Annotated in this window: 56 protein-coding genes (2 of these 56 only partly in view); 19 read left to right on the top strand and 37 right to left on the bottom strand. The window is 70.4% G+C overall.

Annotated features, from left to right (window positions below; all coding sequences use genetic code 11):
* Positions 1 to 430: the end of a S9 family peptidase gene (locus tag BM339_RS12580; RefSeq protein ID WP_024934117.1), read on the top strand. Its footprint begins 1661 nt before the window's first position; only the last 430 of its 2091 coding nucleotides appear in the window; the start codon falls outside the window, past its left edge; it ends in the stop codon at positions 428 to 430.
* On the opposite strand, the gene BM339_RS12575 is transcribed toward BM339_RS12580, so the two are convergent.
* Together BM339_RS12575 and BM339_RS12570 are read right to left on the bottom strand one after the other, a co-directional pair.
* Complete coding sequence (locus tag BM339_RS12575) at positions 423 to 2180, bottom strand: ABC transporter ATP-binding protein (protein WP_021594272.1); 1758 nt, start codon at positions 2178 to 2180, stop codon at positions 423 to 425. The genes BM339_RS12580 and BM339_RS12575 overlap by 8 nt on opposite strands.
* Positions 2177 to 3892 carry an ABC transporter transmembrane domain-containing protein gene (locus tag BM339_RS12570; RefSeq protein ID WP_075020908.1) on the bottom strand — a complete coding sequence of 572 codons (1716 nt, stop codon included), beginning with the start codon at positions 3890 to 3892 and terminating at the stop codon, positions 2177 to 2179. The genes BM339_RS12575 and BM339_RS12570 overlap by 4 nt, the downstream gene beginning before the upstream one ends.
* Positions 3893 to 4197: 305 nt before the next feature.
* Here BM339_RS12570 and BM339_RS12565 point away from each other — a divergent pair, with 305 nt between their 5' ends.
* The 7 genes from BM339_RS12565 to BM339_RS48610 all read left to right on the top strand — a co-directional run bounded on the left by BM339_RS12565 (position 4198) and on the right by BM339_RS48610 (position 12301).
* The gene (locus BM339_RS12565) at positions 4198 to 5433 is read left to right on the top strand and encodes a PP2C family protein-serine/threonine phosphatase (protein ID WP_021594274.1); all 1236 of its coding nucleotides are present in this window, start codon (positions 4198 to 4200) and stop codon (positions 5431 to 5433) included.
* A 227-nt stretch (positions 5434 to 5660) separates the two neighbouring features.
* Positions 5661 to 6350: a succinate dehydrogenase cytochrome b subunit gene (locus tag BM339_RS12560; protein WP_024934118.1), complete on the top strand. Its 690-nt coding sequence runs from the start codon at positions 5661 to 5663 to the stop codon at positions 6348 to 6350.
* A 2-nt stretch (positions 6351 to 6352) separates the two neighbouring features.
* Positions 6353 to 8290 carry a fumarate reductase/succinate dehydrogenase flavoprotein subunit gene (locus tag BM339_RS12555; protein ID WP_075020907.1) on the top strand — a complete coding sequence of 646 codons (1938 nt, stop codon included), beginning with the start codon at positions 6353 to 6355 and terminating at the stop codon, positions 8288 to 8290.
* A 20-nt stretch (positions 8291 to 8310) separates the two neighbouring features.
* Positions 8311 to 9063 carry a succinate dehydrogenase/fumarate reductase iron-sulfur subunit gene (locus BM339_RS12550; RefSeq protein WP_021594277.1) on the top strand — a complete coding sequence of 251 codons (753 nt, stop codon included), beginning with the start codon at positions 8311 to 8313 and terminating at the stop codon, positions 9061 to 9063.
* 56 nt (positions 9064 to 9119) lie between these two features.
* Positions 9120 to 9866, top strand: coding sequence for an arginase family protein (locus BM339_RS12545; RefSeq protein WP_075020906.1), 747 nt, complete (start codon positions 9120 to 9122; stop codon positions 9864 to 9866).
* 63 nt (positions 9867 to 9929) lie between these two features.
* The gene (locus BM339_RS12540) at positions 9930 to 11732 is read left to right on the top strand and encodes a tetratricopeptide repeat protein (protein WP_143118382.1); all 1803 of its coding nucleotides are present in this window, start codon (positions 9930 to 9932) and stop codon (positions 11730 to 11732) included.
* Positions 11733 to 11737: 5 nt separating this feature from the next.
* Complete coding sequence (locus BM339_RS48610) at positions 11738 to 12301, top strand: hypothetical protein (RefSeq protein ID WP_143118381.1); 564 nt, start codon at positions 11738 to 11740, stop codon at positions 12299 to 12301.
* A 24-nt stretch (positions 12302 to 12325) separates the two neighbouring features.
* Here the strand turns inward: BM339_RS48610 and BM339_RS12530 are convergent, their stop codons facing one another.
* Together BM339_RS12530 and BM339_RS12525 are read right to left on the bottom strand one after the other, a co-directional pair.
* Positions 12326 to 12520 (bottom strand): DUF397 domain-containing protein, encoded by a 195-nt coding sequence (locus BM339_RS12530; protein WP_075020905.1) that lies wholly within the window; start codon positions 12518 to 12520, stop codon positions 12326 to 12328.
* Positions 12517 to 13332: a helix-turn-helix domain-containing protein gene (locus tag BM339_RS12525; RefSeq protein WP_075020904.1), complete on the bottom strand. Its 816-nt coding sequence runs from the start codon at positions 13330 to 13332 to the stop codon at positions 12517 to 12519. The genes BM339_RS12530 and BM339_RS12525 overlap by 4 nt, the downstream gene beginning before the upstream one ends.
* A 140-nt stretch (positions 13333 to 13472) precedes the next feature.
* Between BM339_RS12525 and BM339_RS12520 the strand changes: the two genes are divergently transcribed.
* The 3 genes from BM339_RS12520 (at position 13473) to BM339_RS12510 (ending at position 15863) form a co-directional block, all read left to right on the top strand.
* Positions 13473 to 13922, top strand: a complete 450-nt coding sequence (locus BM339_RS12520; protein WP_177287682.1) for an ATP-binding protein — start codon at positions 13473 to 13475, stop codon at positions 13920 to 13922.
* Between the two features lie 289 nt (positions 13923 to 14211).
* The gene (locus BM339_RS12515; RefSeq protein WP_075020902.1) at positions 14212 to 15330 is read left to right on the top strand and encodes a helix-turn-helix domain-containing protein; all 1119 of its coding nucleotides are present in this window, start codon (positions 14212 to 14214) and stop codon (positions 15328 to 15330) included.
* On the top strand, positions 15327 to 15863 hold the full coding sequence (locus BM339_RS12510; protein WP_111830111.1) for a PIN domain-containing protein: 537 nt from the start codon (positions 15327 to 15329) through the stop codon (positions 15861 to 15863). Before BM339_RS12515 ends, BM339_RS12510 begins: the two co-directional genes overlap by 4 nt.
* A gap of 10 nt (positions 15864 to 15873) precedes the next feature.
* Here the strand turns inward: BM339_RS12510 and BM339_RS12505 are convergent, their stop codons facing one another.
* Both BM339_RS12505 and BM339_RS12500 read right to left on the bottom strand, forming a co-directional pair.
* Positions 15874 to 16062 (bottom strand): DUF397 domain-containing protein, encoded by a 189-nt coding sequence (locus BM339_RS12505; protein ID WP_075020975.1) that lies wholly within the window; start codon positions 16060 to 16062, stop codon positions 15874 to 15876.
* 191 nt (positions 16063 to 16253) lie between these two features.
* Positions 16254 to 16691, bottom strand: a complete 438-nt coding sequence (locus BM339_RS12500; RefSeq protein WP_021594284.1) for an SgcJ/EcaC family oxidoreductase — start codon at positions 16689 to 16691, stop codon at positions 16254 to 16256.
* Positions 16692 to 16780: 89 nt separating this feature from the next.
* Between BM339_RS12500 and BM339_RS12495 the strand changes: the two genes are divergently transcribed.
* The gene (locus BM339_RS12495; protein WP_024934122.1) at positions 16781 to 17221 is read left to right on the top strand and encodes a MarR family winged helix-turn-helix transcriptional regulator; all 441 of its coding nucleotides are present in this window, start codon (positions 16781 to 16783) and stop codon (positions 17219 to 17221) included.
* On the opposite strand, the gene BM339_RS12490 is transcribed toward BM339_RS12495, so the two are convergent.
* From BM339_RS12490 to BM339_RS12465, 6 genes are all read right to left on the bottom strand, one after another.
* Positions 17218 to 18219 carry a LysR family transcriptional regulator gene (locus tag BM339_RS12490; protein ID WP_075020900.1) on the bottom strand — a complete coding sequence of 334 codons (1002 nt, stop codon included), beginning with the start codon at positions 18217 to 18219 and terminating at the stop codon, positions 17218 to 17220. The genes BM339_RS12495 and BM339_RS12490 overlap by 4 nt on opposite strands.
* A gap of 44 nt (positions 18220 to 18263) precedes the next feature.
* Complete coding sequence (locus BM339_RS12485) at positions 18264 to 18962, bottom strand: Crp/Fnr family transcriptional regulator (protein ID WP_021594287.1); 699 nt, start codon at positions 18960 to 18962, stop codon at positions 18264 to 18266.
* A gap of 304 nt (positions 18963 to 19266) precedes the next feature.
* Complete coding sequence (locus tag BM339_RS12480; RefSeq protein ID WP_021594288.1) at positions 19267 to 20037, bottom strand: succinate dehydrogenase/fumarate reductase iron-sulfur subunit; 771 nt, start codon at positions 20035 to 20037, stop codon at positions 19267 to 19269.
* A complete protein-coding gene (locus tag BM339_RS12475; RefSeq protein ID WP_083597570.1) occupies positions 20034 to 22028 on the bottom strand; it encodes a fumarate reductase/succinate dehydrogenase flavoprotein subunit in 1995 nt (664 codons plus the stop codon). Before BM339_RS12475 ends, BM339_RS12480 begins: the two co-directional genes overlap by 4 nt.
* 12 nt (positions 22029 to 22040) lie before the next feature.
* The gene (locus tag BM339_RS12470; protein WP_024934123.1) at positions 22041 to 22871 is read right to left on the bottom strand and encodes a hypothetical protein; all 831 of its coding nucleotides are present in this window, start codon (positions 22869 to 22871) and stop codon (positions 22041 to 22043) included.
* Positions 22872 to 23200: 329 nt separating this feature from the next.
* A complete protein-coding gene (locus BM339_RS12465; RefSeq protein ID WP_021594291.1) occupies positions 23201 to 23842 on the bottom strand; it encodes a helix-turn-helix domain-containing protein in 642 nt (213 codons plus the stop codon).
* A gap of 132 nt (positions 23843 to 23974) precedes the next feature.
* Between BM339_RS12465 and BM339_RS48600 the strand changes: the two genes are divergently transcribed.
* The 3 genes from BM339_RS48600 to BM339_RS12450 are packed head-to-tail and all read left to right on the top strand — an operon-like array spanning position 23975 to position 26258.
* Entirely contained in the window at positions 23975 to 24538 is a 564-nt protein-coding gene (locus tag BM339_RS48600; RefSeq protein ID WP_075020899.1) for a hypothetical protein, read from the top strand.
* Positions 24539 to 24543: 5 nt separating this feature from the next.
* A complete protein-coding gene (locus BM339_RS48595) occupies positions 24544 to 25101 on the top strand; it encodes an OmpA family protein (protein ID WP_021594293.1) in 558 nt (185 codons plus the stop codon).
* A gap of 2 nt (positions 25102 to 25103) precedes the next feature.
* Positions 25104 to 26258, top strand: coding sequence for an OmpA family protein (locus BM339_RS12450; protein ID WP_021594294.1), 1155 nt, complete (start codon positions 25104 to 25106; stop codon positions 26256 to 26258).
* Positions 26259 to 26275: 17 nt separating this feature from the next.
* On the opposite strand, the gene BM339_RS12445 is transcribed toward BM339_RS12450, so the two are convergent.
* Entirely contained in the window at positions 26276 to 27124 is an 849-nt protein-coding gene (locus BM339_RS12445; protein WP_021594295.1) for a serine/threonine-protein kinase, read from the bottom strand.
* Positions 27125 to 27309: 185 nt separating this feature from the next.
* Here BM339_RS12445 and BM339_RS12440 point away from each other — a divergent pair, with 185 nt between their 5' ends.
* The gene (locus BM339_RS12440) at positions 27310 to 28968 is read left to right on the top strand and encodes an LCP family protein (RefSeq protein WP_075020898.1); all 1659 of its coding nucleotides are present in this window, start codon (positions 27310 to 27312) and stop codon (positions 28966 to 28968) included.
* Positions 28969 to 28986: 18 nt separating this feature from the next.
* Here the strand turns inward: BM339_RS12440 and BM339_RS12435 are convergent, their stop codons facing one another.
* Positions 28987 to 29607, bottom strand: a complete 621-nt coding sequence (locus BM339_RS12435) for a prepilin peptidase (RefSeq protein ID WP_083597569.1) — start codon at positions 29605 to 29607, stop codon at positions 28987 to 28989.
* 136 nt (positions 29608 to 29743) lie between these two features.
* Entirely contained in the window at positions 29744 to 30676 is a 933-nt protein-coding gene (locus BM339_RS12430) for a glycosyltransferase family 2 protein (protein WP_021594298.1), read from the bottom strand.
* Positions 30677 to 30963: 287 nt separating this feature from the next.
* Between BM339_RS12430 and BM339_RS12425 the strand changes: the two genes are divergently transcribed.
* A complete protein-coding gene (locus tag BM339_RS12425; RefSeq protein ID WP_075020897.1) occupies positions 30964 to 33525 on the top strand; it encodes a YfhO family protein in 2562 nt (853 codons plus the stop codon).
* On the opposite strand, the gene BM339_RS49775 is transcribed toward BM339_RS12425, so the two are convergent.
* Positions 33488 to 33916, bottom strand: a complete 429-nt coding sequence (locus tag BM339_RS49775; RefSeq protein WP_075020896.1) for a GtrA family protein — start codon at positions 33914 to 33916, stop codon at positions 33488 to 33490. The genes BM339_RS12425 and BM339_RS49775 overlap by 38 nt on opposite strands.
* Positions 33917 to 34043: 127 nt before the next feature.
* On the opposite strand from BM339_RS49775, the gene BM339_RS12415 reads away from it, so the two are divergent.
* Positions 34044 to 35999, top strand: coding sequence for an arabinofuranosyltransferase (locus tag BM339_RS12415; protein WP_021594695.1), 1956 nt, complete (start codon positions 34044 to 34046; stop codon positions 35997 to 35999).
* Positions 36000 to 36040: 41 nt separating this feature from the next.
* Here the strand turns inward: BM339_RS12415 and BM339_RS12410 are convergent, their stop codons facing one another.
* The 14 genes from BM339_RS12410 to BM339_RS12345 all read right to left on the bottom strand — a co-directional run bounded on the left by BM339_RS12410 (position 36041) and on the right by BM339_RS12345 (position 47648).
* On the bottom strand, positions 36041 to 36448 hold the full coding sequence (locus tag BM339_RS12410; RefSeq protein WP_075020895.1) for a hypothetical protein: 408 nt from the start codon (positions 36446 to 36448) through the stop codon (positions 36041 to 36043).
* Positions 36449 to 36455: 7 nt separating this feature from the next.
* Positions 36456 to 37895, bottom strand: a complete 1440-nt coding sequence (locus tag BM339_RS12405) for a hypothetical protein (protein WP_075020894.1) — start codon at positions 37893 to 37895, stop codon at positions 36456 to 36458.
* Positions 37896 to 38059: 164 nt separating this feature from the next.
* Positions 38060 to 38479, bottom strand: a complete 420-nt coding sequence (locus BM339_RS12400) for a DUF3592 domain-containing protein (protein WP_021594692.1) — start codon at positions 38477 to 38479, stop codon at positions 38060 to 38062.
* Positions 38479 to 38883, bottom strand: a complete 405-nt coding sequence (locus tag BM339_RS12395) for a hypothetical protein (RefSeq protein ID WP_075020893.1) — start codon at positions 38881 to 38883, stop codon at positions 38479 to 38481. Before BM339_RS12395 ends, BM339_RS12400 begins: the two co-directional genes overlap by 1 nt.
* Position 38884: 1 nt before the next feature.
* On the bottom strand, positions 38885 to 39421 hold the full coding sequence (locus BM339_RS12390) for a hypothetical protein (protein ID WP_075020892.1): 537 nt from the start codon (positions 39419 to 39421) through the stop codon (positions 38885 to 38887).
* A 10-nt stretch (positions 39422 to 39431) separates the two neighbouring features.
* Positions 39432 to 40832 carry a hypothetical protein gene (locus tag BM339_RS12385; RefSeq protein ID WP_075020891.1) on the bottom strand — a complete coding sequence of 467 codons (1401 nt, stop codon included), beginning with the start codon at positions 40830 to 40832 and terminating at the stop codon, positions 39432 to 39434.
* 101 nt (positions 40833 to 40933) lie between these two features.
* Positions 40934 to 42136 carry a C40 family peptidase gene (locus BM339_RS12380; protein WP_075020890.1) on the bottom strand — a complete coding sequence of 401 codons (1203 nt, stop codon included), beginning with the start codon at positions 42134 to 42136 and terminating at the stop codon, positions 40934 to 40936.
* 97 nt (positions 42137 to 42233) lie between these two features.
* Positions 42234 to 42668: a hypothetical protein gene (locus tag BM339_RS12375; protein WP_075020889.1), complete on the bottom strand. Its 435-nt coding sequence runs from the start codon at positions 42666 to 42668 to the stop codon at positions 42234 to 42236.
* The gene (locus tag BM339_RS12370) at positions 42665 to 43264 is read right to left on the bottom strand and encodes a hypothetical protein (protein ID WP_021594686.1); all 600 of its coding nucleotides are present in this window, start codon (positions 43262 to 43264) and stop codon (positions 42665 to 42667) included. The genes BM339_RS12375 and BM339_RS12370 overlap by 4 nt, the downstream gene beginning before the upstream one ends.
* Positions 43265 to 43278: 14 nt before the next feature.
* On the bottom strand, positions 43279 to 44796 hold the full coding sequence (locus tag BM339_RS12365; RefSeq protein ID WP_021594685.1) for a hypothetical protein: 1518 nt from the start codon (positions 44794 to 44796) through the stop codon (positions 43279 to 43281).
* 105 nt (positions 44797 to 44901) lie between these two features.
* Positions 44902 to 45318 carry a DUF3592 domain-containing protein gene (locus tag BM339_RS49770; RefSeq protein ID WP_021594684.1) on the bottom strand — a complete coding sequence of 139 codons (417 nt, stop codon included), beginning with the start codon at positions 45316 to 45318 and terminating at the stop codon, positions 44902 to 44904.
* Between the two features lie 64 nt (positions 45319 to 45382).
* Complete coding sequence (locus BM339_RS49765; protein WP_021594683.1) at positions 45383 to 46093, bottom strand: hypothetical protein; 711 nt, start codon at positions 46091 to 46093, stop codon at positions 45383 to 45385.
* A gap of 25 nt (positions 46094 to 46118) precedes the next feature.
* On the bottom strand, positions 46119 to 47021 hold the full coding sequence (locus BM339_RS12350) for a M78 family metallopeptidase domain-containing protein (RefSeq protein ID WP_143118377.1): 903 nt from the start codon (positions 47019 to 47021) through the stop codon (positions 46119 to 46121).
* Positions 47022 to 47216: 195 nt separating this feature from the next.
* The gene (locus tag BM339_RS12345) at positions 47217 to 47648 is read right to left on the bottom strand and encodes a hypothetical protein (RefSeq protein ID WP_075020888.1); all 432 of its coding nucleotides are present in this window, start codon (positions 47646 to 47648) and stop codon (positions 47217 to 47219) included.
* Between the two features lie 156 nt (positions 47649 to 47804).
* Here BM339_RS12345 and BM339_RS12340 point away from each other — a divergent pair, with 156 nt between their 5' ends.
* Positions 47805 to 49424, top strand: a complete 1620-nt coding sequence (locus BM339_RS12340) for a protein kinase domain-containing protein (RefSeq protein ID WP_083597566.1) — start codon at positions 47805 to 47807, stop codon at positions 49422 to 49424.
* Positions 49425 to 49463: 39 nt separating this feature from the next.
* Here BM339_RS12340 and BM339_RS12335 read toward each other — a convergent pair whose 3' ends face one another.
* The 7 genes from BM339_RS12335 to BM339_RS12305 form a co-directional block, all read right to left on the bottom strand.
* Entirely contained in the window at positions 49464 to 50924 is a 1461-nt protein-coding gene (locus BM339_RS12335; protein WP_143118376.1) for a hypothetical protein, read from the bottom strand.
* Positions 50925 to 50938: 14 nt separating this feature from the next.
* On the bottom strand, positions 50939 to 52333 hold the full coding sequence (locus BM339_RS12330) for an OmpA family protein (protein WP_075020885.1): 1395 nt from the start codon (positions 52331 to 52333) through the stop codon (positions 50939 to 50941).
* A gap of 292 nt (positions 52334 to 52625) precedes the next feature.
* The gene (locus tag BM339_RS12325) at positions 52626 to 52859 is read right to left on the bottom strand and encodes a hypothetical protein (protein WP_021594676.1); all 234 of its coding nucleotides are present in this window, start codon (positions 52857 to 52859) and stop codon (positions 52626 to 52628) included.
* Positions 52860 to 53030: 171 nt separating this feature from the next.
* Positions 53031 to 53747 (bottom strand): response regulator, encoded by a 717-nt coding sequence (locus BM339_RS12320; protein ID WP_021594675.1) that lies wholly within the window; start codon positions 53745 to 53747, stop codon positions 53031 to 53033.
* 1 nt (position 53748) lies between these two features.
* Positions 53749 to 54876, bottom strand: a complete 1128-nt coding sequence (locus tag BM339_RS12315; RefSeq protein WP_177287679.1) for a sensor histidine kinase — start codon at positions 54874 to 54876, stop codon at positions 53749 to 53751.
* 58 nt (positions 54877 to 54934) lie between these two features.
* The gene (locus BM339_RS12310) at positions 54935 to 55825 is read right to left on the bottom strand and encodes a type II secretion system F family protein (protein ID WP_021594673.1); all 891 of its coding nucleotides are present in this window, start codon (positions 55823 to 55825) and stop codon (positions 54935 to 54937) included.
* Positions 55826 to 55832: 7 nt separating this feature from the next.
* Positions 55833 to 56182, bottom strand: partial view of a type II secretion system F family protein gene (locus tag BM339_RS12305; RefSeq protein WP_024934129.1) — the 3' portion only. Its footprint extends 580 nt past the window's final position; the window shows 350 of its 930 coding nt (coding positions 581-930); the start codon falls outside the window, past its right edge — the gene reads right to left on this strand; the stop codon is at positions 55833 to 55835.

The following is a 56182-nucleotide window of genomic DNA, read 5'->3' as shown; positions in this document are numbered from 1 at the left end:
CGACCTCGACCGCGTCGCGATCCGGGGCTGGTCGTTCGGCGGCTGGCTCGCGGGCCTGGCCGTCCTGCACCGCCCGGACGTCTTCCACGCGGGCATCGCGGGCGCCCCGGTCACCGACTGGCGGCTGTACGACACCCACTACACCGAGCGGTACCTGGGCCACCCCGACGAGGAGCCGGACAACTACACCGCCAACTCCCTCATCGAGAGGGCCGCCGACCTCAAGCGCCCGCTGATGCTGATCCACGGCCTCGCCGACGACAACGTGGTGGCGGCGCACACGCTGCGCCTGTCCTCGGCCCTCCTCGCGGCGGGACGCCCGCACACCGTCCTGCCGCTGTCGGGCGTCACCCACATGACCCCGCAGGAGGTCGTCGCCGAGAACCTCCTGTACGCACAGGTCCAGTTCCTCGAATCGAATCTCACCTAGCGCAGGTCTCGCCGCCGTGCCAGGAGCTCCATAGGGAGGCGTAGGAGCCCCGGGCGGCGATGAGCTCGGCGTGGGTGCCGAGCTCGGTGATGCGGCCGTCCTCCACCACCGCCACGCGGTCGGCGTCGTGGGCGGTGTGGAGGCGGTGCGCGATCGCCACGACGGTGCGGCCGTCCAGGACGGCGGCGAGCGAGCGTTCCAGCCGGCGGGCGGCGCGCGGGTCGAGCAGCGACGTCGCCTCGTCCAGGACCAGCGTGTGCGGGTCGGCGAGGACCAGCCGGGCCAGCGCGAGCTGCTGCGCCTGCGCGGGCGTCAGCGTCTCGCCGCCCGAGCCGACCACCGTGTCGAGGCCGGGGCCGTCCCAGTCGACCGCCCGGAGGACCCGGCCGATCTCCTCGTCGGACGCGCCCTCGCGGGCCATCACGAGGTTCTCGCGCAGCGTGCCGCGGAACACGTGATGCTCCTGGGTGACCAGCGCGACGTGGCCGCGCAGGTCGTCCAGCGGCAGCTCCACCAGCGAGACGCCGCCGGCCCCCGCGCCGGCGTCGCCGTCGAGGGTGATCGACCCCGAGCGCGGGCCGTCCACCCCGGCGAGGAGGCGGCCGAGCGTCGACTTGCCCGCGCCGCTCGGCCCGACCATCGCCAGCCGCTCACCGGGCCGCAGGGCGAGGTCCACGCCGTGCAGGACGTCCTGCCCCGGCCGGTAGGAGTAGCGGACGTCCCGCGCCGTGAGCCGCTCCCCGTCGGGGACGCGCCCGCCGGGCTCGCGGTCCGGCGGGACGTTCCCGACGCCCAGCAGGCGGGCCAGGGACGCGCCGCCGAGCTGCAGCTCGTCCAGCCACGACAGCACCGTGTCGACCGGCTGGATCAGCTGCTGCGCGTACAGGGTCGCGGCGGTCACCTGCGCGAGCGTCGCCATGTCGTGGATGTAGAGGAAGCCGCCGACCAGCAGCGTCGACACGATGGGCAGCACGAAGCCCATCTCGGCCGCGGGGAACAGCACCATGCGCAGCCGCAGGGTGTATCGCTCGGCCCTGTAGGACCGCGCGATGTCGGCGTCGCCCCGCTCGTGCCTGCGGTCGGCGAGGCCGAGCGCCTCGACCGTCCGGGCGCCCTGGACGGTCTCGGTCAGCCCGTCCGCGATCTGCGACCAGGACGCGTTCTCCCGCAGGTAGCCCTGGTGGGCGCGCGGCAGGTACCAGCGCATGACCGCCCACAGCATCGGGACGGCGACCAGCGCGGGCAGCGCGACGAGCGGCCCGTTCAGAAGCAGCGCCCCGACGGTGAACCCGCCGACGACGATGGCGACGAGGGTCTCCGGCATCGCGTACCGGGCGGACGTGCTGAGCGTGTCCACGTCGCGGGACGCGCGGGTGACGAGGTCGCCGGTGCCCGCGCGCTCGACGGTGGACAGCGGCAGCGCCAGGACGCGGTCGACGAACTCCTCCCGCAGCTCGGCCAGCACGCGCTCGCCCAGTTTCGCGGACGCGAGGTAGGCGTACCGGGTCAGCACGCCCTGCACGACCACGAACGCGGCGATGGCCAGGCCGATCGCGGTGATGTCGGCCCGGCCGTCCCTGACGTCCTCGACGAGGGCGCCGAGCAGCCGGGGGGTGACCAGCCCGGTCACGGCGGCGAGCGCGTGCAGGACGAGCACCCCGGCCAGCGCTCGGGGATGGCGCAGCACGAGCCGCCGCGCATACGCCCGCACCTGCGCGGTCGTCGCGACCGGCAGTGTCTCGGCACTCACGTTCCCGCCCTTTCCGCGGTCTCTTCTCTGGAGGTCGCTTCTCCTCTGGTGACGGTCGCCTCGTAGTGCGGCTCGCTCTGGAGGAGGTCGCGGTGGGGTCCCTCCGCGACGACCAGGCCGTCCTGGACGAAGGCGACGTGGTCGGCACGGTCCAGCATCAGCGGGCTGGTCGTGCAGACCACCGTGGTACGGCCCGCGCGCGCTTGGCCGAGCCTGTCGGCGATGCGGGCCTCGGTGTGCGCGTCCACCGCGCTGGTGGGCTCCACCAGGACGAGGACGTCGGGGTCGGCGGCGAGCGCCCGCGCTAGGCGAAGGCGCTGCTGCTGGCCTCCCGAGAACTCCCGACCGGCTTCGACCACGTGGGCGTCCAGGCCGACCGCCTCGACGATGTCCTCCGCACAGGCGTCCCGGATCGCCGCCCGCAGCGTCGCCTCGTCACCGCCGGGCGCCAGCGTCTCGGCGAGGGGCCCGGAGAACAGGCGGTCCTCGTTGACGGCGACCAGGATCCGCTTCCGGACGTCGGCGACGTCGTGCAGCGAGACGCCGCCGAAGTCGACGTCGCCGTCCCGGTAGCGGCCCAGCCGGTCGGCGATCGCCTGCGCGTCGCGCGGGTCGGCCGCCGCGATCGCGGTGACCCGGCCCGGCCGCACGACCAGCCCGGAGGCGATGTCGACCAGCTCGGCACCCGCCGCCGGGCGGGCCGTCCCGGTGTCCGGCAGCTCGGGGTCGAGCCGTAGCAGCGCGGTCACCCGGCCGGCCGCGACCAGCCCCTTGGTGATCTTGCCGGCCGCCTCGCCGAGGGTCTTCAGCGGCACGATCAGGAACACCGCGTAGCCGTAGAACGCGACCAGCTCGCCCACGCCGATCGTCCCGCGCGCGGCGAACCGGGCGCCGACCCAGGTCACCAGCGCGATCAGCAGGCCCGGCAGCAGCACCTCGGCGCCGTTCATCCGGGTCTCGGCCCGCGCGACCGCCACCCCCGCGGCGCGCACCCGCTGCGACTCCGCGCGGTACCGGCCGGAGAACAGCGCCTCGCCGCCGATGCCGCGCAGCACCCGCAGGCCCGCGACGAGGTCGGTGGCGTGCGTGCTCAGCTCGCCGACCAGCTCCCGGTGCGCCAGCTCCCGCTCGCGGTAGGGGCGCAGCAGCGGCGCCGCGACCGCCAGGATCAGCGGGACGCCGACCAGCACGATCAGCCCGAGCGGCGGCGACGTCGTCAGCAGGATGCCGGTCACGGCGGCGATCGCGACCACGGCCCCCGACCCGCGGGCGATGATGTCCAGGGCGTCCCCGATGTGCGACACGTCCGACAGGCCGATGCTGACCACCTCGCCCGCGCTCACCCGCTTCGGCAGCGTCCCGCCGAGCCGGGTGGACTGCCGGGTGACGAGCTGGACCGTCCGGTAGGCCGCGGCGAGCCAGTTGAACACCGCGAACCGGTGGCGGACGGCGCCCGCCACGGCCTGCACCACGCCGAGCCCGGCCAGGACGGCGCCCCACGTCACCAGGGCGCGCTCGTCCCGCGCCGCGACGCCGTCGCCGATGGCGCGGCCGACGGCGGCGGGGATCAGGGCCTGGCTGAGCATCCACACCACGCCGAGGGCCGCGCCGGCGGTGACGCTGCGCCACTGGACGCGCAGCAGCCACAGCAGGTAGCGGGCTGGGGTGGTGTGGTCGGGGCCGCCAGGATCTTTCTCCGGCAACGGCTTCACGCGTCGAAGGTTATGCAGCGGATCGCCGGAATCTCGACTGGTTTTTCAGCAGGGCGGATCCAATTCCGGTCAGTCCGAAAACTCGTCCACGGATGCGCCCAGGGGGTGCGGCACGCCGCGCGGACACGCTAAGGTCAAGCTCGTACGGAGCGAGCCCCACTCCGCTCCTTGAGCCGGGACCCTGGCGGCTAGGCCGATGCCGCTGCCCCGGCGCGGCCGGTACCGCTCCCCTGCCGCCGCAGGAATAAAGCGGATCGCCACGGCCGTTGCCAGTGCCGTCGCCAGCCCGACTTTCCGGAAGCCCTGTGAGCACCATCAGCCATCAGACTCATCCCTTCACGCCGGGGACCGAGGACAGGATCGACCTGCTCCTCATCGACGACGACCCCTCCGACGTCCTCATGGTCGAGAAGATGCTCGCCGAGAGCGGCATGGACGCGGGCATCACCGTCGCGCAGGACCTCGCCACCGCCGCGCGGACGCTGACCCGGCGCACCCAGTGCATCATCGTCGACCTGTCCACGCCCGGCATCGACCGGCTGGAGGCGCTCCGGCAGGTGCTCGGCCTTTCCGGCACGGCGGCCGTGGTCGTCCTCACCGGCCTGGACGACGCCCACCTCGGCGTGCAGGCGGTCGCCGCGGGCGCCGAGGACTACCTGGTCAAGCAGGAGGTGGACGCGCCGCTGCTGGCCCGCGCCATCCGCTACGCCATAGAGCGCAAGCGCTCGGAGGAGACCGAGCGGCGCCTCGTCGAGGCCCGCATCCTCGGCCGGGAGAACGCGCGGCTGGAGCGCGGGCTGCTGCCCGTCCCGCTCATCGACGACCCGTCGCTGCGGCACCACACCCGCTACCGGCCCGGCCGGCGGCGCGCGCTGCTCGGCGGCGACTTCTACGACACCGTGCAGACCGACGGCGGCGCGGTCCACCTGATGATCGGCGACGTCGCCGGGCACGGCCCCGACGAGGCGGCCCTCGGCGTCCAGCTGCGGATGGCCTGGCGGACGCTCGTCCTCGCCGGCCACACCGGCGAGCAGCTCCTCGGCACCCTCGACACCGTCCTCGGCCACGAGCGGCGCAGCGAGGAGATCTTCACCACCCTCTGCATGATCACGATCGCGCCGTCCCGGCGGACCGCGCGGATGCACCTGGCCGGCCACCCCGCCCCGCTGCTGTTCCGCGGGGCGCCCGGCGCCGGCGGCGAGGTCACCGCCCTGCCCGACTACGCGCACGGCCCGGCGCTCGGCCTGGTGCCCGGCGCCGAATGGCCGACCACCGAGATCGACCTCGGCGAGTCATGGGCCCTGATGCTCTACACCGACGGCCTGATCGAGGGACGGGTCGGCCCCGGCTCCGAACGGCTCGGCACCGAGGGCCTCACCGGCCTCGCCCGCGCGGCGCGCGGCAAGGGCGCCACGGGACGCCGCCTCATCGACGAGCTGGTGGGCGAGGTGGAGCGCCTCAACGGCGACGCCCTGACCGACGACCTCGCCGTCCTGCTGCTGTCGCGGCGCGCGGAGGCCGCGGAGGCCGGGGAGCTCTGACCCGGCGGCCCCGGCACACCTGCCGACCACACGCCGCCGACCTCCGTCAATGTCTTCTGGATCACTGTCCGGGAGGGTTCCCGCACCGCCTGTGAAGTCTCTCACCTGGGCAGACGTCACGGAACGGCCACAAGCCCCGGCCTGCTTGTGTGCATAGCCTGCGGCTATCGCAACGAGTGTCCTGGTGACTTGGAAAGAATCGCCGAACCGGACATAGCGTGCAGGCCGTGGCTATAGCGATACCTGCGATCTACCGATCCACCGTCGGCAAGAAGGCCGTCATGGCGGTGACCGGCGGCGTGCTCGTGCTGTACCTGATCCTGCACATGATCGGGAACCTGAAGATCTTCCTCGGGGCGGAGGACTTCAACCACTACGCGCACTGGCTGCGCACGATGGGCGAGCCCGCGGTGCCGCACCGTACGGTGCTGACGCTCATCGAGGTCGTGCTCGGGGCGTCGGTCGTCCTGCACATGTGGTCGGCGGTGTCGCTCGCGCGCCGCGCCTCCGCCGCCCGTCCCGTCAAGTACCGGTCGAAGAAGAAGTCGCACGCGCAGGGCTATGCCACCCGGACGATGAGGTACGGCGGCGTCATCATCGCCGTGTACATCGTCTGGCACCTCCTGGACCTCACGTTCTTCGTCGTGAACCCCAAGGGCGGCGACGCCACCCCGTACGAGCGGATGGTCGCCGACTTCGACCCGTCCCGCTGGTACATCACCGTCTGGTACGTCGTCGCCGTCCTGCTCGTCGGGCTGCACCTCCACCACGGCGTCTGGAGCGCGTTCCAGACGCTCGGGCTGCGGACCCCGCGCAGCGAGCGCGCCCTGCGGAGCCTCGCCGGGACGGTCGCCGCGCTGGTGACGCTCGGCTTCATCTCGGTCCCCCTTTCCATCACCTTCGGATGGGTGAGCTGAACATGAGTGACGGCTTCTACACGACCGGCGAGCCGATCGCCGACGCCAAGTCCCCGGCGGGCGCCATCGAGGACCGCTGGACGACCCGCAAGTTCGAGGCCAAGCAGGTCAACCCGGCCAACAAGCGCAAGAAGAAGATCATCATCATCGGCACGGGGCTGGCGGGCGGCTCGGCCGGCGCCACCCTCGGCGAGGCCGGCTACCACGTCCAGCAGTTCTGCTTCCAGGACTCCCCGCGCCGCGCCCACTCGATCGCCGCGCAGGGCGGCATCAACGCCGCCAAGAACTACCGCAACGACGGCGACAGCGTGTACCGGCTGTTCTACGAGACGGTGAAGGGCGGCGACTTCCGCTCGCGCGAGTCCAACGTCTACCGCCTCGCCGACATCTCCCGGAACATCATCGACCAGTGCGTCGCGCAGGGCGTCCCGTTCGCCCGCGAGTACGGCGGCCTGCTCGACAACCGGTCCTTCGGCGGGACGCAGGTCTCCCGCACCTTCTACGCCCGCGGGCAGACGGGCCAGCAGCTGCTCCTCGGCGCCTACCAGGCGCTGATGCGCCAGGTCGACGCCGGCAACGTCGAGCTGTACCCGCGGCACGAGATGCTCGACCTGATCATGGAGGACGGGCGGGCGCGCGGCGTCGTCGTCCGGAACCTGATCAACGGCGAGATCAAGCACTACACCGCCGACGCGGTCGTGCTGGCGTCCGGCGGCTACGGCAACGTGTACTTCCTGTCCACCAACGCGATGGGCTCGAACGTCACCGCGTCCTGGCGCGCCCACCGGCACGGCGCCCTGTTCGCCAACCCCTGCTACACGCAGATCCACCCGACGTGCATCCCGGTCAGCGGCGACCACCAGTCGAAGCTCACGCTGATGTCGGAGTCGCTGCGCAACGACGGCCGGGTGTGGGTGCCGGAGAAGGCCGGGGACTCCCGCCGTCCCGGCGACATCCCCGAGGACGAGCGCGACTACTACCTGGAGCGCATCTACCCCTCCTTCGGGAACCTGGTGCCGCGCGACATCGCGTCCCGCGCGGCGAAGAACGTCTGCGACGAGGGACGCGGCGTCGGCCCCGGCGGGCTCGGCGTCTACCTCGACTTCGCCGACGCGATCGAGCGGCTCGGCCGCGACAAGGTCGAGGCCAAGTACGGCAACCTCTTCGAGATGTACGAGCGCATCACCGGCGAGAACCCGTACGACACGCCGATGCGCATCTACCCCGCCGTCCACTACACGATGGGCGGCCTGTGGGTCGACTACGACCTGGAGTCCACCGTCCCCGGGCTGTTCGTCATCGGCGAGGCCAACTTCTCCGACCACGGCGCGAACCGGCTCGGCGCGTCCGCGCTGATGCAGGGGCTGGCGGACGGCTACTTCGTCCTGCCGAACACCATCGGCGACTACATCGCCCGCAACCCGTTCTCCCCGGTGTCGGAGTCGGCGATCGGCGAGGCCGAGGAGCGGGTGCGGTCCCGGATCGAGCGGCTGCTGTCCGTCGACGGGGACCGTTCCGTCGACTCCTTCCACCGCGAGCTCGGCCACATCATGTGGGAGTACTGCGGAATGGAGCGCACCGAGGAGGGCCTGCGCAAGGCGCTCGGCCTCATCCCGGAGCTGCGCGAGGAGTTCTGGACGCGCGTCAAGGTCACCGGCCGGGGCGAGGAGCTGAACCAGCAGCTGGAGAAGGCCGGCCGCGTCGCCGACTTCTTCGAGCTGGCCGAGCTGATGGTCATCGACGCGCTGCACCGCACCGAGTCCTGCGGCGGCCACTTCCGGGCCGAGAGCCAGGACGAGGACGGCGAGGCTGAGCGCGACGACGACAACTTCGGCTACGTCGCCGCCTGGGAATGGGCCGGGGAGGGCGCGCGGCCCGTCCTCCACAAGGAGGCCCTCAACTTCGAGTACGTCAAGCCCACGCAGCGCTCGTACAAGTAACAGAGGTCGTACAGGTAATCATGAAGCTCACACTGCGCGTCTGGCGCCAGAGCGGCCCCCAGGACAAGGGGCGGATGGTCGAGTACAAGCTCGACGACGTCTCCCCCGACGCCTCGTTCCTGGAGATGCTGGACGTCCTCAACGAGAAGCTCATCGCGTCCGGCGAGGAGCCGGTCGCGTTCGACCACGACTGCCGCGAGGGCATCTGCGGCATGTGCTCGCTGGTCATCAACGGCACCCCGCACGGCCCGGAGCGGGCCACCACCACGTGCCAGCTCCACATGCGCAAGTTCGAGGACGGCGAGGTCATCGACGTCGAGCCGTGGCGTGCCAAGGCGTTCCCCGTGGTCAAGGACCTGGTGGTCGACCGGTCGGCGTTCGACCGGATGATCCAGGCGGGCGGCTACATCACCGCCCCGACCGGCACCGCGCCCGAGGCGCACTCGACGCCCGTCCCGAAGCCGGACGCCGACCGCGCGTTCGAGGCCGCCGAGTGCATCGGCTGCGGCGCGTGCGTCGCGGCCTGCCCGAACGGCTCCGCCGCGCTGTTCCTCGGCGCGAAGGTCACCCACCTCGGGCTGATGCCGCAGGGCCAGCCGGAGCGCTGGGACCGGGTCGTGTCCATGCTGGAGACCCACGACGAGGAGGGCTTCGGGGGCTGCACCAACACCGGCGAGTGCACCGCCGCCTGCCCGAAGGGCATCCCGCTGGACGTCATCGGCCGCCTGAACCACGACTACCTGAAGGCGACCGCGGGCGGCAGGAAGCGCTGACCCCCTGTTCCAGGCCCCGCTCGGAATACCGGGCGGGGCCTTCTACTGTTGGCGGCATGACCATCACTTTGGTGCCGTACCACCAGGACGAGCGACTTCCCGACTCCTCCTTCCCGGTGCCCGGCCCGGACGTCATCCCGGTCACGCGGGAATTGCCGGACGGCGACGTGTGGCAGCGGATCGGCGCGCTGTTCGAGCTGGTCTCGGCCGAGGTCGCCGACCAGGTCGGCGGGGGTTCGCGGCCGCTGGTGGTGTCGGGCGACTGCCTGACCGCCGAGGCGGTCCTCGCGGGCGTGCAGAAGGCCGGGGTGGACGCGTCCATCGTCTGGTTCGACGCGCACGGGGACGTCCACACGGTGCGGAGCTCGACGTCCGGTTACATCGGCGGGATGCCGCTGCGGCAGATCCTCGGGGCCGATTCCGGCCTTCTGGCCGACCGGCTGGGGCTGCGCCCGCTGCCGGAGGAGCGCGCCGTCCTGGTGGACGCCCGCGACCTCGACCCGGCGGAGGCGGACTTCCTGGCGTCGTCGAAGGTGCGGCGCTGCGGCGTGGAGGACGTGGACCTTCCCGCCGGGCCGATCGTCCTGCACGTCGACGTGGACGTGATCGACGCCGGTGACCTGCCCGGACTCAAGTTCCCGGTCGGCGGCGGCCCCTCCCGCGACACGGTCGTCGAGTCCGTCCGCCGGATCATGGCCACGGGCCGCGTCGCCGCGCTGAGCGTCGCCTGCCCGTGGCACCTCCCGGAGGGCGAGGACGCCGGCATCCGGGAACGCCTCCTGCGGGATCTGCTGGCCGCCTGATCGGGTGCTCGCACGTGCGCACAACGCCTTCGGCGAGGTGCGATCTTGCACTACCATCCCGCCATGCACGTGCATAGGGGTGTGCATCTGCATCGGCAGATGCAAGCACGGTCGTTGTCGTCGCTGGCGGTCCACCGGTCGATCCTCTGCGTCGACATCGAGGCCTTCGGCGGCCGGGCGAACTGGGACCAGCTCGTCTCCCGCGCCGGGCTCTACCAGGCCTTACAGGAGGCCCTGGTCGAGTCCGGCATCCCGTCGGAGTCCTGCTACTGCGAGGACCGCGGCGACGGCGCCATGATCCTCGTCGGGCCAGACGTGCCGAAGGAGCGGCTCGCCGGCGCGTTCCCGGCGGCGCTCGCGGCCGTGCTCGGCCGGCACAACGGCGGCGCGCCCCCGGGCGCCCGGATCAGGATCCGCGCCGCCGTCCACGCCGGGGAGGTCCTCTACGACGGGAACGGCGTCGCCGGAAAATCGATCATCACCACGTTCCGGCTGCTGGAGGCCGCCCCGCTCAAGCAGGCGCTGCGCGACTGCCCCGGCACCCTGGCGCTGATCGCGTCCGACTGGTTCTACCAGGAGGTCGTCCGGCAGAGCCCGGCGTGCGCCGCCGCCTCCTTCCGCGAGGTGGCCGTCTCGGTCAAGGAGACCCGGACGCGCGGCTGGATCCGGCTGCCGGACACGCGCGCCGACACCGGCCGCGTCCCGCGGCTCCTCGCCCTGCACCCGGGCGGCGAGATCTCCGTCCCGGCCGCGGCCGCCCTCCTCGCCGTCTCCGACGAGGAGGCCGCCGCGCTGCTCGGCCGCCTCCACCTGGAGGAGTGCGCCGAAGGCCGCTACCGCGTCGGGACCCTCGGCGACGGACCGGCCGGTGAGGAGCGCACCGCCGCCCTCCGCCGCGTCCTCGCCTGGTACCTCGGCACCGCCGACAACGCGCGCCGGCTGCTCTGCCCGGAGCGCATCACCCCGGCACTGACGCTGCCGGACGAGCCGTGCCGCCCGCTCTCCTTCGCCTCCGCCGGGGAGGCCCGAGGCTGGTGCGAGACCGAGCGGCTCAACCTGATCGCCGCCGCCCGGGTCGCCGCGGACGAGGGCCACCACGACATCGCCTGGCGGCTCCCGCTCGCCCTCTGGACGTTCTTCTTCTTCCGCAGCCCGTGGACGGACTGGATCAAGACGCTGCGCACCGGCCTCACCTCCGCCCGCGTCCTCGGCGACGACCGCGGCATCGGCTACGCCCTCGCCGGCCTCGGCTACGCCAGCCAGAGCCAGTGGCGGTTCGAGGAGTCCGCCGGGTTCTTCACCGCCGCGTGCGAGGTGTTCGCGCGGCTCGGCGACCCCCGGGGCGAGGCGTGGGCGCTGCACGGCCTCGGCCACACCTGCCGCCGCCTCCAGCGGCACCACGAGGCGATCGTCCATCACCGCCGGTCCCTGCGGCTGGCCTCGGCGGCCGGCGACCGCCGCAACACCGGTCTCGCCCTCATCGCTCTCGGCTACGCGCACGCCGGCCTCAGCGACTTCGACGCCTCCCTCGCCTGCTTCCAGAAGGCCCACCCCGTCGCCGTGAAGACCGACCGCCGTTCCGAAGGCTGGTCCTTGCACGGCCTCGGCTACGCCCACCACGGCCTGCACGACTTCGACCAGGCGGTGACGTGCTACCGGGAGGCGCTGGACGTGTTCCGCGAGATCGGGGACCGTCCCGGCCAGGGGGAGACCCTCTACAACCTCGGCCAGGCCCACCTGCACCTCGGCCGCGAGGACGCCGCCCGCGACTGCTGGATGCGCGCCCTCGCCGTCTTCGAGGACCTCCAGACCCCGCAGACCGCCGGCGTCCTCGCCCGACTCCGCTCGCTGGATCCGCGATCATGAGGCCCATGACCCTCCAGCAGCACATGCGCCGTGCCGCCGAGCAGGCGGTGCTCGGCTTCCCCGAGGCCCTCCGCCCCGACATCTACGTCATCTCGCTCCGCATCTCGCACGGCGAGTACTCGACCGTCCACGAACTCTGGGACTACCCGTACGACCCGTACATGGCCATCGGCTACAACACCGAGACGAACGTCCGGCAGAACCTCGAAGGCTCGTCCGCCGACCCCCTCGAAGTCCGCTGGAACTACGCCTACATGCTCCTGGAGGAGTCGCCGCCGGCCGGACACCACCCGGCCGACCCGGAGGGCACGGCCCTCTACCTGGAGGAGGTCAAGCGCCTGGGCCTCTGGAATGAGGACGAGGACGAACGCCTCTGCGCCCACTTCGACGACCTCTGTATAGACGCCGCGAAGCACCTGCACGCGACAGGCCTGGTGAAGAAGGTCCTTGGCCGCGAGGTCCCGATCATCCTCTTCGACATGTTCCGCCTGATAGAGCCCTACGCCACCCAGGCCGCCAACCCCCCACACCTGGTCCCCGCCGACTACGTGACCTTCCAAGAAGGTTGAGCAGGGATCGCGTCACCAGCTGGTCTACTCGCCGGCCGCGTCCTGTTTGAACCGGGCCATCAGGTCGGCGAAGCCGCGCCGGGACAGCAGCAGGTGACCAGCACCCGGCGCCTTGCTGTCCCGCACCCCGACACCGCCAGAGAGCCGAGCCACCTCAACACAGTCACCCGTCGTTCCTTCGGTGGACCGACTGCTCTTGCGCCATTCGGGTGACCTCATGCCATGTCCTCCATGATCCGCTTGATCAAGTCGCGCGAGGCGCCGGGAGTCAGGGCCTCTGCGGCAATTCGGTCAAACCTTACTCCGTACGCCTGCACCTCAGCGGTCCCGAGGATGAGCCGCCCGCCGCCCGGAGCTTCCACAAAAGCAACATCCCGCTCGGGCAGCCGAATGACCCTGAATGATCCGTCGAGCCCTTGGTGGGCGCCTGCCGACTTAGGGACGACGCGCAGTGTCACGTTGGGAAGCTCGGACGCCTCCAGAAGATGAGCATTCTGCTCTCGCATGATCTCCGGTCCGCCCACCGGCCAGTCGACCACGCTCTCAGCCAAGAGCACCCAGAGGTCCGGCGGGTCCGGGCGAGCGACGAGTTCCTGTCTCGCCAAGCGCGCCGCGATCGCTCCCTCGATGTCGGGCCACCGCCCTGAGACCAGGAGCGCCCGCGCGTAGGCCGAAGTCTGGAATAGCGCCGGCACCAACTGGCCGTTGTACATGCGAATCATCGCGGCACGGGCCTCGAAGATCTCGTACTGCTTCTGCCAGTCCGGGTCGTGGCCGAGCTCGGCATAGGTCAGCAGCCGTAGGAAGTGCCCGCCGGTGTTGAAGTGGGTGTCCAAGGCCATGGCTTGCTTTTCGTCGATCTTGAGTTCGCCCGATTCCATCCTGGAAACAGTCGAGCGGACGACGCCGATGATCCGGCCGAAACGGTCGCCGGACAGGCCGTGCTTGAGGCGGTAAAAGCGCAGGTCGTAGGCCAGCCAGGCCCACATGGACTCCATCGGGTCGGGAGATTCCCTGAAGCGGCCGTCCATATTCAACCTCCGGACCTTTGTTCCACGCTGTTGATGATGTTCCGGGGAACAGCGACAAAATATCCGTACAGCGCGACTCTTGTCCCGCGGATCGAGAGGAAAGGCGGGTGGGGATGGGCGTTCAAAATGGGACAAGAGCCATGAATTCGAATGAGCTGGACTATTCATGCCTGGCGGCGGGGACGGTGGCCGGGGAAATGCGGCAGCGGATCGGGATGCGGCTGGACGCGTGGGGGTTGGAGGAGGTGGCCGGTGATGTGTTGCTGGTGGCGGGCGAGTTGATCGTGAACGCGTGCCAGGCGACGCCGGAGCGGGAGATCCGGATCAGGTTCGCCAGGGAGCCCCGCGGCCTGTTCATCGGGGTCTGGGACTCCTCCGACGAGCGGCCGGCGGCCCGGCCGGTCGTCGAGCTGACGGTGGACGACATCGTTCCCGACCCGCTGGCGCTGGAGCCCGGACATGTCGCCGGGATGGGCGGGCGCGGTCTGGTCATCGTCCAGGCGCTGGCGTCGGAGTGCGGGGTCACCGCGACGCGGCCGTCCGGCAAATGGGTGTGGGCGTGCTGCGCGATCGGGCGGGTCCGTTCTTGATGACGTTCCCGGCCATGTCGCACCAGCGAGCTTGGCGGCGATCGGGAGAAGACGTGTCAACACCCGAAGGGCCTCGGCGGCCTACCGGCGCTACATCAGCGCCCCGGGGAGCTGTCCGCCCGGACGGGCCTGACGACCGGGCCGACCACCCGGCTGGAGGAGGGGGCTACGTGCGGCGCGTCCCGTCGCCGGAGGATCGCCGCAAGGTCATCGTCGAGCCGGTGGCGGCGCCCGCCTAGCCCGACCTGGGCAATCTTCCACCTCATCTGGGATGTGCGATAATGGCACAATGACGAATGAGCGGGGTTGGCGAGAGGTCGGGGCACGTGTCGCGGAGGCCCGGAGCGAACTCGGTCTCAGCCAGGACGCCCTCGCCACCGAGATCGGGCTGGACCGGACCGCCGTCACCAAGATCGAAGCTGGGCGACGCCAGATCAGCTCACTCGAACTGGTGCGCCTCGCCGAGGCCCTCGATCGTCCGCTCCAGTGGTTCGTCCTGTCCCCTCCCACCGCCGTCGTCAGCCGCCGCGCGGCCCTGGAGGGACGACGCAGTGATCCAAAGTGCGATCAGATGCTGGACGCCCTCGCACGCGACGTGGCCGTTCTGGCCAGAGTCCACGTCCTTGCACCTGACGACGCCAGAGGGTCCCTAAGCGCCATCGCCCCAGGAGCGGCTACGTGGCATGTCGAGAAGGCGGCCTCGAATGCAAGAGCGTTGCTCGGTGTGGACGCCGGGTCCCCACTTCACGATCTTGCTGATACGGCGGAACGAGTGGGCCTGTACCCCTACTCCGTTGCCCTCGGCGCCGAGGGCGGCGATGGCGCCTATGTCGAGATCGAAGGCATAGGGGTGGCGCTCATCAACGGAAACCTCGACGCTGGACGACGCAGATCCACACTCGCCCACGAGCTGGGACACCATCTCTTCGGCGACCAGTACTCCATCGATTGGGGAGCGGACACCAGCACAACGGAACGGGCGATCGACGCGTTCGCCGCCAATCTGCTGCTCCCCCGCGTCGGGTGCGGCGAGCGCTGGCGGGCCCTCCGTAAGGAGCACGACCTACGACCCGCCGCCATCATCCTCAGCGCGGAGTACCGGACGAGTTGGACCGCGACCCTGCGCCAACTCAAGACTTTCGATCTGATCACGCGCGACGAGTATCGGACACTCGACTCCAGATCCCCGACACGGGCCGACTACCTCGAATGCGGCATGCGCGTCACCGAGGAACTCACGCCCCTTTACATTCCGACGGGTATCGCCGCCGCCGCGATCCGTGCCTACCGGACCCACCGCCTGTCGGCCGAGCGCGTCACCGAGATGCTGCGCGGCCAGATCGACATCGACGATCTGCCCGCTCGCGACGAGATCCCGCTGGAGGCGCTCCGAGGCGAGCTGCGTTGACCCGTCCGCGTCTCGTCATCGACAGCTCACCGCCGAACTACTTCGCACGCTCGAACCAGCTTCTGGTCCTGGCAAAGCTGCTGGCGGGTTACGAATGCTTCATCACGTCAGCCGTTGAGGAAGAGCTACTGCGCGGCGGTCCCAGGCACGCACAGTTGTACCAGGCGACGGCTCAACCTTGGCTGACCGTCGTCAACGAAACCGCCCTTCCCTTCCTGGCCCTGTTCTCCGAGTACCACGGACGACTCGGCGGTGGGATGCGCAACATCGGCGAAGCCACCACGCTGGCGTACGCGGAGTTCCACGGCATCACCGCGATGGTCGATGACAGAGCCGGCCGCCGCCAGGGCAGGGAACGGGGCGTCAAGCTGCTCAGCACGCTGGAGCTGCTTTGCGCAGGCATACGAGACAAAGCGCTGGAGGTGGCGGACGCCGCCACAGTGATCGATCTTCTGTCCGATCACGAGGCATACCTGCCGTGCGACGGCTCCGGCTTCCTCGCATGGGCACGATGCGAAGGCCTGCTGGAGTGACCGGCTGGGGCTACTCGCCGGCCGCGTCCTGTTTGAACCGGGCCATCAGGTCGGCGAAGCCGCGCCGGGACAGCAGCAGGTGACCGGCACCCGGCGCCTTGCTGTCCCGCACCCCGACACCGCCAGAGATCCGAGCCACCTCAACACAGTCGGACTGGGTAGAAGAACCGCCGCTGTAGGTGGACTTCCGCCAGGTCATCACGAGAACCGCTCCAAGATGCTTCTGAGTAGACGCAACGACTCATCCTTGGGGAGGGCGACGTCCCCGAGAAGGTCAAACCATATCCGGTATGACGGAATCTCACCCGCATCCTGGACAAGGCGTCCACCGCCATGTGCACCGCACGTAGGTGCGGGATCGGGCGGGTCCGTTGTTGATGACGTTGCCGGTCATTTCGCGTGGGTGGGCTTGGTGGCGGGCTGGAACTTGAACGAGACGGCCTCCATCAGGGACTTGTGGAGGGTGTTCTGGAAGGCGGCCAGGCGCCACTCGCCGCCGGTGTCCCGGACGACCGTGTTCGTCTGGAGCTTCTTGAGCTTGCCCGGGGCCTTCTTGTAGGTGTCCCCCCGGGTGATGACCACGGCGGTGTCGGGGGTCGTAAGGCGGATGTCGACGATCTCGCAGGCCAGCCGGGTGCCCTTGAGGAAGCTGTCGAAGAGCGCCTGGTGCGCGGCACCGATCTCCTCGGCGCCGCGGTAGAGGGTTCCGACGTAGGTGATGTAACTGGCGTCCGGAGTGAAGCACGCGCCGTAGGCGGCGCCGTCGCCGGCGTCCCAGGCGGCCGTGAGGCGGGCGAACAGGGTCTTGATCGCGGCGGTGTCGTCCATGACCGGCTCCTTCTGGTAGCTTCGATGGAGAAGTTTCTTCGTTGAAGATTTCTCTTCATTGAGGAAGAGATTAGGGATCGGGAGGAGACGTGTCAACAGCCGAAGGGGCCTCGGTGGCCTACCGGCGGTATCTCAGCGCCGTCATGCTGCACGGCCACGCCAGTGCTCGGGCCTGCGACCTGGGCGGGACGGACCTGTACGCGCTGAACATCCTCGATCTGGCGGGCGCGATGACCCCCGGGGAGCTGTCCGCCCGGACGGGCCTGACGACCGGGCCGACCACCCGGCTGATCGACCGGCTGGAGCAGGGGGGCTACGTGCGGCGCGTCCCGTCGCCGGAGGATCGCCGCAAGGTCATCGTCGAGCCGGTGGCGGCGCCCGCCGACCTCGACCGCGTCATGGCGCCCGCCCGGAAGCGGATCGGCGAGATCATCGGCGGTTACACCGACGAGCAGCGCGAGGTGCTGTTCGACTATTTCGCGCGCGCGGAGACGGCGTTCCGTGAGGCGGCCGACGAACTGCGGAACTAGGACGTCACCAGGGTCTCGACGCCTGCGGGGAGGCTGCCGGCCAGGCCGGCCTCTACCAGGAAGGTCTGGAGGGTGTCTTGGAACGCGCGGGCGGCGTGGGTGAGCTCCACGTCCTTGCGGTGGGCGAGGGCGATGGTACGGATCAGGCCGGGGGCGTGGCGGCCGCGGCGGGCCTGCTCGTCGGCCAGGACGAGCGGGGTGCCGCGCAGGCCGGGACGTCCGGCGAGGACCATGCTCGGCACGACCGCGATACCGAGGCCGACCTCGACGAAGCGCAGGACGGCGTCCATCTCGCCGCCCTCCACGGCGAACCTGGGCTCGAATCCGGCCTCCCTGCACGCGCTGATGGTCGCCTCGCGCAGGTCGTAGCCCGGACGGAACATCACCAGGGGGCGGTTCTGCAGATCCTCGATGCGCAGGTAGGAACGACGCGGGAGCTGCGCGGCCTTGAGGGAGCGCTCCGGCGCCCTCTGGTCGGGCCCCGCCGGGGAGGCCACCACCAGGTTCTCGCGCAGTATCGGGGTGGTGTCCAGGGGCGGGTCACCGTGCAGAGGGAGGATGACCAGCGCCATGTCGAGGGAGCCTCGCGTCAGCTCCCGGACCAGGTCGCGGGATCCTCCTTCCTCGACGATGAGCTGGATCCCCGGGTACGCGTCGTGGAAGCGGCGCAGGACGTCCGCCAGCAGGCCCGCGCAGAGGGACGGTGTAGCGCCGAGCCGTACACGGCCGCGCTTGAGACCGGCCAGCTCCTGCACTTCCAAGCGCGCGGTGTCGACATCGGCCAGGATGCGCTTCGCCAGTGGCAGTAGTGCCTCTCCGGCGGGTGTCAGCGTGATGTTCCCCCGCGCGCGGCTGAACAGCGACACGTTCAGCTCGTTCTCCAGGGCGCGGATCTGCTTGGAGAGCGATGGTTGCGCCACCCGCAGAAGCTCGGCGGCCTGCGTGAAGTGGCGTACCTCCGCGACCGCGACGAAGTAGGCGAGCTGCTGCAACTGCATCCTGCACAGAGTACGGGTCACCGCCGCGCGCGCCGCGCACCGGGTCAGCGCGCGTGCCGGCGGAGCGCCTGGAGGTCGTGGACGATGAGACGCCGCCGCCCCGTCTCGATCCAGCCGTGCCGGCGCAGCGTGCGCAGCGCCTTGCTGACCGCCTCGCGGGACGCGCCCACCCAGCCCGCCAGCTCCTCCTGCGACAGGTTGAGCGTGATCCGGACGCTCTCTCCCCCGGCGTTCGCCCCCGTCCGGCGCTCGTAGGGCACGCCGAACCGCTCGGCCAGCTCGACGAGGCGCTGCGCCACGCGCCCGGTCGCGTCGAACATGCCGAACTCGACGCGCTTGCGGTCAGCGTCGCGCCAGCGCTGGCAGAGCATGCGCATGATGATGATGGAGACGCGGCCGTGGGCCTGCAAGAACGCCATGAACTCGTCCGCCGTGACGGCGATCGCCCGCACCGGTTCGAGCGCGGTGACCGTCGCCGACCGGGGCATCCCGTCGATCGCGGCGACCTCGCCCAGCAGCGCTCCCGCTCCGCGCACGGCCAGCAGCGCCTCGCCGCCCTGCTCGCGGTAGGAGAACGCCTTGACCCGCCCCCTCAGCAGGACGGCCACCCAGCCGGGCTCCTCCCCCTCGGCGAAGAGCACGTCCCCTCGGTCGAAGTCGCGGACGCGGCCACGTGACTCCAGATCCGCCCGTTCCGCCGGGGTGAGATCGGCAAGGAACGAACCCGGTTCGAGGGGGCTCATGCCCCCACGTTAAAGGGAACCGTCCGTTCCCGCTCCCCGGGAAACAATCACGGTTGTGTGTACTAATCCCTACTCGATCGGGCGGACGTGCGCGAGTGTGGGACGCGGCGTGTGCGACCGGGGGTCGTCCAGGCGCCCTCGGCGTTCACGGGGAACGGCGGAGCGGCGGGCGGCGGTCCGGGGGCACGCCGCCCGCCGTGCCTCGGGTGCGTCGCATGCCAGCGCGCCGCCCCGCGGCGGCCAGCGGCGGAGAAACGCGAACGTCCCCCGTCGCGCGGGGCGGCGGGGGACGTTCGCGAGGAACTCAGGCGGACGGGGTGTCCTGCCCCTTCCTGACGATGCCGAGCTTGCTGCCCAGCCACACCACCGGGTCGTACTTGCGGCCCACGACCCGTTCCTTCATCGGGATCAGGGCGTTGTCGGTGATCTTGATGTGCTCGGGGCACACCTCGGTGCAGCACTTGGTGATGTTGCAGAACCCGAGCCCGTGGTCGTCCTGCGCGATGTTGCGCCGGTCGGCCTCGTCGGCCGGGTGCATCTCCAGCTCGCCGATCCGCATCAGGAAGCGCGGGCCCGCGAAGTTCTCCTTGTTCTCCTCATGGTCGCGGATGACGTGGCAGACGTTCTGGCACAGGAAGCACTCGATGCACTTGCGGAACTCCTGCGACCGCTCCACGTCCACCTGCTGCATGCGCAGCTCGCCGGGCTTGGCGTCGCCCGGGTCGAACGAGGGGATCTCCCGCGCCTTCTGGTAGTTGAACGACACGTCCGTGACCAGGTCGCGGATGACCGGGAAGGTGCGGATCGGCGTGACGGTGACCGTCTCGTCCGGGTCGAAGGTCGACATCCGGGTCATGCACAGCAGCCTCGGCATGCCGTTGATCTCCGCGGAGCACGAGCCGCACTTGCCCGCCTTGCAGTTCCACCGGACGGCGAGGTCGGGCGCCTGCGTGGCCTGCAGCCGGTGGATGATGTCGAGGACGACCTCGCCCTCGTTCACCTCCACCGTGTAGTCGGTGAGCTCGCCGTCGCCGTCGTCGCCGCGCCAGACCTTGAACTTGGCCTCGTAGCTCATCGGTCGTCCTCCTCGCCGTCCGCGGCGGTCGCGCCCGAACCGGCCGCGTCCTCCGCCTCCTCCGTCTTGACCTCGTCGGCCAGTCCGGCCGGCAGCTCCTCGGCGGTCAGGTACTTCTTCAGCTCGTCGTTGTCGAACAGTTCGAGCAGGTCCTCCCGCATCGGCGTGAGCGGCTGGCGCTTCAGCTCGATGTGCGGGGACGACGGGTCGCCGGCCAGCGAGCAGACCAGGTTGATCTTCCGCCACTCCGCCGACATCTGCGGGTAGTCGTCGCGGGTGTGGCCGCCGCGGCTCTCCTGCCGCTCCAGCGCCGCCTTCGCGACCGCCTCCGACACCAGCAGCATGTTGCGCAGGTCCAGGGCGAGGTGCCAGCCCGGGTGGTAGCCGCGCCCGTCGTTGACGGCGACCGGGGAGACGCTCACGTTCGCGACCCGCTCGCGGAGCTTGCCGAGCGCCTCCAGCGCCTGCTTCAGCTCCTCTTCCTTGCGGATGATGCCGACCAGCTCGTTCATCGTCTGCTGCAGCTCGGCGTGCACGGCGTACGGGTTCTCGCCGCCCTCCCGCTCGAACGGCGCGAGCGCCTCGCCCGTCGCCGCCTCGATCTCGGCGTCGGGGACGGCGGGGCGCGCGGCCAGCCCGTCCACGTACTCGGACGCGCCGAGCCCGGCCCGCCGGCCGAACACCAGCAGGTCCGACAGCGAGTTGCCGCCGAGCCGGTTCGAGCCGTGCATGCCGCCGGAGACCTCGCCCGCCGCGAACAGGCCGGGGACCAGCGCGGCGCCGGTGTCGGGGTCGACCTCCACGCCGCCCATCACGTAGTGGCAGGTCGGGCCGACCTCCATCGCCTCCTTGGTGATGTCGACGTCCGCCAGCTCCTTGAACTGGTGGTACATCGACGGCAGCCGCTTGACGATCTCGGCGGCGCCGCCGGGCATCCGGTCGACGACGGTGAGGAACACCCCGCCGTGCGGCGATCCCCGTCCCGCCTTGACCTCGGAGTTGATGGCCCGCGCCACCTCGTCACGCGGCAGCAGCTCGGGCGGGCGCTTGTTGTTCTCCGGGTCGTCGTACCAGCGGTCGCCCTCCTCCTCCGAGGTCGCGTACTGCTCCTTGAAGACCTCGGGGATGTAGTCGAACATGAACCGCTTGCCCTCGGAGTTCCGCAGGACGCCGCGGTCGCCGCGCACCGACTCGGTCACGAGGATGCCCTTGACGGACGGCGGCCAGACCATGCCCGTCGGGTGGAACTGGACGAACTCCATGTTCAGCAGCGTCCCGCCGGCGAGCAGCGCCAGCGCGTGACCGTCCCCGGTGTACTCCCAGGAGTTGGACGTGACCTTGAACGCCTTGCCGATGCCGCCGGTCGCCAGCACCACCGCGGGCGCCTCGAACACGACGAACTTCCCGGTCTCGCGGACGTAGCCGAACGCGCCGCAGATCTTGCCGTCTGCGCCCTTGAGCAGCCGGGTGACCGTCGTCTCGGCCCACACCTTGAGGTTGGCCTCGTAGTCGCCGTGCTCGGCGTGGTCCTCCTGCTGGAGGGCGACGATCTTCTGCTGGGCGGTGCGGATCAGCTCCAGGCCCGTCCGGTCGCCGACGTGCGCCAGCCGCGGGTACTCGTGCCCGCCGAAGTTGCGCTGGCTGATCTTGCCGTCCTTGGTGCGGTCGAACAGCGCGCCCCACAGCTCCAGCTCCCAGATGCGCTCCGGGGCCTCCTTGGCGTGCAGCTCCGCCATCCGCCAGCTGTTCATGAACTTGCCGCCGCGCATGGTGTCGCGGAAGTGGACCATCCAGTTGTCGTTGGCGTTGACGTTGCCCATCGCGGCGGCGGCGCCGCCCTCGGCCATCACCGTGTGGGCCTTGCCGAACAGCGACTTGGAGATGATCGCGGTCTTCTTACCCTGGAGGCGCGCCTCGATGGCCGCGCGCAGCCCGGCGCCGCCGGCGCCGATCACCACGACGTCGTACGAGTGCCTCTCGATCTCAGTCATGATTCCTTGGCCTCAGTTGAAGATGCGCAGGTCGGAGATGGTCTCGCTGGCGACCAGCGCGACGTACAGGTCGGCCACCACCAGCGAGCCCAGGGTGATCAGGGCGTACATCCCGTGGCGCTCGTTGATCTTCGAGACCCAGCCCCACATCCGGTACCGGAACGGGTGCTTGGAGAAGTTCTTCAGGCGCCCGCCGACGATGTGCCTGCACGAGTGGCACGACAGGGTGTACAGCCAGAGCAGGACCACGTTCGCGACCAGGATGAGCGTGCCGAGCCCGATGCCGAAACCGCCGTCCTTGCCGTGGAAGGCGAGGATCGCGTCATAGGTGTTGACGAGCGAGATGAGGACGGCGGCCAGCCAGAAGTAGCGGTGCAGGTTCTGGCCGATGAGGGGGAAGCGCCGCTCGCCGGTGTACTTGGCGTGCGGCTCCCGGACGGCGCACGCGGACGGCGACGCCCAGAACGACCGGTAGTAGGCCTTGCGGTAGTAATAGCAGGTCAGGCGGAACAGCAGCAGGAACGGGAGCGAGACGGCCGCGAAGGGGATCCAGCCGCGGGTGCCCGCCGGGAGGAACGCCCCGAACTCCGCCGCGTCGCCCGTATGGCCGTTCACCGTCACGTCGTTGCAGATCTCGTTCAGGCACGGCGAATAGAACGGCGTCAGGTAGTGGAACTCCGGCACGTAGAACGCCGAGCCCCAGAAGGCCCGGACGGTCGCGTACACCACCCATGCCGTGAAGATCACGAAGGTCGTGACCGGATACAGGCGCCAGTTGTCCTTGCGGAGCGTGCGTTCCTTGATCTGGGCGCGCGATTTGGCCGGCGCCTCCACAGTGCTCATCGATCGCTCTCCTGAGCTCAGGTCGTCGTGTCCCCGTACCACGGTCTGCGCGCACCCATGCGGCCGTCCGCGCCCCGGGCCGTTGGTCGTGCGCCCCGGCCGGGGCCTCGTCACGCGGGCGGCCGACGGGCCGCGCCGCATGCGGGCGGTGACGCCACGTATGCGCTTCCAGCGAAGCGACCCTACGCCACCCGCCGGGAGCTGTGACATACATAACAGGCAGACCCGCATGTGAGCCTGACCACAGACTTTAGCCCTCCCGAGAGCCTCGGGCACCGCCTGCCATTCATAACCAGTTGTTATGGTCCAGAAGAATCGAGACGAGTGCGCTACGGCATGACCGTGTGGTCGCGCGAAGTCTCCTTGAGGACGGTCCGGGCGAAGTGCGCCTCGGCCTCGCCGGTGCGTCCGGTGCCGTACACGCGCAGGACCTCCGCGAGGTCGGGAAAGCGGTCGGCGATGAGCGCGGCGGCGGCCTCGATCTCGGCGGCGGACCCCACCTCGCGCAGCAGCGCCTGGACGAGCCGGGCCGATTCGGCCGCGCGGCGTCCGCCGGGCCGGTGACCGTCCGGGGCCCCGTCGGACGACGCGGCGCCCGCGGATGGCCGGCCTGACGGCACGCGCTCGGGCGTGGTCATGCGCATCCCCGACGTGGTGGCCGCCGACTCCGCCTTGATCTCCTCCAGGCGCGCCTTGACCTCGGCGGGCGCCAGCGCGTCGAACGCGGGATCGGCGACGAGCTCCTCGGCCGCCATCAGCCGGTGCAGGACGGCCGGATTGCTGATCTTGGCGCGCTGCCCGGACATGAGCTGGGAGAGCATCGGCGCGGACAGCCCGAGCACGCCGGCCAGCCCCGACTGGGACATGCCGAGACGCGCGAGAAGCGGCCGGACGCGGTCGCCGAGCGGCTCGCCGTACCACTCGGTCTGCAGCGCGCGGTTCCGGGCGACGGCGTCCTCGGTGATGCTCACCTCATCGACCCCCTTGACTATTCGCACATGCAAACACTACATTCGCACACGCACATGCTACTTGGCGCTTTCCGGCCATGGTGCCACGACGACGAAGATTTGCATATGCGACGGACCCGAAAGGACCCGACCATGCCCCTCTCCCATCGCCTGGCCGCCCTCACCGCCGCGGGGGTGCTGGCGGCAGCCGGGCTGACCGGCTGCTCCGAGTCCGGCGAGGCCTCCGGATCCGGCTCGTCCTCCCGCGCGGGCGCCGAGGGCGCGGTCGGGAAGGCCGCCTTCGACAACGCCGGCGAGCCGGTGGTGAAGGGCACCTTCGACAGCCCCGCGGCACAGGGGGCCAAGGTCGACATCGCCATCATGGGCCTCCAGGTCAAGGGGAAGCTGGCCACGCTCAACGTCCAGTTCACCCCGCACGTGCCGGGCGCCGCGCCGGGCCGCATCAACGCCTACGGGCTCAACGGCGACCACGGCCTCGGCACCTCGCTGATCGACCCGGTGAACCTCAAGCGCTACGTCGTGGTGAAGGACTCCTCCGGCAAGGAGTTGGAGACCGACGACATCTTCACCCACATGACGAACGACCAGGTCACCCCCTTCTACTTCACCTTCGCCGCGCCGCCGGAGAACGTGAAGACCATCGACGTGCAGATCGGCTCGTGGCCCACGTTCCGCGACGTCCCGGTCGAGCGGTGAGCCGGATGCGCCGTCCGATCGTCATCGCGGGCGTCCTGGCGCTCGTCCTGGCCGTCCCCGCCGTGGCGGGCGCCGACCCGAGCGTTCCCGACGAGAGCCTGCCCAAGAGCGTCCTGTCCATCGGCGCCGACGGCGCGGTGCACGGCATCGACCTGTCGAAGGCGGTCGTCCCGCTGGAGGAAGAGGAGTCCGACGGCAGGCGGGTCACCGTGCGCATCTCCGCGGACGTCCTCTTCGACTTCAACAAGGCGACCCTCACCGAGGCCGCCCGGCGCCGCATCGCCTCCCTGGCCCCCCGGCTGCGCGACGCCACGGGCACCGTCCGGGTGTCCGGGCACTCCGACTCCATCGGCGACCCCGGCTACAACCTCCGGCTCTCCGAGCAGCGCGCCGAGGCGGTCACGGCCGAGCTGCAGAAGGCCGGAGCGGGGGCCGGGCTCCGGATCGAGGCCAAGGGCTACGGCGAGACCAGGCCCGTCGCCCCCAACGAGCAGGGTGGCAAGGACGACCCCGCGGGACGCGCCAAGAACCGGCGCGTCGAAGTCACCTACGAGAAAGGCTGACCATGCAGCGAGCATCACGAGCACTCGCCGTCTGCCTGGCGGCAGGGCTGTCCCTGGCCGCGTGCGGCGGCGACGAGCGGCCGAAGAGGAACGCGGGCGGCCAGGACGGGGCGAGCGGCGGCCCCGCCCCGCCCACCGCGCCCCCCTCCCCCACCGGGCCGGAGCCGACGAGCTGCCCGAACGGCGGGCAGCTGATCAAGGCGGTCGAGATCCCGGCCGTGCACAGCGACCCGGTGAGGATTCCCGAGGCGACGATCGGCGGCCAGAAGATCCCGGCCGCGACGATCCCGGGCGTGGACATCCCCGCCCAGCGCATCCCGGCGCAGTGCGTCGAGCACAAGCCCGCCCCGGGCGGCTGCCTCGGCGGGATCACCATCCCGGGCGTCACGATCCCGCCCGTCACCCTTCCCGGCGTGACGATTCCCGGCGTCAAGGCCCCGGGCATCGACGTCTCGCCGGTGACGCGCTCGGAGATCTCGCGCCTGGCCGTGACGCGCCTGCCCGTCACCCGCCTGGAGGTTTGCCAGAGCAAGCCGTCCGAGGAAGGGCAGTACGTCAGCTCCGTGTACCGGGCCGCGCTCTACCGCAGCGCCCTCTACCGCAGCGCCCTCTACCGGAGTGCGGTCTACCGACCGCGCGCCTGCAACGACAAGGGCGAATGCATCCCGCCGGTCAGCGTCCCCGGCGTGTCGGTGCCCGGCGTGAGCGTCCCCGGGGTCAGCGTCCCCGGCGCGACTCTCAAGGCGTACACGGCCGGGCCGGGGCAGGTCATCAAGGGCGACGACAGCATCGCCTACGACATCAAGGCGGACGTCCTCTTCGACTTCGGCAAGGCCGACATCAAGCCCGCCGCGGCGGCCGAGCTGACCGAGATCGCCGAGTCGATCGGCAAGGAGGTCCCGGCCGGCGCGCCCATCCAGGTGGACGGCCACACCGACGCCAAGGGCGACACCGCGTCCAACCAGAGCCTCTCCGAACGCCGCGCGCAGGCCATCGTCGAGTGGCTGGCCGCCAAGGGCGGCATCGACCGGTCCCGCCTCAAGGCCACCGGCTACGGCGAGACCAAGCCGGCCCACCCCAACACCAGGCCGGACGGCTCCGACGACCCCGCCGGCCGCGCCAAGAACCGCCGCGTGGTCATCTCCGCCGCCCGCTGACCCGTGCCGGACCGGCCTCAGCCGGGTGGCGGGCCCAGGTGGTCGAAGATCTGCAGGGGCTCGCCGTCCAGGGTTCGGACGGGGAACCGCAGGTCGAGGCGACACTCGGCGAGGGCGCCGCGGGCGGCGTCGGCACTGGCCGGACGATGTGCCGGGTCGGCGGCGCACAGGCGTGCCACCGCCGCCCACAGCACGGGTGGCACGCCCGGAGGCGGCGGGCCGACCCGCTGGTGCGGCTCAGGATCACCGGCGCCGGTCAGCATGCGCCAGGCGACCATGCCCGCGGCGTAGAGGTCCTGGCGAGGGCCCGGCAGGTTCCAGTCGAGCACCTCGGGCGCCAGGTAGCCGGGCGTCCCCACGGTGAACCCGGTCGTGGTGAAGCGCAGCCCGTCCTCGCCGAGCGCGATCCCGAAATCGGCCAGGCGCACATGCGGTGCCCCGACGGGACTCGGCTCCAGCAGGAGGTTGGCGGGCTTCACATCCCGATGGACGACCCCGGCCCCGTGGATGTGGCTCAATGCGGCCAGCAGCTGATCCAGGACTTCGGCCGCGTACGCGGGCGGCAGCCTGCCGTAGTCGCCGAGGAGCGTCTCCAGCGACCCCCCGCGCACGAGATCCATGGCGAGCAGCACGTCCTCGTAGGCCATGCATGACGCGTAGGGGGTCAGTACATGCGGGTGCGCCAGCCGGAGCGCCCGTTCCCGGACGACCCGCAGCATCGACGTCGGCCCCGGCTGCCGGACCAGCTTGGCGGCGCAGTACCGCCTTTCCACGCGGTCGTAGGCCCGCCACACACGACTCGTGCCCCCCGAGCCGATCCGGTCGAGCATGGTGAACCGACCGCCGATCACCCACCCCGCGTTCACGGCATCGATCGTACGGAAAACCACCCCGCCGGAGAGGTCCCCATTTACGCCATCTTGTCAACAGAACGGGCGGCTTAGGCATCCAACAAGTGGAGGCGCTCGTTCCTTCGTGATCAGCACCCTCCATAAAATGACGAACCACGCAGACCACGCGCCCTCGACAGGGCCCGCCCGAGACGGGACCGATGAGCGACAACGCCCCTCGCCGCGACGACCTCGCGGGGGAGACCGCCGCCCACACCACCCCCGCAGCCCCGGACGACCCGGCCGGGCACGCGGTCGAGGACGACGGCGAAGCCGTCGGCTCGACGGCAGAGGACGGCGACGCCGCGGACGTGAGCCAGGACGTCGCTCCCGCCCACGCGGCCGGCGGCGACGGTGAGGCCGCCGGCTCGGCGGAGCGGCCCGATGGTGAGGGTGTGGAAGCGTCCGATGAAGACGAGGCGGACGGGGAGGAGCCCGGTGAGGGGCCGGCCGGCGGTGGCGGCCGGAAGCGGCGGCGGAGGGTCTGGCGGTGGGTGGCCGTCGGTGCGGTCGCCGTGCTGCTGGTCGGGGGCGGCGGGGCGGCGTGGCTCTATCACGACCTGGTCGGCGGCATCGACCAGGAGAGTGTCGACGACAGGCTCGGCGCGAACCGCCCGGAGAAGCTGAACAAGTCGCTCAACATCCTGCTGATCGGGTCCGACACGCGGGAGGGCGAGAACTCCGAGTACGCGGTGCCCGGGATGGCCGGGGCGCGGTCGGACACCACGATCCTGCTGCACCTCTCGCCGAACCGGGACCAGGCGGTCGGGATCAGCTTCCCGCGCGACTCGATGGTGAAGATCCCGGCGTGCGAGAAGGAGAAGGGCGGCACCGTCCCCGCGCAGTTCGGGATGCTCAACGCGGCGTTCGCGTTCGCGGGGCCGACGTGCACCTGGAAGACGTTGGAATCGCTCACCGGCATCCACATCGACCATTTCGTGCAGGTGGACTTCGCCGGTTTCAAGCGGATGGTCGACGCCCTGGGGGGTGTCGAGATCTGCGTCGACAAGCCCGTCAACGACCCGCGGGCCGAGCTCCATCTGCCGGCCGGCAAGCAGACCGTGAAGGGCGACGAGGCGCTCGGCTACGTGCGCGCCCGCTACTCGCTCGGCGACGGCTCGGACCTGGAGCGGATCGAGCGGCAGCAGAAGTTCATGGCGGCGGTCGTCGACAAGGCCACCAGCGGCTCCGTCCTCACCGACCCGGCGAAGACGTACAAGTTCCTCAAGGCCGCGACGAAGTCGATGACGACGGACGACGATCTGGACCTCGCCGGGATGCGAAAGCTGGCGGACGGGCTCAAGGGGATGAGCGCCGGCCAGGTGCGCTTCGTGACCGTCCCGGTGGAGGGGTACGCGCCCGATCCCAACCGCGTCCAGTGGAACGAGGCCCTCGCGAAACCGCTGTTCGAGGCGATCCGGCATGACGACGAGTTGCCCGCCGCGCCGGCCTCGCCCGGCCCGGCGAAGCCGGCGCCGCCCGCGCCCGGCAAGGTGAACGTCACCGTCGTCGACGCGGGCGCACGGGACTCGCGGGTCGAGCGCGTCGTGAAGCAGCTCCGGCAGCGCGGCTACAAGGTGGCGAAGAAGGTGGAGAAGGCCGCCGGCGCGCCGGAGAGCCGCCTCGTCTACGCGCCGCCCGCGGAGGCCCAGGCGTCGGCGCTCGCACGGGACGTCCCGAACGCGATGCTCACCGCCGACCCCGCCGGTCCGCGGGACGGCGTCCGGCTCGTCATCGGCGAGAACGGCGTCCGGCTGGCCCCGCCCGCCATCAACAGGATCGGCGGAGGCGTCAAGGCCGGGAAGAAGCCGTGTGACTGACCGCCGATCGTTCCTCAGTCAGGCGATCGCGGAGAGGACGCCGACGAGCGCGCCGACGAGCATGTAGGGACCGAACGGGAACTCGCCCTTGCGCGTCCGGCGGACGATCATGATGCCGATGGCCACCAGGCCGCCGAACAGGTAGGTGGCGAGCAGGCCGATGATCCACGCGTCCTGGCCGAACCATCCGAGGTAGAGGCCGAGCACGCCGGACAGCTTCACGTCGCCCAGTCCGATCCCGGACGGAACCACGAGTGCCTGCACGAGATACAGAGCGAACAGCACGGCCCCTCCGATGAGGGCATGCTCCACCCTGCGCAGGCCGTCGTCGGTGAACGGCGCCGCCGCGCCGAGGAGCGCCGCCGCGATGCCGTACGAGGACAGCGTGAAGCGATCGGGAAGCCGCTTGACCTGGACGTCGATGAAGCCGAGGAGGGTGCCGGCCGCCGCCAAATAGAGCAGCGCCGGCAGGACGGGCTCCAGCCCGGCCCGCCACCCGAGGAGGCCGAAGAGCGCCGCCGTGACGAGACCGACCACGACCCGGCCGCGGCGCGAGACCTCGCCCGCGTACGGCGTCGCCATCGGCGCCACGAGCAGGCCCACGACGAGCCCGGCGGGCACCAGCAGGAACTCGATCATCGCCCCTCGCACCGATCCGGCGGCTGCACGGCCCCCGGAACCTTAACCGACCGGGGGCTCTCCCCGCGCCGTTCGATCGGCCGCACCGCCTCCCGCACATGGGCTCCCGGGCCCCGAACCGGCCGGCCGCGGCCGCTCAGTCGGGTGTGGACTGGATGTCCAGGGTGAGCGCGTGGACCAGCATGTTGATCCCCACCAGCAGCGGGCCGACGGCCAGCAGGACGCTGCCCGCGCTGGCGGTGGCCTCGCCGAGGCTGTGCAGGGACACCCAGATCCCGATGACGATCCCGACCGCGCAGAGCAGCAGGCCGGTGAAGAGCATGAGGGCGACGGGAGAGAAGGACGGCACCACGTACTTGCGCATCATGCGCCGCCAGAACCCGACGAGGAGAAGCCGGCCGATCTGCGGGATCACCTTGTGCAGACGCATGCCGGACACCTCGTCGCCGTAGACGGCCGGCACCGGCACGTCCTTGGCCCGCACTCCGGCGATGTTCAGCCAGATGAGCAGATCGTTCTCGAACGCGTACCCACTGGCGAGCCGGCGCAGGTCGATCCGCGACAAGGCCTCGCGCGTGACGGCGGTGTACCCGTTCTGCGGGTCGAAGAGGTTCCAGTAGCCGCTGGCGAGCTTGGTGGCGAACGACAGCACCGTGCTGCCGAGCAGCCGGCTGAGCGGCATCCCGGCCAGGGCCTCCCGCGCGAAGAACCGGTTGGCCTTGGTGAACCCGTATCCGTCGTCGGCGATCGGGTCGAGCAGGGCCGGCAGGTAGTCGGGATCCATCTGGGCGTCGCCGGCCATGACCACGTTGACCTCGGAGCCGAGGTCCAGGGCGGCGCGGTGGCCGTCGACGATGGCGCCGCCCACCCCGGTGTTCGTCTCGTGCCGGATCAGCACCACCCGGGGGTCGTCCGTTTCGGTCACCTGCCGGGAGGTCTCGTCGGTCGACGCGTCGTCCACCACGACGATGTGATCGATCAGTTCGGGCATTCCCTTGATCGTTTTGCCGATCAGGGCCTCTTCATTGTGGGCCGGGACGACGGCCGTGATGATCAGGTCCTTGTACACGCGGCCTCCTCGCCCCGCAAGCCCGAGGGCATATTCAGGCGTGTTCAGGAATACATGTAGCACCCGGGAAGACCGCTCCGGGAGAGCCTAACGCCGAAATGGGCCCACACACCCTCATGAATGGGCCCCAGGGCCCAGAAACCCCGCCGCCCGCACCCCGCCGGAAACAGGGCCCCAGGACCTGTTTCCAGTCCGCGGCCGAGCAGCACCTTTCTCTCGATACGGGCTGTCAGTAACATGAATCGCTGAGCTGGGAACGGCGCACCGAAGAGCGGGGAACGGGCCTGATGGGGTGGATCGAGCGCACCATGCCCCGAAGGCTCCGGCACGTCGCCCCCGGCGCGAAGACGCTCTCCGCCGTCCTGACCCTCAGCGTATTCTGCCTTTCCGGATTCGTGCGCGGGACGGTGCCGTTCGGCAGCGAATCCCGCAGCCTCAACGACCTCGGAAATCAGTTCGTTCCGATGCACGCCCATCTGGCGGGCCTGCTGCGGGGCACGGCCGAGGGCGACCTGTTCTTCAATTGGAACAGCGGAATGGGCGTCCCTTTCCTCGCCGACTTCTACCTCTATCTGGCGAGCCCGCTCGCCCTGGTCGCCGCATTGTTCCCGGCGGAGCGCATCGATCTGGCGATCTTCATCGTCACGGCCGGCCGGATGGCGCTGGCCTCCGTGGCGATGACGGTCTACCTCAACGCCATCGCCCCCCGCGGTCCTCGCCTCCTCCTCGGTCTCTTCGGCGCGGCGTACGGCCTCTGCGCCTGGGCCGTGGACGACGCGGCCTACGTTCCGCAATGGCTCGACGGGTTGATCTTCCTTCCGCTGCTGTGCCTCGTCGGAGAATGGACGGTGCGACGGCGCCGATGGGTTCCGGGGGTCCTCATCTTCGCCGCGGCCTGGTACCTCAACTTCTACTCGGCCTACATGGCGACCATCGGCGCGGTGGCGATCGTCCTGGCCCGGGTCCTGTCGATGGAGATGTCGTGGCGGGCCCGGCTGGAATTCGGGATCCGGTACACGGCGGCGGCGGCCTGCGGCGTCGCACTCGTGATGCCGCTGTTCGTCCCGACCTTTCTGGCCGTCTCGAACGCCCCGAAGACCGACGGGTTCGCCTTCGACGTCTCCCCCCTGGTCCTTCTCGCCCGGCTGTTGCCCGCGACGGAGGACGTGGGCAACAGCCCGGGCATCTATGTCGGCACGCTCGTGCTGCTGGCCGTGGCCGCCTTCCCGTTCGACCGCACCGTGCCCCGGCGGACCCGCGTCGTCTGGACGTCGCTGCCGCTGCTGCTCGCCCTGTCGTTCGAACGTCCCGGGCAGTACGTGTGGAACGGCTTCGACCCACCCGACGGCAGCCCGTTCCGCGGAGCGTTCACGCTGTGCGCGGCGCTGGTCATCGCGGGCTGGATCGGCGTGACGGAAGGACGGCCCGGACGCCGGCCGCTCCTTTTCGCCGCGGGCTTCCAGGCGGTGCTGATCCTCGTCGCCCTGGTGAGCCCGCTGACCTCCCGGCACGCGGTCGCGCTGCTGGTCGCCGGTGCCGTGGCCGCCGCCGCGACGGTGCGGGCGGCCCGCCGGGCGGAGCGCCGGCCCGGCGACCGGGGCGCCCGGACGGTCCTCGTCGCCGCCGCGGCGGCCCTGACGGCCGTCGTCGCCGTCGAGCAGACGGTGACCGCCGTGGTCGTCGACCAGCGCCGGTCGCTGCGGTTCGGGACCAGCCCGGCGTGGAACGCCGCGCATGAGCGGCGGGCGAAGGCGATCCGTTCCGCCGACGCGTTCCCCCGCTACCGGACGGTGTCCGGACGGCCCGGCTTCACGGCCAACGACCCCCTGCTCCTCGGCGCGCAGGGCGCCGCCTACTACAGCAGCGTGCTTCCGCTCGGCACGTCCCGGACCTTGATCGCACTGGGTTTCCCCTACGACCTGCGGAGCACTCAGGGACGGCACGTGCTGGACGCGGACAGCCCGGTACTCGACGCGATCTTCGCGGTGGGCGCGCGGGCCACGGCCGGCGGGGAACCCGTCCGGTGGGCGACGCCGCCGCTGGTGACGCTCCGGCCCGCCGCGCGAACGCCCGCGCCGGGCACCGACCCGTTCCGCGTCCAGGAGGCCGTGCTGGGCTCCGCGGTCTACCGGTTCCCAGAGGTCCGGTGGTCCCCCGCCGGCGGCGCGCCACCGCTGGCGTCGTCCCGGGGCACGCCGCAGATCCCCGCGGACGACGACCGGCGCGCCCGCTATGAGGCCGTGGTGACCTGTGCCCCCGGTTCCAGCGTCGCCGGCTGGACGCCCCGGTCCAGCGAGACCCTCCGGGAATCCGCCAGCCCCGGAATGGTCACCTTCGGCACCGTTCCGCGCAGTGGAACCCTGAAGATCGCCACCACGGCCGGTGCGGAGGCCTCTCCCGTCCCCGTCGTCGGGTGCGTGGACCCCGCCCTGCTGCACGCGGCGGTCCAGAGACTGCGCGCGTACGGCGCCCGATGGGTGCGGGTGAGCGGGCACGGGATCGAGGCGGGGATCCCGGCCGGCCGGCCCGGGGTGGCCGTGGTCTCCGTTCCGCGCGTGGACGGGTGGAGGTGCGCCTCCGGGGACGGTCCCGCGCGACGCCCCGGCAGCCATGGCGGGCTCATCGCCGTCCCGATCGACGGGTCGGCGACCCGGATCTCCTGCCGCTACACGCCGCCCGGCCTGCCCGCGGGGACGGCGCTCGGGCTCCTGGGCCTTCTGGGCATGCTGTGCGGGGCGTATCTCGGACGGCGGCGCCGGCGCCGTCAGGAGGACGCCGACGGTTCCGCCGCTCCGGAGGCCGTCCCGACCGTCAGCGGAAGACCCACACCCGATAAGCCACGTAGTTGAGCGCGACGAGCCCGCCGGTCACGATCGTCTTGGCCACGAGATACTGCACGCCGACCGCCGCCAGCCCGGAGACCAGCAGGACCGTCACCACGGTATTGACGACCACGAGACCCACATAGCGCACCAGCTGCCGCCCGACCGGCGCCCGGCTGCCGAACGACCAGACCCGGTTCAGCCCGAAGTTGACGGCGAAGGACGTCAGGAACGCCGCGGTCGTGGCGACCGGCAGGCGGACGTCCAGCATCCCGTGCGCGACGAACAGCACGCCGAAGTCGACGGCGAAGCTCAGCCCGCCGATGATCAGGTAGCGGATCGCGCTGTGCGTCAGAAGGCCCATCAGGGGGCCCGGCCGGCGCCGCATCTCACCAGCGGGCTCCGCCTCGGCGCTCATGGCGACGGACGTTACCCGGACGAGGCCCGGCAGGCACAGGCCCGCCGGGCCGAGACGGCGCCTTTTGGGGCCAAGGTTGGGCCTGTGGGCCCAGTCGGGTGCGCCCGGATCGGGGTTGGATGGCGTCATGCCGCATGAACAGGCCGTCGACCGCACGGAGGAGCGGACCGGCGGCGGCCGGCCCGCGGACGACACCCCGCGATCGGAACGCGCCTTGCGCCGCTTGCTCCGCAACCCCGGCTCGGTGGCCCTGGTGACCTGGCTGGTGTCCCTGCCCGTCGCGTTCTCGGCGCCCTCGCTGCTGGACCTGTCCCCGTTCACGCCCGAGGGCTTCCGGCTCCCGCTCCAGGTCGCCGCCGTCGCCGCCCTGCTCCTCGGCGGGGTCGCACTGCGCAGCCGCGGGCCGGCGGTGGTGGGAGCCGCCGCCGGCGTGCTCGCCTCCTTCATGGCCCTGGTGATCCGGACCGCGCTCGCGGGCACGCCCTTCGGCTATGGCGGCGTCCACGGGGACACGGGCCGCATCACCGCGATGGCGGTCCAGTACACGCGTTCATGGACGACCGACGACGGCATCGTCGGCGCCCCGTCCGAGTACCCGCCGCTGCTCCCGTTCGTGGTCGGCAAGGTCGCCGCTCTCGTGGACACGCCGGCCTGGAGGCTTCTCGGCACCGCGGAGGCGCTGCTGGTCTCCGCCTCGGTCGTGGCCGGTTTCGCGCTGTGGTGCCGCTTGACCACCCCGGTCCCGGCACTGATGATCTCTGTCGCCCAGCTGCTCGTCTTCGGTGTGCCGTCCAAACCGCACGAGGTCCTGGCGCTGGCGGTCTTCGTCCCGCTCGTGCTCTCGGTGCTCGCCCGCCCGCCGCGCGGCCGGCTCCCCTGGCTCGCCGCGGGCCTGATCACCGGCGCGGTGTGCCTCACGTACCACGCCTGGGTGGTCTTCTCCGTGCCGGGCCTGCTCGTGCTCGGCTGGTGGACCTGGCGCAAAGAACCCGACAGATCCGCCTACCTGGGGTATCTCGCGCGGATCACGGCGGTGGTGGCCGTCGTCACCGCCTGGTACACCGTCCCGTACGTGGGGGCGATGCTCGCCGGAGGGCAGCAGGTGGGCGACACCTTCGACAGCAAGAGGATCTCCGAGCAGCCGTTCCCCTTCCTCTCTCTGCACCCGGTCGCTCTCGCCGAGCTCGCCGGGCTGGTCGGGCTCCTCCGGTACGTGCGGCGGCAGTGGTGGGCGCCTCCGCTGCTGGCGGTCATCGGCGGTTGCTATGTCTACCGGGCGGTCAACATGGTCCGCTGGTCGGCGACAGGGCACAGCGGGCTCTTCTACTACACGCTGCCGCTGATCGAGATCTCCCTGCTCGCGGGCGCGACGTTGAGCGCCGCCACCGCCATGCCCCATGTCACGGGGTGGCTGTCCCGGCGCATGCGCCGCCCGTTCGTGACGGGCGCGGGCGTCCTCGGCACCACAGCGCTGGTCGGCCTGACCGCCGCGGGCTACGCGACCTCGTGGATGCCGAGGATGAGCGACGGCGCCCCGGCGACCGACAGGTCGGGTCCCGCCCTCGCGGCACTGGCGCACTACCAGCGGTCGCCGGACGGCGGCCTCCCGCAGAGCAGTCCCGAGACCGGCGATCCGGTGAGGCTGGCCAGAGCCGTCGGGATCACCGACTGGGACTACCTGCCGGTCGCGGAGATCGAGAGGCTCGTGCGGTCGACCCGGCCCGGCGACCGCCGCCCCCGCGTCCTCTCCCACGACGAGCAGGTGTTCGCGTTCCTGCCCTGGCGCGGCTTCATCGGGGTGGACCGGTCGGGCGCCCAGGGCCCCACCCGCTATGACGACCGGTACGCGGAACTAGAGCGGCTGGCCCTCATCACCGATCCCGCCGCGTTCGCGGAGGCCACCCGGCACACCCGCTTCGGCTCGATCGACGTGTTCGTGCTCCGCGGTCGGGGTGGGCAGCTGGTCTGGAAGGGGCTGCGCGTGACCGGGACGATCCTCTTCCGCCCGGCCCAGTTCGATCCGGCCGCCTTCCGGGTCGCGTCCCCCGCCCCCGGCGTCTTCGTCGCCGTCCGCCGCCCCTGAGCGGATGAGCGGGCCGGCCGGGTCGCCAGTACCCGGCAGTGTCACCAGTACCCGGCTGTGACGTCCTCCTCGTCCTTGCGGGCGATGAGGGTGACGAGGACGAAGCCGGCGGCGGCGCCGCCGACGCCCTCGACCACGTAGATCACGAACTCGAGCATGCCGGCCTGCCCGTTGAGCGGCGCAGCGACACCGGCCGCGGTGAGGAGCAGCGGGACCGCGAGAACGCCCACGGCCCGGCGCACCGGGCCGCCGCGGGCCCGCAGGACGGCCGCGGCGGCGGCCACCATCGCGAGGCTGATCAGCACCCACGGCAGGTCGACGCGGACCAGCCGCTCCAGTCCGGACAGGGACACGCCGGGCTCCGGGCGGGGCACCACCCGGACGACGATCGCGAAACCGATCACCCAGACCAGTAGTGAGGCGCTCCACGCGCCGAGCATCCTGACCATTCCCCCGTCAACCTCCCGTGCATTCGGTCCATTCTTGGAAAGTGCGCTGGCCGTTCTGCGGAGGGCCGAGATACTGGGAGCCGACGAGTTTCTGTGACTCGGTCTCGACGCCGCCCTCGATGCCGAACTTGAGCCCGGCGGCGACCGAGATCCCGACCTTGGTCTCGTCCACGTCCCCGGCGTACACGTTCCTGGTGACGCGGCCCTGGTTATAGATCAGCTGGTTCATCTCACTGGAGTTCGGTCCCGGTTGCGACGCGACCACCGCCCCGTCCTCGCCGCCCGCGTTGAAGGTCGCCTGGCCCGGGGGCAGGAACGCGGCCGTCCGGAGCCAGTCCTCACCGACCGCCCGGTTCGAGTCGTCGAAGTTCACCGTGGTCGTGGTGACGGACACCTGCTTGTCGGTGTCCTTGACGCTTCCGTTCGCCTTCCCCGGGTTCTGGTACCCCTCGCTGTTGTTGGTCTCCTGCATGGTGACCCAGGTGATGCTCTTCAGCCGGCCGTCCTTGTCGTAGGTGACCTTCGTCTGACCGGTGTAGCTCCCCTCGCCTCCCGGTCCGTAGCCGACGACCTTGGCGCCGTACTTGATCGAGCCCTTCACCTGGAACGTGTACGACGTCGTCGGGTAGCCGTCCTCCGGCTTCCCGGAGTTGTCGTTCGTGATGAGAACGGACCCGCCGACCTTGCCCTCGATGTCGACGCCCGTCGCGATGTCCTTCACCGACTTGTTCCCCGAGGAGTCGTTGCTCAGCGGACCGAAGCCGACACCGGCCTTCAGCGCCCCCTCGACACTGATCTCATGCTGGCTGATCTCGGGCTCGTGCCTCGCCGGATGGTCCTCGGGACGCCCGAGGTACTTGAAGGACGTGTCGAAGATGTACCCGCCGATACCGGTCGCCTCCGCCAGGGTGCCGGCCATCTCGGCCGTCATGTATTTCGTCCACTGATCGGCGGCCTCGCCGTTCGGGAAGATCCACGTGTCGCCGTACTTGTAGTTGAGCGACCCTTCGATCTTGGCGCCGAGCTCCCCGCCGTAACTGCTCTTCCCCACCTGGACCTTGCCGCCGACGCCCGCTTCCACACCGACCTTGAGATCGACGGGCACGAGCGTGATGCGAACCGTGCCGTCGGCGTACGTGGTCCGCACGATCTGGACGTTGTCCCCCACCTTGACGGAGAACACGGTGACCGACGCCCCGGCCTTCGCCGAGTCGGAAGCGACGACGCACGCCGATGCGGGCGGCTTGTACACGTACGATTCGGCCTTGCAGTCCGTACCGCCGAAGAGCCGGCAGAGTGCGGCCTTGACTTCGGGTTCGACCGGATTGGGGACGAACACCAGCAGCATGGTGATCACTAGCGACGCGGCGACCAGCAGCGCCGCGTACTCAAGGGCCGCCGCCCCGCCGTCGCAGCGCGGGCGTTCCCGGCCGGTTCCGATTCGCATTCCCCAAGAATAAGTTCGGCGATCAATCATCCCCAGGGCCTGCGGGCCCATTCCGGGACCCAACGACGCACATTGCCAGAATGGCCGATGAGCCACTCCGAAATTGCGGACATTTACCGGGCATTTACCGGGCATTCGGAGGGCGCGGGCCCTTGCCGCCGATGTCAGGCCGCCATGAGGAGCAGCATGACGATCCCGAGGACGGCGAAGACGGCGCCGATGGCCGCCATGCCGAGCGAACCGGCCAGGCCGCGGCCGGACGAGGTGTCCATGCGCGCCGTGCGGGGGTTCCGCGGGTCGTAGAGGACGGGGACCGCCGTTCCCTTGAGCCGGGTCAGCTCGTACGACCCGCCCCTGGTCTGCCCGACCGTCTCGACTTCCGCGCCCTCCAGCGTCCTGAATCGCAGCACGGGGAAGAACTCGTAGGAGTCGGTCGTCTCGACCCGGTGGATTCCGGTGACCATCCCCGGCACCCGCTGCGCCGACGCGAGGAACGCGCGTCCCGTCCGGTAGCGGTGGATTCCGGCCACGACGAGGGCGACGCCCAGAACGAGCGCGATGAGCCCGAGGAGCCAGTCCGACATCACCAGTACCCGCCGCCGCGCTCCTCGGCCTTGACGCTGAGCACGGCCGCGGCCGCCGCCCCGGCCGCCGCGCCCGCCACGCCTTCGGCGACGTACAGCACCACGGCCAGCGGATCGCCGTCACCGCCGATGGGAGCCGCCGCGCCGACCACGATCGCCAGCACGGGGATCGCCAGGATGCCGGCGAACCAGCGCACCTGGTGCGTCCGGTCGCGCTGGACGGCCCCGGCCGCCACGACCATCGCGATGCTGATCAGCACCCACGGCAGGTCGAGCCGCACCGTGCGATCGAGGTCGGAGAGCCGCTCGCCGCCGGACGCGCCGGACGCCAGCTGGGCCACGATCGTGAAACCCACCAGCCAGACGACCAGTGCCGCGCCCCAGGCGCCGAGCATCCTGACCACGTCAGCGGACCTTGATCGAGTCGACGACGCCGTCCACGACCTCGTCGTCGAGCTTGCCGCGCTGCCAGACGAGGCGGATCGTGTGGACGTGCCCGTTCGCGCCGATCACCCCGACGTCGACGCCCTCGCCGGGCGTGCCCGCCGCTCCCCTGAAATCGTTGAAGGTGTAGTCGACGCGGAGGGCGCCCTTCGCGCCGGCCACCTTGATCTCCTTCGCCTCCGTGCGGCGGTAGCCCTTCGCGTTCATCATCGGGCCGGCCTCGATGGTCGACTGCAGCATCTCCTGGCGGCCCCGGTCGGACACGTCCTTGATGACCGACAGGAAGGCGGCCTGCCCCGGTGCCTGCATCGACAGCGCGATGTCCGACTCGGGCCCGCGCTGCCAGTCCTTCGGGTAGGCGACCGACAGCACCTTCGCGTCACCCCGGACGGACCCCTCCGGGGTCTTCCCCGACCCGCCGGACGAGCACGCCGCGGCCCCCGCGGCGACCGCCAGGGCGGCCGTCGCCGCCATGATCGTCAGCCTCTTCGCACCCATCGCCGCCCTCTCACTTCGCACACTCCGGCCACTGCTGGAAGGTCCGCTGACCGTTCTGCGGTGGTCCAAGGTACTGGGAATCGACGATCTGCTGCTGCTCTCCCTCGTATCCGCCCTCGATGCCGAACTTGATCTCGGCGGCGATCTCGGCGCCGATCTTGAACTCGTCCACGTTGCCGGCGTAGACGTTCCGGTTGACCAGGCCGCGGCTGTAGATCAGCTGGTCGAGCGGGTCGGCGTTCGGGCCGGGGTCCTGCGCCACGAACGCGCCGTTCTCGTCGGCGGCGTTCCGGACGGTCTGGAACGGCATCAGGAACGCGTTGTTGCGGATCCAGTTCTCGCCGATGGCGCGGTTGGAGTCGTCGAAGTTGACCGTGGTCGTGGTGGTGGACACCTGCTTGTCGGTGTCCTTACCGCTGACGTTCTTCTTCCCGGGGTTCTTGTAGCCCTCGCTGTCGTTGGTCTCCTGGGTGGTGATCCAGGTGATGCCCGTCAGCCGGCCGTTCTTGTCGTAGGTCACCCTCGTCTGTCCGATGTATGTCCGCTCGCCGCCCGGTCCATAGCCGAACGCCTTCGCGCCACCTTTGACCGTGCCCTTCACCTGGAAGGTGTACGTGGTCTTCGGGTAGCCGTCCTTCTCCGAGCCGGTGTTGTCCTTCGTGACGAGGACGGCGTCACCGGCCGAGCCCTCGATCTCCAGGCCGGTCCCGGTGTCCTTCACGGTCTTCTTGCCGGACGAGTCCGTGGTCAGGTTGCCGAAGCCGGCGGCGCCCTTCAGCACGCCCTCGGCGCCGACCTCCCACTGCGTGATCTCCGGGTCGCGGGTGCGCGGCTCCCACCCGGTGATCTTGTCGTACAGCCAGAGCCCGGGGCTGACCTTCTCGCCCTCCTTGCGGGCGAGGTCCCACTTGACGTCGTCCAGCCATTCGCCGGCTTCCTTGTCGCTGTTGAAGACCCAGGTGTCGCCGTACTTGAAGTTGACGGACCCCTCGACCTTCGCGCCCAGCTCCCCGCCGAAGGACTTCTTGCCGAACTGGACCTTCCCGCCGATCTCCGCCTCGGCGCCGAGCTTGTAGTCCGCCGGGACGATCATGATGCGGACCTTTCCGTCCGCGTACGTGGTCTTCACGAACTGGAAGTTCTGCCCGACCTTGATGGAGAAGGCCGTGACCGAGTAGCCGGCCTTCTTTGAGTCGAGACCGGTGATGCACGCCGAGGCCGGCGGCTTGTAGTCGTAGTTATCCGCCGCGCAGTCCATGCGGAAAAGGTCGCAGAGTGCCTTCTTCACCGCCGGCCCGACGGGATTGGGCACCAGGAGCGCGAGCATCACGATGAGCACCGCTCCGATACTGATCAGAGCCGAGTACTCGATCGCGCTGGCGCCGCTGTCGCGCCGCTCTCGGCCGCCCATTCGGCGAGGTTGTTCTCGCATGCCCGGAACCATAATTTCCGCAGCTCAGGGTTCCCAGGGCCCCCAGGCCCAGAGGGGGACCCGAAAAGCGAACGGGCCCCTCAGCCGAATCTGCGGGCGGATGTGACGGAGCGCAGCGGCGAGATCTTGACCACGTCGCCGGTCTGCGGTGCCTCGACCATCTTGCCGTCGCCGTAATAGATGGCGACGTGATGGGGCGGTGAGCCGAAGAAGAGAAGGTCGCCCGCCTGGAGCGCGTTCGTCGGCACGGGCACCCCGCGCGGGTCCGCGACCTGGTTCCCGGTGTAGTGGCCCAGCGCGATCCGTCCCTTGGACGCCTGGTAGACGGCGTACAGCGTGAGTCCGCTGCAGTCGAAGCCGAAGTACAGGCGTCCGTCATAACCGCCTGGGGAACAGCAGATACCGCGCGTGGGACCGCTGGTGTTGCCGCCGCCCCAGGCGTACGGGGTGCCGAGCCAGCACAGCGCCCAGGCGACGACGGCGCCGCCGAAGCTGAGGTTCTCGGCCGGCTTGTCGCCGGTCTTGGCGCACTTGGACGCGACGACCCCGCCGCCGCCGGACGGCCCGAGCCCGTTCGGCAGGCCGTTGTACTCGATCGGGTCCTCGTCGTCGACCAAGCGGATCTTGAACAGCTTGGTGACCCGTTCCCGGTTCCCGTTGGGGAAGGCCTGGACATTGCCGTCGCAGATGACCTTCGCGATCCCGCCGATGCCGGTGTCCTCCGGGCTGGTGGGAGGTGCGGCGATGTACTCGCAATCGGGCGCGAACATCTTCGCGATCGCCTGGGCCGTTCCCGAGCGCCCGATGCCCTTCTTCCCCCGTGAGTCCGTGCACAAGTTGCGCTTGTGCCGGAGGTCGTCCTTCTCCTTCTCGGTCAGCTCGTCCTTGTTCTTGAGCTGGCACCGGTCGGTGGCGACCTTCACCATGGCGGTATTGCCGAGCGTGCCGCTCAGCCGGACATCGGTCGTGTGGACGTCGTTCTCGTCCGCGTACTTCTCCGCCGCGCTCTTGGGAGGAGCCCCGACCAGCCAGTAGCCCGCGGCCGAGGGTTCGATGCCCTGGAGCAGCATGTCGACGGCCTGGTCGCGCAGGGGAGCGAGGGTTCCGAGCGCCGCCGCGTCCGCGCCGATCTGCGCCTGGTTCCGCATGTCCCCGGCCTGCGCGATGCGCCCGAAGGCCAGGAATCCCGCGGCGAGGGCCACGGCCATGCCCATGACCAGGACCGAGGTGGCGACCCCCGCGTCGTTCCCCGGCCTGCCAGCGGATCTGATCCGTCGCAGCATCTGCGCCCCATCACCCCGAGATCGGCGAATTCCCGAAAGATCTTAATGATCACGTTAAACGGGCGACAGGGCCCTGAGGCCCAATGAGAAATGGCCGTCACCCGTAGGCCCAGGACGAGGTCCGGGCCTCCGCCGCGATGCGCCCCCGGTGCAGCGCCATGGCGAGGGCGCCGCCGAGCGCGGCCTGAGCCGTCCACACCGGCAGGCCGAGCGCGTCCCCGACGCTGAGGCCGGGGTCCCCGCCGAGCGCGGCGAGCGTGACCATCAGCGCGAGGAAGACCGCGTAGCCGACGGCGCCGGCGATCGCGCCCGCGCCGGCCACCCGGGCCCGGTCGCCGGTCCGGACGCTCATCCTCGCGGCGACGTAACCGCCGCCCGCCCGGACGACGGTTCCGAGAAGCCACGAGAGCCCGGTCAGGACGGGCCCGGGCTCCGCCTCCGGCTCCTGCGCGAACCCGAGGACGACGATCAGCAGCATCGTCCCGAGAAAGGTCGCCGCGACTCCGGCCAGGACCGCCTTCACGGGGATCACGAGCCGCCCCCGGAGATCCTGGCGGACGAGACGATCCGCTGCGCGCCCGCCTGGTCGAAGGCGGACCGCAGCCCCCCGTACCGGACGTCGTACTGCGGCCCCGCCGCCGTCCCGATGACCAGGTCGAGCTGCCTGGCGGCGACCGACGGGTAGACCGTCTCCATCACCGCCGCCTCGGCCGCCCCGGGAACCTTCACCACGCGCTTGGTCACCTGGGCGTCCGGCGCGTCGGCCTTGAGCCTCGCCTCGATCAGGCCCACCCGGACGCTCACGTTGGCGAGATCGCGCCCGCCCTGGAAGACCTGGACGCCGGGAGGCGGAACGTCCTGCCCGGGAGCGTCCGTCGCTCCCCCGAGCGACATCTCCAGGACGACATCCTGTTCCGTCGGCTCGATGCGGACCATCTTGTCGGGAGGCACGAACGACAGCGTCGCGACCGTCACCGATCCGGCCTGCGCGCTTCGCGCGGCGGAGGCCCTGGCGCCTCCCGGCTCGCCGCCCTTCGACTCGCCTTGCCCGCCGCAGCCCGCCGCCAGCAGGACGGTCGCCAGAAGGGCCAGGGCGGACACCGCCGGACGCCTCTTGCCGGTGTTCATTCAGCCTCCCCGGATCAGCCCTGCGGGCAGTTCGCGAGCGCCTGCCAACCCGCCTGCGGCGCCTGGTTGTCGAAGTACCGGCCGGAACGGTATTTGGCCCACGTCTGCTCGTTGTTCAGTCCGACGCCGAACCCCTTGCGTTTGATGCCTTTCTCGCCGTTGGCACCCGATCCCTCGATGGTGTTCCCGCTGGTGTCGTACTCGAAATGGGCGAGCTGGCCGTGCCGCTGGAACGCCCGGCCGTACTGGTCGAGGGCCTGGCCCAAATGCTCCGGGTGCTGGATTCTGGGCACCGCGGCCATGCCGCCGACCGTCATGAAGAGCCGGTCGAAGGCCGCGCGGTTCTCCGGCTGGGTGAGGTCCAGGCTGTACAGATCGCTCGTCTTGTGCCCGACGGTCGACTTTCCCTTCCCGGTGATGCCCTGGTTCTCCTTGCGGTCGCCGCCCAGAGTGACGGACCCGCCGCCCTTCCATTCCTTGTCGAGCTGGATGATGAACCGCACCGGGTTGCCGTTCCTGTCGAAGATCACCGTCTGGGTGCCGGCGATGCCGACGCCGCCCTCCAGGGCGGTCTTGGGGCCGCCGGCCCACGTGCTGGGAAGCATGCGCTTCAGGTCGATGCCGCCCTGGATCTTTCCGCTGGCGTCGGCGGTGAACTTCTGGGTGAAGATCCGCATGCCGTTGTTCTGCGGAGCCTTCTTGTCGTCCACGACGATGGTGACGTCGCCGGCCGCGGTCGCCTTGCCCTCACCGCCGGCGTCCAGGCCGAGATCCGCCTTCGGCCTGCCGGGGTCCTTGTCGTCGAGCCCCTTCTTGCCGCTCCACTTCCCACCGGCGGACGCCTCGCCGCCGACGCGGAAGGTGACCGCCGTCGGCGTCAGCCCCTCCTTGTCGAGCTCGGGCGAGTCCTTGCCGCGCAGCCAGTTCCAGCCTCGCCGGATGCCGTTCACCGCCGTGGCCGCGCCGTTCTCCAGCGCCTCGCCCTGGGTCCCGCCGAGACCGCTCAGCACCCGCTTCCACGTCGGTCCGCGCCGTGTGTCGAGGAAGCGCTGGGCGCGCCCGTACGGGTCGCCGCCCTCGGACTCGTTGAAGTCGTACCGGAAGCCGAGCTCGGTGTTCATGCCGGCGAAGGCGGACACGTCGATCTTGCCGTTCTTGCCGGCCTTCAGCTTGTCGTTCAGCCCGCCGAGCTTGCCGACGTCCGTCCGGTCACCCGTCTCCACACCGAGACCGCCCTTGCCGGTGAGCGTGACCTGCGCGCTCTTCTCTCCCGTGGCCGGATTCACCTGGGTGACGATCTGGTCCTTGCCCGCGAGGTCGCCCCTGATCCCGCGGAACGCGGCGTTGAATCCCATGGAACGGTTGGCGTCGTTGATATTGCATTTCGTCCAGTCGAGCGGCCTCGCGGTCGGCTGCTGCGCCTTGCATTCCCCGCCGAAAAGACGGCAGAGGGCGGGCTCGACGTTCGCACGGAACGATCCGGAGACGGCGTACGCGAGGACGGCGACGACAAGGGCCCCGACGGCGATCACCGCGCCGTATTCGAGTCCCGAGGCTCCACGGTCGTGACGCCTGCGAGTTAAGGGGCGTGTCATGGTTCGGCACCGTAATGGTCACCGCCACCCCGCGATAGGGTCTTAGGGCCTCAAGACGAACCACCAGAGAATAAGGCAGGCGGCGGTGGGCGCGAAGAACAGGATGAACAACCTCGTGCTCAGACCGCTGCGACCGAATCCGGTCAGCCGGAACTGCTCGGGCCGCGCCGGGTTGTACCTCAGCCGCGCCGATTCCCCGATCTTGAGAATCAGCCCGGTCGACCAGTCACCGAGGACGTCCCGAACGTGGCGGCCGTCGTGAGTGGTGAACTCCACGACCGGTGAGTACAGGGTGTGCCGCGTCCCGTCCTCGTAGTGGTCCTTCTCCCTGATCTCCAGGGCGGTGCACGTCGTCACGGGCCAGGCGCGGGTGCGCAGCATCCGCGCCAGCGCCGCCAGGGTCTCCAGCCAGCCGAGCATGAACGCCACCGCGGCGACGACCGCGAACGCCTCCAACACAGCAGCACCCTCCGCAGACCGTCCCCTACACCCTCTGACGGCGCCCTGTGTACACCGGCGGCCGTCAGAGGGTGTAGGGGACGGGGAGATCCGGCACGAGCGTGTCCACGCCGTCGTCGATGGCCCCGGACGCGGAGACCTTGATGTCGTGCTTCTGCAGTTCCTTGTCCTTGACCACGTACACGGTCGCGGTGAAGTCCTCGCCCGCGGCGACGGCCGCCGGCGCCTTGATGCGCGAACGGTACCGGCTGACGATCTCGTCGCGGTGCTTCGCGGCGGCGCCGGTGATGCCGGGGCGGAACCTGATGTCCTCCACCCGTCCGACCACGTACGTGAGGACGCCGCCGGGACGGGTCGTCTCCACATAGGTGCGCGCGAGCGCCGCCGCCGTGGCCGCGTCCCCGACGGTCGTGCCGTCGGCCGCGGTCACCTTGCCGAACGCGCTCGGGGCGCCGGTCAGCAGCTCGACCCGGCCGCCGCCCGTGGCCACGTGGAGCAGCACCGGGTGGGGGGACTGGCGGTAGTCCACGCGGTAGATCTTCCACGTCCGCAGGAACGGCGCGGTGACCGGCGTCAGCCGGCTGCCGCTCAGCGCGACGATCCGCGCCTCCTCCTGCCGGCCGGCGGCGACCAGCCCCTTGCTGATGGTCTGGCGGAGCCGCTCGTCCGGGCGCGTGTTCGGCTTGGTTCCCCCGGCTCCCGCGTCGCCTCCGGACCCGCACCCGGTGAGGAGCAGGGCCAGCAGCAGAGCCGGGAGCGCCAGCGTCACGCTCACGGCGCGACGGCCTGGACGGCGCCGCTCAGCAGAAGATCCACAGGAAGCAGTCGTGCGCGTCATCCCATGCCTTCCCATAGTTGTCGGCGTACTTGTTTCCGTCCACGGACGAGACGACTTCTCCATTCACGAACGCCTGCTTCACTCTCTCACGCCCTGCCTTCTCCCCGACCGCCTTCTCGCCGGCGGCGTCCAGCGGCGGTCGCTGCGCCTTCGCACGCGCCGCGTTCTCGCGCCTGACGGCGTCGTTGTACGCATCCTCGTACTCCTGCTGCAGCAAGGTGTCCGGTGAGTTCCCGCCGCGGTTCCTCTGGAGCTGCTGGTTGTTCTGGATCGCCTCGACCGTGCCCTCGGTCTCCTCGTCGATGGACTTGTCGATGAAGTCCTCGCGGCTGAGATCGTCGATGTCGGGATCGTCGCGGTGCTCGGCGTGGTTGACCTCGTGCACGAACGTGTTGGCCCGTTCTTCGGGGGTCTGGTTCGTGTCGACGTAGAAGACGTTGGCGTCACCGTCGTAGTAGGACCCGCCGCCCGCCCGGTAGACGACCCGCACACCGTGGTCCTTCACCCATTTCAGGGCGTCCCGGCCGAGCTGAGTCTCGTTCAGGACGGACTCGGTCTCGGTCTGCTCCTTGGACGGCTTCGGAGGCGGTGGCTGCGGGACGGGCGGGCCGGGGCTCGGGCTCGGCTCCGGGCCGGGGCCGTCGCCGTCCGCGGACGTCCGCTGCTGCGTGTCGGTGCACTGCGCCTGGAAGAGGTCGCAGATCGCGTTGCTGACATGCCCCTCGACCTTGGTGCTGACGAGCGTCCCCAGCACGCCCACCACGAGGGCGGCGACCACGATCAGGGCGCCGTATTCCAGGCTGCTCGCGCCCCGCTCCCGATCCGCACGGGAATTCGGCAACGCTCGTGAACGCTCGATCAACATGCCCCGAAATTAGGGCGGCGGCCGGAGTCCTCTCCAGAGTCTCAGGTCCCTTGCCGGTCCTAAAATCGGGCCACGTCAGTTTGGGTCCCTCACCCCGACATCCGGAAGAAAATGGGCACTCGGGACCAGGAGACAGGGTCCTACGACCCAACGCTCACTTCCTTGTCCCCGGGCGCGCATGCCGGTCCCCCGCGTTCAGCGGTTCTTCCGCCATGTGCCCCGTTCTCTGGTGGTGACGGTCTCCGCGGCCCAGCGCTGGGAAAGCGTCTTGGAGAGCGCCAGTCCGAGAACGACGCCGAGCGACGCCTCGATCAGATGCAGCACCACTCCGACCGCGGTGTCGGAGAACGGGATGCCGAGGGAGGCCGCCACGAAACTGCCGAGCACGGGAACGGGCAGCGCGGCGACGACCCTCCCGAGGCCGTTGGCCCACTCCCGCACGTAACTGCCGGCGGCGACGGCCATGAGAACGCAGAACAGCAGCCAGGGAAGATGGACCCGGAGAACCTGGGCGTACTCGTCCACGGGTTCGCCCTGGCCGGTCGTGGGAGCAAGCGCCTTCAGTGCGAGGAGGGCCATCACGGCGAGGAGACTCGCCGTGAACCAGGCGGAGAACACGGCACGCATGGCCCCGCACGGTAGGTAATACGGACGTGATTACCCAGGGTCTACAGACCTGGCCGGAACCGGTCCCGCCGCTCGGCACCGGACCCGGTCCTGGGCCTGGAGACCCATGTCCGGCGCTACTTGCCGCACTCTCCGGGCCTGGCTACCGTCAGCGCTATGCCTTCGGCGGACACTGACGAGACCGCGATGCCCGGCCGTTATGTCGGTCCTTACCGGCTGGGCCGCGAGCTGGGGAGAGGGGGAATGGGGACGGTCCATCTCGCCGAGGCCCCGGACGGCCGTCCGGTCGCCATCAAGATCATTAACCGGGAGATGACGGGCACCCCCGACTTCCGCGAACGTTTCCGGCGAGAAGTGACCGCGGCGCGCCAGGTCCGTCCGTTCTGCACGGCACCGGTCCTTGACGCGAACATGGACGGCGAGCCTTTCTACGTGGTCACGGAATACATTCAGGGCCCGACCCTGGAGCACGTGATCTCCACCTACGGCCCGCTGAGCGGTTCCGACCTGGAGGGGCTGGCCGCGGGCATCGCGACCGCGCTGTCCGCCATCCACGGCGCGGGCGTCGTCCACCGCGACCTCAAGCCCGAGAACATCCTGCTGTCACCGTTCGGGCCGCGGGTCATCGACTTCGGGATCGCGCGCAGGATCGGCACCGACCATCGCATCACGCGTGCCGGCCAGAGCATGGGCACCCCCGCGTTCATGGCGCCGGAAGGGCTGGTCGACGAGCCCATCACCGCCGCCGCGGACGTGTTCTCCTGGGGCAGCGTCGTGGCCTACGCGGGGACCGGGCAGCTCCCCTTCGCGGGCGAGAACGTCGGTGAGGTCCTCTACAAGACCGTGTACGGCGAACCTCGGATCGACGGGCTGAGCTCCCCTTTGCGGGAGCTCGTCCTCCGGGCCCTGGCCAAGGACCCGTCGGAGCGTCCCACGCCGGCGCAGCTGCTGCGGGAGCTGACGGGGCAGAGCGACACCGAGCGCGCGGCGCGGACGGTGGGGCTGGTGGGGACGACCATTCCCGAGATCGCCCCGAACGGCGGACCGCGCGTCCAGCCCACGAAGGACGGCTTCACACGGCGCCTGCCGGGCAGGTACCGGTCCCGCCTGCGCCTCGCCCTGGTCGCCGGGATCGGGGCGGTGGCCCTCGCCGCGGGCCTCGCCACCTTCCTGTGGCCGAACGGCGGCGGCGGGACGTCCGGCGACGCCTCCGTGCTCGCGGACGACTTCTCCGACCCGGGATCGGGCTGGGCGACCGGCCGCGGGAACGGCGAGTACGAGGAGTACCAGCAGGGCGCTTTCACGATCTCCCAGATCAGCCAGGGGTACCACCAGACCGTGCGGGCCCCGCTGGCCGGCCCGCCCGCGAACGTGAAGATCACCGTCACCGTGCGCGTCGAGTCGGCGAATCCGGCCGATGAGGCCGGGGTGTACTGCCGGAGCGACGGTCACCACCGCTACGACGTCCTGCTCGCGCAGAACGGGACCATGCGGATCAGGAAGGGGGACGAGCTGACCGGCACCGTGCTCGCGACGTCGTCCTCACCGGTCGGGACCGCCGGGTCGGGCGCACGCGTCACCGGTGTCTGCACCGACTCCGGCGCCGGTGTCGAGATCAAGGCGCTCGTCGACGGCCGGCAGGTGGCGGTCGCGACGGACAGGAACGCGCCCTTCCGCTCCGGCACGGCCGGCATCGTCGCCGGCCGTGAGGGACGCCTGCAGTACGAGCCGGCCACGAAGGCGACCTTCGACGATTTCCGCCTCGACCGAGCCTGATCCGGCCGGAGCCCGGGCCGGGCGGCGGTGGCTCGTCGGTCAGCGTCTGACGAGGACCGTCGCCTGACCGTCACGGTAGATCTGCCGCCATCCCGGGTCCGCGGCGATCGCCCCGGCCAACGGGGTGCCGGTCTCCCATATGACGACGTTCACTCGATACCGGTCGAGCATCCCTCGCCATTCCGGACCCCCTTCCCGGACCTTCATGTACTCCTTGGTGAACGCCACGGGATACATGTCGTAGCGGTCGTCCATGAAGACCTTCTGCCGGGGCCAGTATTCGTGGATCACATACGCGTTCCATGTGTGGGTCGTGAACAGCCGCTGCCCGAGCAGGCCGTTCTGCTCGACCACCCGCATGGCGCGGACCGGGTACTTCTCGAAGGAGAACGCCGGGCGCGAAAGCGTCGTGCCGGCGAACAACGCCACCGCCGCCACCACCAGCGCGATGATCCCCAGATCGGCGATGTGCCGCCGTTCCTCCCGTTCCGGGCGGGTGCCGAGCACGCGCGCGGCGACCGGAAGCCCGACCAGCGGCGCGAGCGCGATGTTGCGCAGCGCCCAGAGACCGAGCAGCAGGAACGGGACCGTCACCACCAGATCCCTTGTGGACGCCTTTCCTGGGCCCCTTGCCAGGACGATGACGAACACCGCGATCCAGAGGGCGAAAGCGGCCCCGAGCGTGGTCCGGAAGTCCGGCGACCCCCATTCCTGAACGTTCCGGAGAACCTCTCCCCTTGACACCAGGTCGACGGGGAAAAGGACCAGGCGGTAGCCGTAGGGATTGATGAAACAGGCCGCGAACGCGAGGGCCGACGCCTGGAGCAGGCGCCGCTCAGCGCCGCGCCACGGCGCCGCGCCCTCCAGCCATCGACCGATCAGATGCAGCGCGATATAGGTGAATCCGAGGGCGAAGGAGCCGTGGACGTTCGCCCAGAGGCACATCAGGACGGGAAGAAGGACCAGCGGCCGCCGCCCTATCGGGGAGTCCGGGACCTCGACGATCCAGATCAGCAGGACGAGCGCCAGGATGCCGAACACGAGCGGACGCTCGACCCAGAAGTGCAGCGACACCGCGAGCGCCGGCAGCACCAGCTGGGCGGTCCGCGCCCCGCCGCGCAGCCGGTCCGCGAGCCGGAAGGCCAGAAGGGCGATGGCCGCGTTGACGATGCAGTCCAGTATCAGGATCCACGAGGGCCCGGCCGTTTTGTCGATGGCCGCGTAGAGCGCCTCCACCAGCCAAGACTGGGCGATCCACGCGGTGCCCGGGACGGTGTAGGAATAGATGTCCCCGTGCGGCACACCGTGGGCGAGAATCCACTGTCCGGTCTGGAGGTGGGTCAGGAACGAGTTGTCGTCCAGCGGCTCCAGGCCGCTCATGAAACCCAGCGCCATCCAGATGACGGACGAACGCGTGCGTGCCGACGGCAACCGGACGCGCTGGTCGGATCGGATGCCGGAAGTGTCCCGCTCGTCCTTTTTCTCTTCCGCGACGGTCATGTCCATGTCCCCGGCTATCTGATGGTCAGACCCTTCACCGCGGCGTCGGCGGCGTCGGTGCCCTGGCCCCAGGGGACCTGCATTTCGAGGTTCGACGCGTTCGCGGGCGGCTCGTAGGCGTTGTAGAGGACGACGCTCTCCCCCGGGCCGAGGACCTTCTTCGCGTCCTCCCGGGCCACCTCACTGCAGATGCACGGACCGGCCTGCGTGCTCAGCGAGTTGTAGCGCACCTGGTTCGCGGCGTCGTACAGCATCACACCGCCGGTGGTGTCCGCCCGCGCCGGCTGCGGAGCGGATCCGTGGATGTTGGCCCGCTTCTCCAGCATGAGCCCGACATCCGGCGACCCCTGCCCGGTGTTGCGCAGCGTCCACACCAGGATCGTCAGCCCCGACGAGTCGCGGTGCAGGCTGTTGACCTCGACCTTGAGGCCGTTGGCCGCGGCCGACTTGAAGGTCGCCGAACCCAGCACCGCCGAGGAGCCGCGCTTGTAGGGCTCGCCGCTCACGGGCGGCGGCGCCGGCGCGGGCGGGCGCGCGAACAGCACGGTCACCCGCCGGTTCTTGCGGCGCCCCTCGTCGGTGTCGTTGGTCGCCACGGGCTGCTTCGAGCCGTGCCCGGCCGCCTTGTAGGTCACGCCCTGCCTGGTCACCAGGCTCTTGAGCCGGTCGGCGACGGCCTGCGCGCGGCGTTCGGAGAGCGGCTGGTTGATCGCGTCGTTCCCGGTGTTGTCGGCGTGCCCGTCGACCTGGACGGTCGCGCCCTTCGACGCGTCGATCTGCTTGGCGACCTGTTGCAGGAGCTGCTCGGCCCGCGGAGTCAGGTCGGCCTTGTTGACGGCGAACAGGACATCGGCCGACAGCCGCACCGACCTGTCGTTCGGGTCGTCGGCGACCGTCTGCTCGGTCCCCTCGGTGAGGCTTCGCAGGTTGAGGACCCTCGGCTTCTTCAGCTGGGCCTTGGCCGGGTCGATCTGCCCCTGCAGCGGCTGCACGGGATCACCGGTGATCGGCACGTCCTGGAAGGGCACCGACAGCGGGACCACGAGCGTGGCCTTCTGGAGGTTCGCGGGAGGCGACGGGAAGGTCGCGTAGACGTCCATGGCCGCACCGGGGCCGACCGGCTTCTGGAAGACGCCCGTGCAGACGCAGTTCTGCGACGAGGTGGTGGTGTGCAGGGGGTAGTAGATCTTGTCGCTCGCGGCGTCGACGAGCCCGATCCCGCTGGCGGCCAGCGGGTCGCCGAGGTCCGGGTCGAGGGAGTCGCCGAGCTCGTTGACGGCCCCCGACAGGTCGATCTTGTTCTTTCCGTCATTGACGATCTTGAATCGGGCGGTGACGGTGTTCGCCGCCGTCCGGCTCAGCGCCAGCAGGTCGACGTGCGCGGGGCCGTCCTTGTGAGCGAGCGGCATCGAGGCGATCGGCCGCAGTTCCCCGCCGGGCGTTCCCTTGCCCGCCGGCCCTGTCGATTTCTCGGAATCCGGCTTGTCGTCACCGGAACATCCCGAGAGAACAAGGGCGAAGGCGGCCGGAACCGCGACAAAACGAACGGCGCGCCGCCCCGCAGACATGCGATGATTCATGATTCCTCTCTAAAAAGCAGAAAACCGTCAACGCCCGATGGGGAGACCGCGGTTGCCGCGGTCTCCCCATCGGGCGTTGACGGATCGCTTCGAGCCGGTCCGGTCGTGACGTCGCCGGGGATCAGGTGGAGGCGCCGCCACCCGGGCTGAACAGGCTGGTGATCGCCTCGGTGATCTTGGTCCGGACCGTGGTGTTGATGGCGGTGTAGAGGATGCCGACGATCAGGGCCGCGACGATGATGAGGGCGCCGTACTCCAGCGCGCTCGCGCCCCGGTCGTGCCTCTCCTTGAGCTGCTCGACGCGGTCCTGAACGAAGGTCTGAAGAGTGACGAAGAGGGGGATCATCGGGTTCATCTGGTGCCTCCCGGCTGTTTCTGTCTCGCCCTGACACAGACAACAGTAGGGATTTCAGATAGCCTTCCCCAGGGCCCAGCGGCCCAATTGCGGCCGTCTCCCGGACCCAACCTCGACAGGGCCCCCAGACCCAGAAGAACGGATCCTTTCCGGCCGCCAAGGGCTCCGGCGTCATCCGTCCGCCTCTTCCGACGTGCCTATCCATTGTGCGATCGCGGCGGCGCGCGAGGTCACGCCGAGCTTGGCATAAATGCGGTTCACATGATTCTTGACGGTCTTCTCCGCCAGGAACAACTGCTGGGCGATCTGGCCGTTGGACCGGCCCCGGGCGATGAGCCGCATCACGTCGGCCTCACGCGCGGACAGCCCGAAGTCACCGGTGCCGCGCGCCAGCGGTGTGGGCCGCTCGCGCCGGTCCTGCTCCGCCGGCCGCTCCGGCCGGGGTTCGGGTGCGGGCTGGGGCGGCCGGAGGTCGGACTGCACCGCGCCGACCAGAGCCGAGACCGCCGACGGCGAGAGGGGGTTGGAGCCGTTGACCACGCCGTGCACGGCGGCGGCCAGCTCCTCGGGGGTGAACGAACCGTGCACCAGATACCCGACGGCGCCGTTGCTGATGGCCGCGCGGACGACCTTCGGGTCCTCGGTGTAGGTGAGCATGATGACGCGCGTCTTGCCGCTGATGACCTGCGCGGCGGCGACCCCGTCCATCAGGGGCATCTGGACGTCGAGCAGCACGAGATCGGGCTTCAGCCTGTCGACCAGCTCAATCGCGGTGCGTCCGTCGCCCGCCTCGCCGACGACCTCCGCACCGGACGCCTCCACCAGGGAGGCGAGGCCCGAGCGGACCACCACGTTGTCGTCGACGACCACGACGCGCGGAACCGTCATCTCAACCCACCTCCGCCAGCCGGCGCTCGCCGGTCAGGTCCACGGGAAGCCGGGCGGACACGGTCGTCCCCGTCCCCGGCTCCGACGAGATCGCCACCGTCCCGCCCACGCGCTGAGCGCGCTCGTGCAGGCCGATCAGGCCGTAGTGCCCGTCACGTGCCAGGTCCGTCAGCTGCTGGAGACGGAACCCGCTGCCGTCGTCGACGATGGTCAGCACGAGATCATCCTGTTCCTTGGTGAGTTCGACCCGCACTGAATCCGCCTTCGCGTGCCGCTCGACGTTGGTCAGCACCTCCCGGAGGATGGCGACCACCTCATGGCGCATACGCAGCTCGGGCTCGACGTCGAGGTCGAGATCGCAGGTCACGGCCACCCCCGCCGTCTCTCCCCAGCGGTTCGCGGTCTCCTTGAGCGCCTCGTGCAGGGAGCGGGTGACGGCGTCGTCGCGAAGCTCGGTGAGCAGTTCGCGCGCCTCGCGGGAGGCGACCGACGCGGCGAGCGCGATCTGCGACGCCTCCTCCGCGGCCCGCACCTGGTCCCTGGACATCCACAGCGGCAGGGTGGACGCGGCGAGCGCGATACCGCGCAGCGTCTTCGCCAGGGAGTCGTGCATCTCGCGGGCGAGCCTGGCCCGCTCCTCGGAGGCCGCCGCGAGGACCTGCGCCTGCCACAGTGCGGCCTCCTTGCTGGAGTAGTCGTCCAGCAGGCGCCGGAGCGCGACGCCGGCGAAGCCCGCCAGCGGGTAGTAGAGGGGCTGCCCCAGTAACGTCTGGAAGGTCACGGTCTCGATCTCGGTGGCCGTGAGGACGTAGGTCAGGTAGTAGACGAGGATCTGCAGGCCGGCGACGGCCAGCATGCCCTGCCATCGGTAGAGGAGCCCGGCGATGGTGGCCGTGGCGACGGTGGACAGGAAGTACGGACCCGCGATCCCGCCGACGCCGAGCACCGCGAACGACAGCAGCATGTCGAGGGTGTAGAGGGCCGGGTGCGCGGCGACGCGGGGAGCGACGATCCGCCATTTGCGCGCGGTGCCCCACGACACGAGCACCATGGTCATCATGAGCGCGAACACGCCGACCGTCAGCTGCTCGCGCGGCAGGAGCAGCATGCTCAACGCGGTGATCAGCATCCTGATCTCCATGAGCATCCGGAACGCCGACCCCACGCGTTCCGGGAAGACCCCGCCTCTACTGCCCGAAGAGCCCACTTGCACCCCCCATTCCGGACCCGATGAACAGTGCGCCGAGCACGACCAGCATGAGCGCGGGGAGCGTCATCGACATCGTGATGGCGGTGATCTTCGGCGTGGTGCGCTGCGCCTTGCGCTTGGCCCACTGGGCGGACTCGCGGCGCATGTCCGCGCCGATGTCCACGAGGGCCGTGCCGAGCGGCGCGCCGAGCTCCTCGGCCTGCAGAATCGCCGTGACGAACAGGTTCACCGCCTCGGAGCTGTTGCGGTTGCGCAGGTCCTCGAACGCCTCCCGCCGCGGGGTGCCGAGCTCCATCTGGCGCAGCGCGACCATGAACTCCTCCGCCAGCGGCCCCGGCATGCTCTCGGCCACGCGGGACAGCGCCAGCCGGAAGCTCAGCCCCGCGCTCACCGTCACCGCGAGCACGTCGAGGAAGTCGGGCATCGACCGCTGGATGTTGTCCTGCCGCGCGGCCCGCTTGCTGTAGAGGACGAGCTCGGTCTGCAGGCTTCCGAAGAAGGCGAGGATGCCGAACAGCGGCTGGCCGTTCACGATCAGCAGGAGGCCGAGCAGCCCGAACAGCACGGTGTAGCCCGCGGTCCGGCGGGAGTAGGTCTCCACCGTCATCCCGCCGGGACGGCCCGCCGCGTCGATCCGCTTGCGGATCTTCGGCCGCCACGGACCGAGCAGCTCCATCGTCATGCTCGTGAACGGCCGCCCGAGGCGGTCGGCGATGACGTCGAGGACGAACGTCTCGTTCTTGTCGGGCTTGCCGGCCACCGGCACCGCCGAGGTGGCGACGCGCTGGTCGGCGGTCAGCAGGGCGAGCCCGAGGATGCCCATGAGAACGCACAGGGCCGCGCCGCCCGCCATGGCATAGATGACCATGTCCACCTCACACGTCGATCCGGGTCATCCGGCTGATGATGACCAGGCTGGCGATGAACAGGCCGCCGGCGACGGCCAGGATGATCTGGCCCACGGGTTTGCCGCTCATGATCCGGAGCGAGTCGGGCATGATGACGTTGACCATGGCCAGGCCCGCGATCCCGAGCAGGCCGATCGCCCAGTTGGTGACGACCGCCTCGCCCATGATGGTCTTGACCTCGCGGCGGATCTCCTTGCGCTCCTCCAGCGTGGTGGCGATCGTCCGCAACGCGGTGACCAGCGATCCGCCGGCGCGGGCCGACACCAGCAGCGTGCTGATCAGCACGCCGAGCTCGCGGGACGGGAGCCGCTCGCCGA

The sequence above is a fragment of the Actinomadura madurae genome (assembly GCF_900115095.1).
Lineage (GTDB): Bacteria > Actinomycetota > Actinomycetes > Streptosporangiales > Streptosporangiaceae > Spirillospora > Spirillospora madurae.
Note: the sequence above shows the minus strand (reverse complement) of the source record. Positions and strands in the feature narration are given on the sequence as shown.

Excerpts from the sequence above, each read along its gene's own strand:
- BM339_RS12555 (WP_075020907.1), top strand. The coding sequence starts at position 6,353 with ATGAGTGACGGCTTCTACACGACCGGCGAGCCGATCGCCGACGCCAAG.
- BM339_RS12550 (WP_021594277.1), top strand. The coding sequence starts at position 8,311 with ATGAAGCTCACACTGCGCGTCTGGCGCCAGAGCGGCCCCCAGGACAAG.
- BM339_RS12545 (WP_075020906.1), top strand. The coding sequence starts at position 9,120 with ATGACCATCACTTTGGTGCCGTACCACCAGGACGAGCGACTTCCCGAC.
- BM339_RS12540 (WP_143118382.1), top strand. The coding sequence starts at position 9,930 with ATGCACGTGCATAGGGGTGTGCATCTGCATCGGCAGATGCAAGCACGG.
- BM339_RS48610 (WP_143118381.1), top strand. The coding sequence starts at position 11,738 with ATGACCCTCCAGCAGCACATGCGCCGTGCCGCCGAGCAGGCGGTGCTC.
- BM339_RS12530 (WP_075020905.1), bottom strand. The coding sequence starts at position 12,520 with ATGAGGTCACCCGAATGGCGCAAGAGCAGTCGGTCCACCGAAGGAACG.
- BM339_RS12525 (WP_075020904.1), bottom strand. The coding sequence starts at position 13,332 with ATGGACGGCCGCTTCAGGGAATCTCCCGACCCGATGGAGTCCATGTGG.
- BM339_RS12520 (WP_177287682.1), top strand. The coding sequence starts at position 13,473 with ATGAATTCGAATGAGCTGGACTATTCATGCCTGGCGGCGGGGACGGTG.
- BM339_RS12515 (WP_075020902.1), top strand. The coding sequence starts at position 14,212 with ATGACGAATGAGCGGGGTTGGCGAGAGGTCGGGGCACGTGTCGCGGAG.
- BM339_RS12505 (WP_075020975.1), bottom strand. The coding sequence starts at position 16,062 with ATGACCTGGCGGAAGTCCACCTACAGCGGCGGTTCTTCTACCCAGTCC.
- BM339_RS12500 (WP_021594284.1), bottom strand. The coding sequence starts at position 16,691 with ATGGACGACACCGCCGCGATCAAGACCCTGTTCGCCCGCCTCACGGCC.
- BM339_RS12490 (WP_075020900.1), bottom strand. The coding sequence starts at position 18,219 with ATGCAGTTGCAGCAGCTCGCCTACTTCGTCGCGGTCGCGGAGGTACGC.
- BM339_RS12485 (WP_021594287.1), bottom strand. The coding sequence starts at position 18,962 with ATGAGCCCCCTCGAACCGGGTTCGTTCCTTGCCGATCTCACCCCGGCG.
- BM339_RS12480 (WP_021594288.1), bottom strand. The coding sequence starts at position 20,037 with ATGAGCTACGAGGCCAAGTTCAAGGTCTGGCGCGGCGACGACGGCGAC.
- BM339_RS12475 (WP_083597570.1), bottom strand. The coding sequence starts at position 22,028 with ATGACTGAGATCGAGAGGCACTCGTACGACGTCGTGGTGATCGGCGCC.
- BM339_RS12470 (WP_024934123.1), bottom strand. The coding sequence starts at position 22,871 with ATGAGCACTGTGGAGGCGCCGGCCAAATCGCGCGCCCAGATCAAGGAA.
- BM339_RS48600 (WP_075020899.1), top strand. The coding sequence starts at position 23,975 with ATGCCCCTCTCCCATCGCCTGGCCGCCCTCACCGCCGCGGGGGTGCTG.
- BM339_RS48595 (WP_021594293.1), top strand. The coding sequence starts at position 24,544 with ATGCGCCGTCCGATCGTCATCGCGGGCGTCCTGGCGCTCGTCCTGGCC.
- BM339_RS12450 (WP_021594294.1), top strand. The coding sequence starts at position 25,104 with ATGCAGCGAGCATCACGAGCACTCGCCGTCTGCCTGGCGGCAGGGCTG.
- BM339_RS12440 (WP_075020898.1), top strand. The coding sequence starts at position 27,310 with ATGAGCGACAACGCCCCTCGCCGCGACGACCTCGCGGGGGAGACCGCC.
- BM339_RS12435 (WP_083597569.1), bottom strand. The coding sequence starts at position 29,607 with ATGATCGAGTTCCTGCTGGTGCCCGCCGGGCTCGTCGTGGGCCTGCTC.
- BM339_RS12425 (WP_075020897.1), top strand. The coding sequence starts at position 30,964 with ATGGGGTGGATCGAGCGCACCATGCCCCGAAGGCTCCGGCACGTCGCC.
- BM339_RS49775 (WP_075020896.1), bottom strand. The coding sequence starts at position 33,916 with ATGAGCGCCGAGGCGGAGCCCGCTGGTGAGATGCGGCGCCGGCCGGGC.
- BM339_RS12415 (WP_021594695.1), top strand. The coding sequence starts at position 34,044 with ATGCCGCATGAACAGGCCGTCGACCGCACGGAGGAGCGGACCGGCGGC.
- BM339_RS12410 (WP_075020895.1), bottom strand. The coding sequence starts at position 36,448 with ATGGTCAGGATGCTCGGCGCGTGGAGCGCCTCACTACTGGTCTGGGTG.
- BM339_RS12405 (WP_075020894.1), bottom strand. The coding sequence starts at position 37,895 with ATGCGAATCGGAACCGGCCGGGAACGCCCGCGCTGCGACGGCGGGGCG.
- BM339_RS12400 (WP_021594692.1), bottom strand. The coding sequence starts at position 38,479 with ATGTCGGACTGGCTCCTCGGGCTCATCGCGCTCGTTCTGGGCGTCGCC.
- BM339_RS12390 (WP_075020892.1), bottom strand. The coding sequence starts at position 39,421 with ATGGGTGCGAAGAGGCTGACGATCATGGCGGCGACGGCCGCCCTGGCG.
- BM339_RS12385 (WP_075020891.1), bottom strand. The coding sequence starts at position 40,832 with ATGGGCGGCCGAGAGCGGCGCGACAGCGGCGCCAGCGCGATCGAGTAC.
- BM339_RS12380 (WP_075020890.1), bottom strand. The coding sequence starts at position 42,136 with ATGCTGCGACGGATCAGATCCGCTGGCAGGCCGGGGAACGACGCGGGG.
- BM339_RS12370 (WP_021594686.1), bottom strand. The coding sequence starts at position 43,264 with ATGAACACCGGCAAGAGGCGTCCGGCGGTGTCCGCCCTGGCCCTTCTG.
- BM339_RS12350 (WP_143118377.1), bottom strand. The coding sequence starts at position 47,021 with ATGTTGATCGAGCGTTCACGAGCGTTGCCGAATTCCCGTGCGGATCGG.
- BM339_RS12345 (WP_075020888.1), bottom strand. The coding sequence starts at position 47,648 with ATGCGTGCCGTGTTCTCCGCCTGGTTCACGGCGAGTCTCCTCGCCGTG.
- BM339_RS12340 (WP_083597566.1), top strand. The coding sequence starts at position 47,805 with ATGCCTTCGGCGGACACTGACGAGACCGCGATGCCCGGCCGTTATGTC.
- BM339_RS12335 (WP_143118376.1), bottom strand. The coding sequence starts at position 50,924 with ATGACCGTCGCGGAAGAGAAAAAGGACGAGCGGGACACTTCCGGCATC.
- BM339_RS12330 (WP_075020885.1), bottom strand. The coding sequence starts at position 52,333 with ATGCCGCTCGCTCACAAGGACGGCCCCGCGCACGTCGACCTGCTGGCG.
- BM339_RS12325 (WP_021594676.1), bottom strand. The coding sequence starts at position 52,859 with ATGAACCCGATGATCCCCCTCTTCGTCACTCTTCAGACCTTCGTTCAG.
- BM339_RS12320 (WP_021594675.1), bottom strand. The coding sequence starts at position 53,747 with ATGACGGTTCCGCGCGTCGTGGTCGTCGACGACAACGTGGTGGTCCGC.
- BM339_RS12315 (WP_177287679.1), bottom strand. The coding sequence starts at position 54,876 with ATGCTGATCACCGCGTTGAGCATGCTGCTCCTGCCGCGCGAGCAGCTG.
- BM339_RS12310 (WP_021594673.1), bottom strand. The coding sequence starts at position 55,825 with ATGGTCATCTATGCCATGGCGGGCGGCGCGGCCCTGTGCGTTCTCATG.